A 57,535-nucleotide genomic window follows, 5' to 3' on the forward strand; every position below is an offset into this window, starting at 1 on the left:
TCCGGCCGGCGCGGCCAGGACACCGTATCAGCCCGTAGAAACCGTATGGCTCCGGCCCCCGGAGCAACACCATGAAACAAGCTCTCACTTTCCGATCTTTCCAGCCTGCCCGCCCCCGCGGGCTGGCGCGCCGTGCCGGCACGCTGGCGCTGACCACCATGGCCGCCGCGGTGCTGGCCGGCTGTGCGGCGCTCGGCAATTCGCACAGCACCCAGACCCTGGCCGACCCGGCCGCGATGGCCACCTCGCAAACCCTGCCCGGCGAACACGGCCAGTGGCCGTCGCAGGACTGGGTTGCCCAGTTCCAGGACCCGCAACTGAGCGCGCTGGTCGATGAGGCGGTCAAGGACAGCCCGAACCTGCAAGCGGCATTTGCCCGCGTGGAGGCCTCGCGCGCGATGGCCGAAGCCACCCGCAGCGCGCTCTATCCGCACCTGGAGTTCGAGGGCAGCCTGCTGCGCCAGCGCTTCTCCAACAACGACCTGTTCGAAGGCACGCCGCTGGCGGGCTCGTGGCAGAACCAGTCGCGCCTGCAGGTGGGGCTGTCCTATGACTTCGACTTCTGGGGCAAGAACCGCGATGCGCTCGAGGCCGCGCTGTCCGACGACCGCGCCGCCGAAGCCGAAAGCCAGGCCGCGCGCCTGATCCTGGCAACGTCGATCTCGCGCAACTACGCCCGCCTTGCCGCGCTGTATGCCCAGCGCGACGTGGCCGAGCGCGCCATCGCCCAGCGCCGCGACCTGACCGAGCTGTCGCGCCAGCGCCTGGCAGCCGGCCTCGATACGCAGGTGGAAACCACGCAGGCGCGCGGTACCGTGGCCGCATCGCAGACCGACCTGCAGCGTGTCGAGGAAGAAATCGCGCTGGCCCGCAACCAGCTGGCGGCGCTGCTGGGCAAGGGCCCGGACCGCGGCCTGCAGATCCAGCGCCCGGTGCTGCTGGCGCAGGCCACGCCGACGCTGCCGGACAACCTGACCATCGGCCTGCTGGGCCGCCGGCCTGACCTGGTGGCGGCGCGCTGGCGCGTGGAAGCGGCGTCGAAGGACATCAACGTGGCCAAGAAGGAATTCCTGCCAGACGTCAGCCTGACCGCGTTCGCGGGCCTGGCGGCGCTGGATCCGTCCAAGCTGCTGATGGGCCTCAGCCGCACCTTCGGCATCGGCCCGACCATCCGTTTGCCGATTTTTGAAGGCGGCAAGCTGCGCGCCAACCTGAAGGGCAAGTACGCCGGCTACGACATCGCCGTGGCCAACTACAACCAGGCGCTGGTCGATGCGCTGCGCGAGACCGCCGACACCGTGACCAGCATCCGCAGCGTCGACAAGCAGATCCAGACCCAGCGCGAAGCGCTGGACCTGGCCGAACACGCCTACGCACTGGCTACCATGCGCTACAAGGCCGGCCTGGGCACGCAGCTGACCGTGCTCAACGCGGAAAGCAACGTGCTGCAGCAGCGCCGCCTGGCGACCGACCTGCAGGCGCGTCGGCTGGACCTGCAGATGGGCCTGATGAAGGCGCTCGGCGGCGGCTACCAGGAGCCCGCCGAAGGCCACGAGAGCGCCGCCCACGGCCAGGCGCAGCAAGCGGACAACACCCAGGCGGGCGCGCGCGGCTGATCCGCGCACCCAGTGATCGCAGACAAGATTTTTCAGAAGACATCATGAGCAACAACCAGCAAGCGGCCGGCACCAACCCCCCCCAGCAAGCTCCGGCAACCCACAGCAACGGCAACGGCAAGCGCAAGCGCATGCTGCTGTCGCTGACCGCCGCGATCGTCGTCGCCGGCATCGGCTATGGCGTGTACTGGGGGCTGTATGCGCGCCATTTCGAGAGCACCGACGACGCCTATGTCGCGGGCAACGTGGTCCAGGTCACGCCGCTGGTGGGCGGCACGGTGGTGTCGATTGCCGCCGACGACACGCAACTGGTCACCGCCGGCCAGCCGCTGATCCAGCTCGACCGCGCCGATACCCAGGTGGCGCTGGAGCAGGCCGAAGCCCAGTTGGCCCAGGCCGTGCGCGAAGTGCGCACGCTGTACGTCAACAACGGCTCGCTGGCCGCTAACGTGGCGCTGCGCGAAGCCGACGTGGCCAAGGCCCGCGACGACCTGCGCCGGCGCCAGGCTATCGCCGGCTCGGGTGCGGTGTCGAACGAAGAAATCTCGCACGCGCAGGCCGCGCTGAAGGGCGCAGAGTCGGCGCTGCTGGCCGCGCGCGAGCAACTGGCGTCGAACAAGGTGCTGACCGACCAGACCACGGTCGAGAAGCACCCCAACGTGCAGCGCGCCGCCGCCAACCTGCGCTCGGCCTACCTGTCGTTCGCGCGCTCGGCCCTGCCCGCCCCGGTGACCGGCTACGTCGCCAAGCGCTCGGTGCAGGTCGGCCAGCGTGTGGCCGCCGGCGCGCCGCTGATGGCGGTGGTGCCGCTGGACCAGGTCTGGGTCGACGCCAACTTCAAGGAAGTGCAGATCACGCATATGCGCATCGGCCAGCCCGTGACGCTGGAAGCCGACGTGTATGGCTCCAAGGTCGAATACCACGGCAAGGTCGCCGGCTTCTCGGCCGGCACCGGCTCGGCGTTCTCGCTGCTGCCGGCGCAAAACGCCACCGGCAACTGGATCAAGGTGGTGCAGCGCCTGCCGGTGCGGATCGCGCTTGACGCGCAGCAGCTCAAGGACCACCCGCTGCGCGTGGGCCTGTCGATGACGGTCAAGGTAGACGTGCGCCGCGAGGAAGGCGCCGCCATGGCCGCCGCCGCGCCGGCCAAACCCATGCAGACCGATGTCTATGAAAAGGTGGCCCAGGATGCCGACCAGCTGATCGCGCGCATCATCGCCGCCAACAACGGCGGCCGCGGCAACGGCCTGCCCGCGGCCAGCGCCGCCAACGGCAAGCCTGCCCACACCTGATCATGGCGACCTCCCCCTCCGCCGCGCCGGCCGCGCCTGGCGCCAACCCGGCGCCGGCGCGTGCCATGCCACAGCAGCCGCAGCCGCTGACCGGCGGCAAGCTGGTGCTCGGCACCATCGCGCTGTCGCTGGCCACGTTCATGAACGTGCTGGACTCGTCGATCGCCAACGTGTCGATCCCGGCCATTTCCGGCGACCTCGGCGTGGCGCCCAACCAGGGCACCTGGGTCATCACCTCGTTCGCGGTGGCCAATGCCATCTCGGTGCCGCTGACGGGCTGGCTGACCACGCGCTTCGGCGCGGTGCGGCTGTTCATCACCTCGATCCTGCTGTTTGTGCTGGCGTCATGGCTGTGCGGCGTTGCACCCAACCTGGAAACACTGCTGGCCGCGCGCGTGCTGCAAGGCGCGGTGGCCGGGCCGATGATCCCGCTGTCGCAGTCGCTGCTGCTGTCGAGCTACCCGCCGCAGAAAAGCACCATGGCACTGGCGCTATGGGGCATGACCACGCTGGTGGCGCCGATCATGGGCCCGCTGCTGGGCGGCTGGATCTCGGACAACATGACGTGGCCGTGGATCTTCTACATCAACGTGCCGGTGGGCATTCTCACCGCCTACGCCACCTGGGCCATCTACAAGGACCGTGAAACCCCCACCAAGATCCTGCCGATCGACCGCATCGGCCTGGCCCTGCTGGTGATCTGGGTCGGTTCGATGCAGCTGATGCTCGACAAGGGCAAGGAGCTGGACTGGTTCCACTCGACCGAGATCGTGGTGCTGACGCTGGTGGCGATCGTCGGTTTCCTGTTCTTCCTGGCCTGGGAAACCTATGAGAAGCATCCGATTGTCGACATCAGCCTGTTCAAGGGCCGCAACTTCAGCTCGGGCGTGGTGGCGATCTCGGTGGCGTACGGGCTGTTCTTCGGCAACCTGGTGATCCTGCCGCTGTGGCTGCAGACCATCGTCGGCTATACCGCGACCGACGCGGGCATCGTGATGGCGCCGGTCGGGATCTTCGCGATCCTGCTGTCGCCGGTGATCGGGCGCAACCTGCCGAAGATGGACGCGCGCTGGGTGGCCACCGCGGCCTTCATCACCTTCGGCATCGTCAGCCTGATGCGCGCGGGCTTCACCACGCAGGTCGATACCTGGACCCTGATGGTGCCCACGCTGATCCAGGGCGCGGCCATGGCGATGTTCTTCATCCCGCTGACGTCGATCATCCTGTCCGGCCAGCCGCCGGAGAGAATCCCCGCCGCCTCGGGCCTGTCTAACTTCGTGCGGATCACCTTCGGCGGCATCGGCGCGTCGATCTCGACCACGGTCTGGGAGAACCGTTCGGCCCTGCACCACGCGCAACTGGTGGAACAGGTCAACCCGTACAACCCGGTCTACCACGACCAGCTCAACCACCTGATGCAGATGGGCATGAGCCAGGCCCAGGCGGTCGGGGTGATGGAGCGCAACATCACGCAGCAGGCCGCCATGCTCGGCGCCAACGACATCTTCTGGATTTCCGGCATGCTGTTCTTCGTGCTGATCGGCTTTGTCTGGCTGACGCGGCCGGCCAGGGGCGGTGGCGGATCGGCGGATGCGATGGCGGCGCACTGAGGCGTACGCCTGCCGACGGACAAAAGGGACGCTCGCGAGCGTCCCTTTTTTTGTCTACTCCCCGGGCCCCTTGTATTCCGGCCCCGGCCGTCCTATGATTTCCGAACCGATTTACGGAACCGAGGTTCCGAAAAACGGAACCACACGGAAATCAGAGGGACGGAGCGACGGTGTGAGCATTCTCGAAGGCGTGGAAAGCGTGCTGGCCATGTTCGAACAGGGTCGGCACGAGGTCACGTTCAACGACGTCATTGACGAACTCGGCCTGGCCAAGAGCTCGGCTTCGCGGCTGCTGGCGCAGATGGTGCGCTACCGGCTGCTGGAGCTGCAGCCATCGACGCGGCGCTACCGCCCCGGGACGCTGCTGATCCGCGCCGCCCAGGCGGCGACCCAGGCGCACCCGTTCGACGAGCAATGCCGGGCCATCCTGGCTGCGCTGTCGGACTCGACCGGCTTCACCGCCTACCTGTCGATGCTCGACGGCACCGACACCGTGGTGCTGCAGCGCCTGAACGGCAGCAACCCGGTGCAAGTGCTGTCGCCGCCAGGCGCAAGGCGGCCGGCCTTCACCACCGCGATGGGCCGCGTGCTGCTCTCGCGCCTGCCGGAAGCCGATTTCAACGCACGCTATGGCACCTCCGGGGCGCGCAAATTGCCTGCGGCGCCCGCAGGCTGCCCCGCCACCGTGGCCGAACTGGCCGAGCGCGTGGCCAGCGCCAGCCGCGAGCGCAGCGCGATCGCCGTGAATGAAGGCATGCCGGGGATCGGCGCGGTGGCCACCACGCTGGCCGACCCGCTGTCCGGCGATGTGCGCGGCCTGTGCCTGTCCTTTACCGCGATGCAGGTCAGCCAGGCCGAGGCCCACGCGCTGCGCGAAACGCTAGTGCAGGCGGTGGCGCCGGTCGGGCAGCGCATCGGCGATCCGCTCTGGCTCCAACCCGGCGACAGCGCCGGTCACCAGCCCATCCGCAGCTAAAGCCCATGGAACTCCTTTTACTCAGCAACTCCTCCAGCGACGCGGGCTACCTCGTCCATGCCCACGACGCGATCCGCGAACTGGCCGACGGGCGCCGCCGTGCCTGCTTCCTGCCGTTCGCCGGCGTCACGCGCGACTGGGATACCTATGAAGCGCTGGTGCGCGACGCACTGGCCCCCGCCGGCATCGAGGCGCACTCGCCGCACCGGCTGTCCGCGGCCGACTGCGTGCGGGCGGTCGAAGCCGCCGAACTGATCGTCATCGGTGGCGGCAACACCTTCCGCCTGCTGCAATGCCTGCGCGAGCGCGGCCTGCTGCCCGTGATTGCACGCCAGGTGACTGCGGGCGCCGCGCGCTATATCGGCTGGAGCGCCGGCACCAACGTGGCTTGCCCGACCATCCGCACCACCAACGACATGCCAGTCGCCGACCCCGGCGGCCTCGACGCGCTCGGCCTGGTGCCCTTCCAGATCAATCCCCACTACTTCAACCTGGTGGTGCCGGGCTTCCGCGGTGAAACGCGTGACCAGCGGCTGGCCGAGTTCACGGTGCTGCAGCCGCAGATGCCGGTGCTGGGGTTGCCCGAAGGCAATTGGGTGCGCGTCTGTGGCGATCGCATGGAGATGGCCGGCGGGCATGCCGCACGCTGGTTCCTCGGCCCGGAGATCGTCGACATATCCGCCGGCGCATTGTCCGTGCCGGCGCGCAGCGCTGCCATCTGACCCATTGCCTTACAGCAAAGCAAGCAAGGAACCCCAGCAAGATGTCCATCAAGCAGGTAATTGAATCGATCGAGCTGCTGTCCGCGGCCAATGTCGACGGCGACGCCGTTGCCACCTTGCTGCGCGCGCGCGGCATCCGCGACGTCACGGTGACGCGCGTGGAAGAGAACGGCCTCTACACCGACTTCCTCGCCTGCACCCTGCCCGGCCGCAACCCCGATGCGCCCGCGCTGGGGGTGGTCGGCCGCCTCGGTGGCGTGGGCGCGCGCCCGGCCGTGACCGGGCTGGTCTCCGATGCCGACGGCGCCATCGTCGCGGTCGCCACCGCGCTGAAGCTGGCCGACATGGCCGCCGGCGGCGACGTGCTGGCCGGCCCCGTCCGCATCCATACGCATATCTGCCCGCACGCCGCCACGCGGCCGCACCAGCCGGTGCCGATGATGAAGTCGCCGTTCGCCATGCGCACGATGATGTCGCACGAGGTCCATCCGCAAATGGCGGCGATCCTGTCGGTCGACACCACGCGCGGCAACCGCTTCGTCAACCGGCGCGGCGTCGCGCTGACGCCGGTGGCCAGGCAAGGCTGGCTGCTGCGGCTGCCCGAACGCATGCTGGACCTGATCGGCTGGGTCAGCGGCGAGCTGCCGGTAGTGCTGCCGCTGACCACGCAGGACATCACCCCCTACGAGAACGGGCTGTGGCACGTCAATTCGATCATGCAGCCGGCCATCGTCACCGATGCGCCGGTGGTCGGCGTGGCGCTGACCGCGCAAACCACGGTGCCCGGCTGCGCGACCGGCGTAACCAACGCACACGACCTGGACGTGGCGACGCGCTTCTGCATCGAGACCGCAAAACTGTTCGGCCAGGGCCAGTGCCCGTTCTACGACGTTGACGAGTGGGCCGAACTGCAGCGTCGCTACGGCTCGCTCGCGCACTTGCAAACCGTCGGGGTGACGGCATGACGGCCACGGCCGGGCGCTTGCCGCGCGTGGCCTTCGTCACCATCGGCCAGGCGCCGCGAACCGACGTGGTGCCGCAGATGCTGGCTGACCTGGGCCTGCCGGTGGCGGTGGAAGAATTTGGCATCCTCGACGAGCTCGACGCCGCCCAGATCGCCGCACTCGCCCCGGCCAGCGGCGAATACCGCTTTGCCAGCCGCCTGCGCGACGGCTCGCAGGCGGTAATGGGCAAGCCGGTGGCCGAGGCCATGCTCGCGCGGCTGATGGCCTCGCTGGACGATGGCCGCTTCGACGTGCTGGTGCCGCTATGCACCGGCACCGCGCTGCCGCCGATGCGCACGCTGGTGATCGAGCCGCAACAGGTGGTCGATCACCTGACGGTTGCGCTGGCCCAGGGATGCAAGCGGCTCGGCATCGTGCTGCCGCTCGAAGGCCAGGTCGGCAATTTCCACCTGATCGAACCCGTGTCGTGCGAAATGCGTGTCACGCATGCGTCGCCCTATACGGACGCCGCGGACGCCGCGAACACCGCCGACACCGGCGCCGACACGGGCACCGGCCGCTTCGCGCATGCTGGCGAGGCGCTGCGCGGCTGCGACCTCGTAGTGATGCACTGCATGGGCTATACCGAGGCCATGCGGGCGGAAGTCGCGCGCCATGCCCGCGCGCCGGTGCTGCTCTCCAACCGGATGGTGGCCACGCTATTGGGCCAGGTATTGGCAGGCCGCAACCAATCCGGCCTCTGATGTTGTTCTTGCGGGTAAGGGCAAGCCCGCTGACAGATTGCCCGTGACACTGCTGGAGTGGAAGTAACGATGGAAAAGGTGGCGAAGTGGAAGGGGCCGCTGCTGCGCGGCATGGTGTGCATGAGCCTCGGCGCGATAGCCGCCACGGGCGCGCATGCGCAGGAGTGGAAACCGTCGAAGCCGGTGCGGCTGCTGGTCGGCTTTGCGCCGGGCGGCTCGGCCGACCTGCTGGCACGGCTGCTGCAAGGTCCGTTGTCGGAAAGCCTGGGCGTACCGGTGGTGGTCGAAAACGTGCCCGGCGCGGGGGGCAATATCGCCGCCGACAAGCTGGCCAAGGCGCCGGCTGACGGCTACACCATCGGCATGGGCGCGGCCGGTGCGATGGCGGTAACCCACGTGCTCAACCCGAAGGGCACGCCATACAAGGCGGATGACTTCACGCCGATCGCCATGCTGGCGACGCAGCCCAACGTGGTGATCATCAACCCGGCACTGCCGGTCAAGTCGATGGCCGATTTCACCGCGTACGTGAAAAAGACGCCCCAGGTCACCTATGGCACCGCCGGCGTCGGCACCTCCAACCACCTGATCGCCGAGACCATGCTGCATCGCCTCGGCGTCGACATGGTCCATGCGCCGTACAAGGGCGCCACGCCGGTCATCACGGACCTGATGGGCGGCCACATCGCCATGACCGTCGACAACATCACCACGGCGGCACAGCTGGCCAAGTCCGGCAAGGTCCGCGCCATCGCCGTCACCGGCAGCAAGCGCTCGCCGTTGTTGCCCGACGTGCCGACGCTGGCCGAGAGCGGCCTGAAGGATTTCAATATGCCGACCTGGCAAGGCATCTTCGGCCCGAAGGACCTGCCCAGGCCGATCGTGGCGCGCTACAACCAGGCCCTGGTGAAGGCGCTGGCGAATCCTGAAGTGAAGAAGAAGATGGCGGAGTTCGGCTCCGAGCCGGTCGGCGACACGCCGGAGCATTTCGCCGGGTTCCTGGGGCAGGACCGCAAGATGTGGGCCGAAGTGATCAAGACCGCGAAAATCACGCTCGACTGATCCGCTCCCGGCGCGGAGCGGCGCTTACAGCTTGACCAGCCGCTCCGGCCGCAATGCCCCCTCGCGCATGCGCGCCACGCCGAGCAGGCGCGCCGGCTCGCCGGCATAGACGCGCGCCAGCACGCCTTCGGCGATATCGATGCCATCGGGCAAGTCCCGGCGCGCAATGCGCTGTCCCTGCAGGAAGCGCGCAGCGGCAGCTTGATCCAGGCTCACGGGCGGGCTCTTCTGCAGCAAGGCGTCGACCGGGGCCAGCATCCCGGGCCGTGCGGCATCGTCCTGCTGCTCGATCTGCTCGAGCGTGACCGCACCGTCCAGGGTCAGGTCACCCACGGCAATGCGGCGCAGCCCGCTCAGGTGGGCGCCGCAGCCCAGCGCTTCGCCGATGTCCTCGGCCAGCGTGCGGATATAGGTGCCCTTGCTGCATATCACCCGCATCGTGAACGACGGGGCCGCCGGCAAGGCGCAGTCCAGCAGCGCGATCGCATGGATGGTGACGCGGCGCGCCGCGCGCTCGACGGTCTGGCCGGCACGCGCGTATTCGTACAACGGACGGCCGTCCTTCTTCAGCGCCGAATGCATCGGCGGCACTTGCTCGATTTCGCCAAGAAAGCTCGCCAGCGCCTGCTCCACCGCGGCGCGGTCGCAGGTCACGTCGCGCACGTCGAGCAACTCGCCTTCGGCGTCGCCGGTGCTCGAGCGCGCGCCGAGCCGCACCACGGCGTCATAGGTCTTGTCCGCTTCGAGCAGGTCCTGCGAGAACTTGGTGGCTTCGCCGAAGCACAGCGGCAGCAGCCCTGTGGCCAGCGGATCCAGCGTGCCGGTATGGCCAGCCTTGGCCGCGCGCAGCAGGCGCTTGGCGCGCACCAGCGCGTCGTTGGACGACAGCCCCAGCGGCTTGTCGAGCAGCAGCACACCATGGACCTCGCGGCGCGGCAGGCGCGGCGGACGGTTGGCGTTGGAATCGGTCATCGGAAGAAAGCAGGAGGCGGCGATGCGGCACGCCTGGCGGCCGCGCCGGGACAACCCATGCCAGCCGGCATGGGCGCCGGCATCAGTCGTCTTTCGAACGCGTGGCGTTCGCTTCGTTGATCAGCCTGGACATCTCGATCGCATGTTCGACCGAGGTGTCGTGATGGAAATGCAGCGTCGGCACCGTATGGATGTGCAGGCGCTTGAACAGCAGCGAATGCAGGTAGCCGGCCTTTTCGTTCAGGATGGCTTCGGCTTGTGCGGCTTCGGCGCCCAGCACGGTGAAGTACACCTTGGCGTGCGCATAGTCCGGCGTCAGCGTGACCGACTGCAGCGTGACCAGGCCGAGGCGCGGGTCGCGCAGTTCGCGCTGGATCATCTCGGCCAGGTCCTTCTGGATCTGGTCGGAGATGCGGAGATTGCGGGAGGAGATATTGCCTTTCTTGGCCATTCAATACAGTCTGGTCGAGATGACAACGGCAGGCCGAAGCCTGCCGTTGCTTGCGACGCCTTACAGCGTACGCGCCACCTCTGTGATTTCGTACACCTCGAGCTGGTCGCCTTCCTGAACATCGTTGAAGTTCTTGATCGACAGACCGCACTCGAAGCCTTGCTTCACTTCCTTGACATCGTCCTTGAAGCGCTTGAGCGAATCCAGCTCGCCGTCGTGGATGACCACGTTGTTGCGCAACACGCGCACCAGCGAATTGCGCTTGACCATGCCGTCGGTGACCATACAGCCGGCTACCGCACCGATCTTCGGCACGCGGAACACCTGGCGTACCTCGACCGTGCCGATGGTGGTTTCGCGCTTCTCCGGCGCCAGCATGCCCGACATCGCCGACTTGATCTCGTCTACCGCATCGTAAATGATGTTGTAGTAGCGGATATCGATGCCGTTGTGCTCGGCCAGCTTGCGCGCACCCGCATCGGCACGCACGTTGAAGCCGATGATGACCGCCTTCGAAGCCGTCGCCAGGTTGACGTCGGACTCGGAGATGCCGCCCACGCCGCCGTGCACGATCTGCACGCGCACTTCGGCGGTCGACAGCTTCTGCAGCGACTGCACTAGCGCTTCCTGCGAACCTTGCACATCGGCCTTGACGATCAGCGGCAGCGTCTGCACTTCGCCTTCGGCCATCTGCTCCAGCATGTTCTCGAGCTTGGCGGCCTGTTGCTTGGCCAGCTTCACGTCGCGGAACTTGCCCTGGCGGAACAGCGCGATTTCACGGGCCTTGCGCTCGTCCGGCAGCACCAGCACTTCTTCACCGGCGGCAGGCACTTCCGACAGGCCCTGGATTTCGACCGGGATCGAAGGGCCGGCTTCCTTGGTCGCCTTGCCGTTCTCGTCCAGCATGGCACGCACGCGGCCGTAGGCGCTGCCAGCCAGGACCACATCGCCACGCTTGAGCGTGCCGCTGCTGACCAGGATGGTAGCGATCGGGCCCTTGCCCTTGTCGAGCTGGGCTTCCACCACCAGGCCCTTGGCCGGGGCATCCACCGGTGCGGTCAGCTCCAGCACTTCGGCCTGCAGCAGCACCTGCTCGAGCAGCTCTTCCACCCCGGTACCCATCTTGGCCGACACCGGCACGAACGGCGAATCGCCGCCGTATTCTTCCGGCACTACCTGCTCGGCCACCAGTTCCTGCTTGACGCGGTCCGGGTTGGCATCGGGCTTGTCGATCTTGTTGATCGCCACCACGATCGGCACGCCGGCAGCCTTGGCATGCGCAATCGCTTCCTTGGTCTGCGGCATCACGCCATCGTCGGCCGCGACCACCAGGATCACGATGTCGGTAGCCTTGGCGCCGCGGGCACGCATGGCCGTGAAGGCCTCGTGACCCGGGGTGTCCAGGAAGGTGATCACGCCGCGGTCGGTTTCCACATGATAGGCACCGATATGCTGCGTAATGCCGCCGGCTTCGCCCGCGGCCACCTTGGTGCGGCGGATGTAGTCCAGCAGCGAGGTCTTGCCGTGGTCGACGTGACCCATCACGGTCACCACCGGCGGGCGCGGCAGCAGCTCGGCGTCTTCGTGCTCTTCGCCGTCGACCACCAGCAGCGCTTCCGGATCGTCCAGCTTGGCGGCGTACGCCTTGTGGCCCATTTCTTCCACCACAATCATGGCGGTTTCCTGGTCCAGCACCTGGTTGATCGTCACCATCTGGCCGAGCTTCATCATCTGCTTGATGACCTCGGAAGCCTTCACCGCCATCTTGTGGGCCAGGTCGGCCACCGAGATGGTTTCCGGCACGTGCACTTCACGCACCACCGGTTCGGTCGGCGCCTGGAAGTTGCTGCGGCCATCGTCGTGCTGCTGCTGACGGCCGCCACGGCCACGCGGGCCACCGCGCCAGCCGCCCACGCCGCCCGACGAATCGCCGCGCGTCTTCAGGCCGCTGCCCTTCTTGCGGCTGCCTTCGTCCTGCCAACCGGCCTTGACCACCTTGCCCTTCTTGTCGGCAGTGGTGGTGACGGCGGTCGTGGTGGTCACCGGCTTCTTCTCGCCCGGCTTGGCTTCGGTGCCGGGCGGCTTGACCGGCTTGTGCAGCGTACCGGTCTGCTCGGCCTTCTTTTCCTCGGCCTTGCGCTCGGACGGCGCCTTCAGCACGCGTGCCGGCGCATTCAGCATCTGCTGGATCGCGCGGGCCTCGGCTTCGGCAGCCTCGCGGCGCTTGCGCGCGGCGATTTCCTGTTCGGCGCGGGCCTTGTCGGCGGCGGCCTTGGCCTCGTCGGCGGCCTTCTGCGCCTCGGCGCGTTCGGCGGCGACGCGGGCCTTCTCGTCCTCGGCCTTCTTGCGCGAGGAGTCCTCGTTGGCTTCGGTCACGGCGCGCGAGGCGGCAGCTTCTTCCTCGGCCTTGCGGGCGGCGAGTTCGGCCTGGCGGCGCTGTTCGGCCTCGAGTGCTTCCTGGCGGGCGCGGCGCTCGGCTTCCTCGCGTTCGGCGGCCTCGCGGGCGGCCTTGGCTTCGGCTTCCTGGCGCGCCAGCTGTTCGGCCTGGCGGCGCTCGTCCTCGTCGCGGCGCGCCTCCTCGGCAGCGTCAACGACGTGAGCCTGTGCCTCGGCACCATCGGCATGCAGATCGGGCGCAGCATCGTCGCGCTTGATCAGCACGCGCTTCTTGCGCACTTCGACCTGGACCGTGCGGGTCTTGCCGGTGGCATCCGACTGGCGGATTTCGGAGGTTTCGCGCTTGGTCAGTGTGATCTTCTTGCGGGCGCTGTCGTCGGCCTGGCCGTGCGAGCGCTTCAGATAGTCCAGCAGCCTGGTCTTATCCGATTCCGTGATGATGTCTTCTGGCGTCGCTTTGCCCACCCCAGCCGCCTGCAATTGTTCCAGCAGGGCAGCTGCGCTGCGACTCAGTTCTGCGGCCAGTTGGGCAACTGTTGTGCTTGCCATTCAAACCCTTTCAATGCTTGGTTTCTACGTCGGGACAAATTGTTGCGGAAAGCGCGCCCGGGCTGGTGTTGGCCGGCCCGGCCGTGTCCCTCAGTTGAACCAATGTTCCCGTGCTTTCATGATCAGCGACTTGGCTTCTTCCTCGTTGACACCGGTCATCTCGACCAGCTCGTCCACGGCCAGTTCGGCCAGGTCGTCACGCGTATGGATATCGCCTTCGGCCAGCTTGCCGATCAGTTCCGGGTTGAGGCCGTCGAGCGAGCGCAGGTCCTGCGACACCTCTTCCACCTTTTCTTCCCGGGCCAGTTCCATCGTCAGGAGCGCATCACGCGCGCGATTGCGCAGCTCGTTGACGGTGTCTTCGTCAAAGGCCTCGATCTCCATCATTTCACTGATGGGGACATAAGCCACTTCTTCCAGCGTGGAGAAGCCTTCCTCGATCAGGATGTCGGCAACTTCCTCATCCACGTCCAGCTTGGACATGAACAGCTTGCGCACGACATCGCTCTCTTCGGCCTGCTTCTGCGCCGATTCTTCCTGCGTCATGATGTTGATCTGCCAGCCGGTCAGCTCGGACGCCAGGCGCACGTTCTGACCACTGCGGCCGATGGAGACGGCGAGGTTTTCCTCGTCGACCACCACGTCCATGCTGTGCTTCTCTTCATCGACCACAATCGACTGCACTTGCGCCGGCGCCAGCGCGCCGATCACGAATTGCGCCGGGTCTTCCGACCACAGCACGATATCCACTGCCTCGCCGCCGATCTCGTTGCGCACCGCGGTGACGCGCGTACCGCGCACGCCCACGCAGGTGCCGATCGGGTCGATGCGCTTGTCATGCGCCACCACCGCGATCTTGGCGCGCACGCCCGGGTCGCGGGCAGCCGCCTTGATCTCCAGCAGGCCCTGTTCCATTTCAGGCACTTCGTTCTCGAAGAGCTTGATCAGGAAGTCGGGCGCGGTGCGCGACAGCTCGATCTGCGGGCCGCGCGCGGCGCGGTCCACATTCAGGATATACGCACGCACGCGGTCACCGGTGCGCAGGTTTTCCTTGGGGATGATCTGGTCGCGCGCCAGCAGCGCTTCGACGCGGCCGGACTCGACGATCAGGCCCTTCTTGTCGGCGCGCTTGACCGTGCCGGTCATGATCTTTTCGCCGCGATCGAGGTAGTCGTTCAGGATCTGCTCGCGCTCGGCGTCGCGGATACGTTGCAGGATCACCTGCTTGGCGGCCTGCGCGCCGATGCGGCCGAACTCGACCGACTCGATTTGCTGCTCGATATAGTCGCCCAGCTCGATGCTGGGGTTTTCCTCGCGGGCCTCGAACAGCAGGATCTGCTTGTCCGGCTCCTGGAGGCCCAGTTCGTCGGGAACGACCAGCCAGCGACGGAAGGTTTCATGCTCGCCCGATTCGCGATCGATCGCGACACGGATATCCACGTCTTCCTCGAAACGCTTCTTGGTGGCCGAGGCGAGCGCCGCCTCCAGGGCACCGAATACCACATCCTTGTCGACGTTCTTCTCACGCGCAAGCGCATCGACGAGCAACAGAACTTCGCGGCTCATTGCTTGTTCCCTTTTCTTTGATTTCCTTTGAAGTCGAATACCGGCACCAGGCGTGCCTTGTCGACATCGGATACGGCAAATTCCAGCAGCGCCGGGCCATCTTTGCCCTCGAACTCCAGGCCGATCTTCTCCTCGCCCGCGGCGCCAGTGGGCTCGCGCAGGATGCCTGTGAAGTTCTTCTGTCCGTTGACGGGCAGGCGCAGCGTCACGCGCGCCTCCGCGCCGGCAAAGCGGATGAAGTCGGCCAGCTTTTTCAGCGGCCGGTCCAGTCCGGGCGACGAGACCTCGAGGCGTTCATAGTCGACGTTCTCGACCGTAAACACGTGGGTGAGCTGGCGGCTCACCTTTTCGCAATCCTCGATGGCAATGCCGGTTTCAGGCTGATCGATATAGACACGCAGCAATCCGGCCGGGGCACGCTCGAGCTCGACCAGCTCATATCCCATGCCGCCAAGGGTGGTTTCGATCAAATCTGCCAGATGCACTGTTATCCCGAGTAATGGCCATCAACACCGTGGCAGGCAAACCCGCCGGTGCCGTCCGGGACGACCCTGCTGCAGCGCTGCCTGTCCGCCACCCCGTTCCGCCCCAGCGGAAGCACCGAAAACGGGCGAACCAAAAAAAAATGGGCGCAATGCCCATCATTCGCCCATCCTCGGACGAGGATGGCTTTTTGAATAGACTTGAATTATACGCGGATTATGTCGAAAAGGCAAAAGCAAGACATTACCACGGACTGAACGCGGCGGCAGCGGGCGTTCTGCCCGCGTGCGCCGCCAGCAGCGCTTACCGGTTGCCGCCGCGGTTGCCCCCGCGATTGCCGCCGCCACCGCCTCGCGGCGAGCGGTTGCCGCCTGCTTTTGCCGGCTTCGGCATCACGTTGCCATTGGCCTCGCCACCGCCGCGGCGGGCCTTGCCCTGCCCTTGGCCGGCCTGGCCCCTGGCGCCACCCATGCCACCCATGCCACCCATGCCACCCATGCCGCCCATGCCCGTACCGCCGCCACGCCCCTGACGCGCGCCGGTGCCGCGCCCGCCGCCCAGGTTGGCGGCATGCGAGGTCAGCAGCGTCGGCCCATGGCTGATATAGCCCATCGACGTCTTCATCGGATCGGGCTGGCTGCTGCGGCCGCCGCCGCCGCGGGTACCGCCCTGGTCGACGCGCGGCAGGCCGTCCATGCCCGTGGGCATCGGCATGCCGGCGATCGCCGCCTCGGTGCGCTGCTTGCGCCCGCCCACCTTGGTGGCGCCCTTGGGCGCCTGCTCGCCCTTGCCGGGCACCTTCAGGCCGACGCTGGTCATCAGCGCCTTGACATCATTCGGCTCCACTTCCTGCCAGCGGCCGCGCTTGAGACCCCGCGGCAGCAGGAACTGGCCGTAGCGGGTGCGAATCAGGCGCGACACGGTCAGTCCGACCGCCTCGAACATGCGCCGCACCTCCCGGTTGCGCCCTTCGGTCAGGGCCACGTGGTACCAATGATTGGCGCCTTCGCCGCCACCGTCGGCAATACGCAGGAAGTTGGCCTCGCCGTCATCCAGCTTGATGCCGTGCAGCAGGCGCTGGCGGTCGGCTTCGGCCAACTCGCCCAGCGTGCGCACCGCGTATTCGCGCTCGACGCCGTAGCGGGGATGCATGAACCGGTTGGCAATGTCGCCCGAGGTGGTGAAAATCAGCAAGCCTTCGGTGTTGAAGTCCAGGCGGCCCACCGCGACCCACTTGCCGGTCTTGATGCGCGGCAGGTTGTCGAACACGGTCGGACGGCCTTCCGGATCGGACTGGCTGACGATTTCACCGGAGGGCTTGTGATACAGCAGCACGCGCGGCGGCTTGCTTGACACCTTGCGGTGTATCAGCTTGCCGTTCACGCGGACCTGGTCGGCCGGCAGAATGCGCTGGCCGATATGAGCCGGCAGCCCATTGACCGAGACGCGGCCCTGCAGGATCAGCTCCTCCATCTCGCGGCGCGAACCGAGGCCGCCCTCGGCCAGCACCTTGTGCAGCTTGGGCGCATCGTCATCGGCGGACAACTCGCGCACAGGCTTGGCCTTGGTGCGCGGGATGACCGTGTCTTCACTGTCGTATTGCTCGGAGATGACGAAGCGGAACAGGTCTTCGCTGCCTGCCGCGGTCTTGTCGGCGCCGGCCGGGCCCTTGCGGGGTGCCTGCGGCTTGCCGCCCTCCTTGCGCCGGCCCTGCTGGCGCGCGCCGGCGCCCTGGGCGTCGCCGGAAGTCGCCGGCTTGCCGCTGCGCGGCCCCGGCTTGCGCTTGCGGCCAGGCTGCTCCGGCTTGTCGGCGCCTTCGGCCCGGGCCGCGCGGTCGATCTTGTCTGCCTTGCTGCCGCCCTGGCTGCCCTGCCCGCCTTCGCCCGGGCCCGTCTTGCGCTTGCCGCGGCCACGCTGGCCGCCGCGTCCGGCGCCCGCGGCCTGGGCTGCACCCGGCTCGCCGGCATCGCCCTGGCCGCCTGCGCCGACGCCTTCGGCGCCCTCGGCACGGTCCTGGTTCGCCTGACGGCGCGAGGCCACCAGGTTCCTCAGCCCGCGGCGCAGCCCCTTGCGGCGGGGCGCGGCGTCGCTGCCCGATCCGGGTTCTGCGGCGCCGGTGTCGGCGGATGCGCCCGCATGGCGGGCGTCTTGGTCAACGGAATCAGACAAGATATTCACTATCGGATGTTGCATGTTATTCAGTTCGGCACGCGCTCGTCGTGCTCGCTCGGGTGCGGCGGGGTGCCGTCATGTGACGGTTGGTCCCGCGCCCCGTCCGGAGGGGGTGCAGCCGGTTCGGTGGCATCGCCCGAACCCGTCTCGGCAGCCGCCGGCGGCAGCGGCTGCGCATCAAAGCCATTGGCGCTGTCTGCGAGCGCGGCGGCTTCGCCTTCCTGCCAGGATGCCGCCTCGCCCGTTGCCGATGTGTCGGCCGGGGAGGCCGGCTCTGCAAAGGCTTCCTCGTCGGCGCTGGCCGGCTTGTGCGCCGCCAGGTCTTCGAAATTGATTGCCTGTTGCTCCAGCAAGGCGGCCTGCGCCTGCGCCTGGGCGTCTTCCAGCGGGGGCAGCTCGTCGAGCGTGCGCAGCCCGAGGTCGTCCAGGAACGCCTTGGTGGTGGCATACAGCGCCGGGCGGCCCGGCACGTCGCGGTGGCCAATCACCTCGATCCAGCTGCGGTCCTCGAGCTTCTTGATCACTTCCGTACTGACGGTCACGCCGCGGATTTCCTCGATATCGCCACGAGTCACCGGCTGGCGGTAGGCAATGATCGCCAGGGTCTCCATCACGGCGCGCGAGTATTTTGGCGGCTTTTCCGGATTCAGGCGGTCGAGGTATTCCCGCATTTCGGGCCGGCTCTGGAACCGCCAGCCGCTGGCCAGCGCCACCAGCTCCACGCCGCGCGGACGCCAGTCCTGGCGCAGTTCGTCCAGCAGTACGCGGATGGTGTCTGCGCCGACGTCATCATCGAACAGGCGGCGCAGATCGTTGACGCGCAACGGTTCCTGCGCGCAGATCAGCGCCGTCTCGAGGACGATCTTCGCCTCTTGGGTATTCATGTTGATGGTGTGCAGCCTGTCTTTGCACCTGCTCCCGGACGGATCCGGGGCACCGGAGATTTTGGATACAGCGGTGCCAAAGCCACCGCCATCTCATTGCGCAGCGAGCCGGATACCTGCTGTACCCAAGCCGTGCACTTCCCTTTCTTTGCATCGAGTTGCCGGGTCGTTCCGGCAGGAGATCGTCCGCATGCCGTCATGGACCGGCCAGCGAACCTCTTGCGTCGCTTATCCGCACAAACGGACATCGCGGTCGGCGAACTGAACGCCTCGGACGCAAGAAAATACGGGTATCGGGAGCAAGGCCGGCATCTACCACGCCGCAGTGCCAACCGGACTTTTGAACCAGATCTTTTGAACCGGATGGACCGCGGGGACTGGCGACCATTGAAAGCCTTCCGCTTCCCGCGTCCCAAGCACGCCTTCGGGTATGAAGGCCGCCAGGCGCTGCTCGCCGCTGCTTACCGCAGCCTGTCTGACTCCGCGCGATACCGCAATGTTGGCGATTGTATGGCATTCCCGCCTCCGCCTGCAACCATCATCCTGTTTGCGCGCGGCGCCAACGCCGCACGACGGACCGCGCGGCGTCAAAACACCAGGCAAAAGCCCTGTTCCGCCAGCGAATGTGGCAGCAGCACCGCTCGCGCAATGCCAAGGCCACCGAACGCCATCACGGCAAGGCCCGCGCCCAGGCGCACGCCAGGACGTCTGGACCACAGCCTGAGATAGCCCGACAGCCCGGACAGCACCAGCAGGTTCGGCAACGTGCCGAGCCCGAATACGCCCATGACCAACGCGCCGGAGCCGGCATTGCCCGCCAGCAGCGCCAGCGTCAGCGCGCCGTAAACCATGCCGCACGGCACCAGCCCCCATGCCAGGCCCACGCCATAACGCCGCGCCAGTCCGCCGCGCGCCCGCACGAAGGCCGGCATCGCGCCGGCAAGGCCACCGAGCCGGCCGGCCAGGGCAGCGCCGGCGTGCGCCGCCAGCCGCTCGAGCCAGTTCACGGTAAAGGTGCTGCCACGCAGCAGGCGCCAGCCGGACCACAGCAGCATCAGGCTGCCAGCACCAAAGAGCCAGCGCTGCAACGGCAGATAGTCCTGCTTCCAGGCCGTGGCGCCGGCGGCGCCGAGCGCGGCGCCAAGCAGCATATAGGTAGAAATCCTGCCAAGGTGCATCACCAATAACTCGCCAAGCCAGGCAGTCCGGTTGCGCACCAGGCTGAGGGGGGCCGCCGTGCCGCGCCGCTGCTCCACGGCCAGCGCCACGCCGCCGCACATGGCGGCGCAGTGCACCCCGCCTAGCAGCGCTAGCAGAAAAACGCTGATCAATACTCCGAATGTCAATTCTGTCTCCCTGCCGGATCACATCGCACGGTAAAATGTCCATATCGTGCCCCGCTGCCATTTCTTGCAGGTTCCAATTGCTCACCTCCATTCCCATTACCGAGATGTCGCCCCGCTGCTCCACCTGTGCAATGGGACAGCTGTGCCTTCCGGTTGGCATGTCGCAGCAAGACCTCGTCAAGATCGACACGCTGGTGCAGGAACGCATCCGCGTGCACAAGGGGGAAACCCTCTACCGCATGGGCGATCCGCTCACTGCGGTCTATGCCATCCGCTTCGGTACGCTGAAGACGCATGTCACCACTGAAGACGGACGTTCGCAGATTACCGGGTTCCACCTGCCCGGCGAAATCGTCGGCCTCGACGGCTTGGGCGAGATGCAGCATGCGTCCGATGCGACCGCGCTGGAAGATACCGAAGTATGCGTGGTGCGCATGAACGATCTGCAATCGCTGTCGGCCGACTTGCCTTCGCTGCAGCAGCAGTTCCTGCGCTTGATGGGCAAGGAAATCACGCACGACCAGCTGATGCTGGTCACGCTCGGCTCCATGCGCGCCGAGGAACGCCTGGCCGCCTTCCTGATCAATCTGTCGGAGCGCCTGTCGGCGCGCGGTTATTCGGCCTCCGAGTTCGTGATGCGCATGAGCCGCGAAGAGATCGGCAGCTACCTCGGGCTGAAGCTCGAGACCGTCAGCCGGCTGTTCTCGCGTTTTGCCGAGGCCGGGCTGATCCAGATCCGCCAGCGGCATGTCAAGCTGGTGGACATGGAAGGCATCAAGCAACTCTACAGCCGCAGCTGCTAAAGCACCGCGGCGTTGCCGCGCCGGCCTGCGGCGCCGGCAACGCGGTGGCCCCTGTTCTATTGCCTTCCTATTCCAGCTCGTCGGTATCGGCGAGCCGCGTCGGCATGGTGTATAGCGTCAGCCCGCTGGACAAGGCGCAGAACACCCACGCCAGCAGGAAGCCAACGGTATAGACCGACTCGCGCGACGATTCGATCGGATGGCCGAAGAATTTCAGGTCACCCGGATCGACAACGGAAAAAACCGTTGCCGTCGCCAGGCCGGCCATCAGAAAGCCCGGCCACAACACCCACATCAGCCAGCGCAACCTCATGGCTGCCTCGCTGCCGCGGCCCTGGGCGGCACAGCTTCACCCTTCTCCACCACCAGGCCATGCCGCGTCGCGCCCTGCACCGGCATGTCGGGGTGCGCCGACGCCAGCCAGATCGTCACGCCGCACGCCACCATGGCTGCCAGCGGACCACTCATCAGCAGCCACGGCCACGGTTCCTTCCACCACGGATTGCCTTGCCGACTCATCTTGCCCCCTTCATCTTGGCGACTACGTCCGAGTCCCCAGCTTCACAAATCGCGCGGCACGATAAAACTGGTGGATTGCCGGATTTCGGCATGCCCCTGCTCCGTGCCTGCGCTCGTTACTGTTACGTTAATCTTGTGCGTGCCCTGTGTGGCGGCCTCGATCGGCACGCGGACGCGGATCGGCAGCAACCGGTTGGACGTCGGCGCCAGCGATTCGGCCTGCTTGTCGTATTCGACTGTCACGCCCTTCAGTTCATCGCTGTCGGCGCGCACGCGGATCTGCATTGGCGCTTCGGTGGTGTTGATCAACTGCAGGCGATAGACGTTCTCGATCCAGCGCCCTTCCACCTCCCGCCCCAGCGCGCCGCGGTCGCGGATGATGTCGACCTTCAGCGGCGTGCGCAGCACGATTGAGGCCATGAAGCCCGCCAGTAGCGCCACCCAGACCACCGAGTAGATGATCACGCGCGGACGCAACAGGCGCTTGCGCGATGCCGCCGCGGAAAGAGCCTTGCGCATTGCGTTTTCCGAGGTGTACCGGATCAGCCCCCGCGGGTAGTCCATCTTGTCCATGACCTGGTTGCAGGCGTCGATGCAGGCGCCGCAGCCAATGCATTCGTACTGCAGGCCATCGCGGATGTCGATGCCGGTCGGACACACCTGCACGCAGATGCTGCAGTTGACGCAATCGCCCAGCCCGGCCTGGTGATGGTCGGTCTTGCGCGAGCGGCTGCCGCGCGGCTCGCCACGGCCAACGTCGTAGGTGACGACATAGGTGTCGCGATCCACCATCACGCTCTGGAAACGCGCGTAAGGACACATGTACTTGCACACCTGCTCGCGCATGAAGCCTGCGTTGCCCCACGTGGCAAACGCATAGAACAGCATCCAGAACGCTTGCCAGGGTCCCAGCGACAGGGCCATCACCTCGCCGCCCAGTTCGCGGATCGGCGCGAAGTAGCCGATGAATGTGAAGCCGGTCCAGAGTGCAATCAGCACCCACAGGAAGTGCTTGGTGGCCTTGATGCGAAATTTGCGCAGACTCCACGGATCGCCGTCGAGGCGGATGCGGGCGATGCGGTCGCCCTCGATCCGCCGCTCGATCCACATGAAGATCTCGGTATAGACCGTTTGCGGGCAGGCGTAGCCGCAGAACAGCCGCCCCGCGATCGCCGTGAACAGGAACAGCGCCAGCGCGGAGATGACCAGCAGCACGGCCAGGTAGATGACGTCCTGCGGCCACAGCACCAGCCCGAAGATATAGAACTTGCGTTCGCCAAGGTCAAACAGCACGGCCTGGCGTGCATTCCACTGGAGCCAGGGCGTGCCGTAGTAGATCAGCTGGGTCAGGATCACCAGCCAGACCCGCCAGCTGGAGAACGCGCCCGTCACCGAGCGCGGATAAATCTTGCGGCGGACCTCGTAAAGCGTTTCGTCCGAGGTCTCGCCCGGCACAGCGGCCGACCGCTGCAGGTCGGCCGCCCGGGCCACTTCTTCGGTGCCGGGGGCGTTCATGGGCAGGTTCTCCCGCGAGCCACCAGCGCCCGCTCAGATGAGTCGTCGATCATTGCCCGGCTCCGCCTCCGGTATTGGACAACCCCCACACATAAGCCGTCAGCATGCGGATGCGTTCAGGCGTCAGGATCTCCTCGTGTGCCGGCATATGGTTGTTGTGGCCCTTCAGGATCGCTTCCACGATGCTGGCTTCCGAGCTGCCATAGAGCCAGACATTGTCCGACAGGTTCGGCGCACCGAGGGCCTGGTTGCCCTTGCCGCCAGAGCCATGGCAGGCCACGCAGGTGGTCTTGAACGTGCCTTCGCCACGCGAGGCGCGGATCGGATCCGACGACAGCCCGGACAGCGAACGCACATACTGCGCCACATCGCCCGCCTGCTTGGCATCGATGGATGCACCGAACGGCGGCATCACGCCGTTGCGGCCCTTGGTGATGGTCTGGCGGATGGTCTCCGGCTCGCCGCCGTACAACCAGTCGCCATCGGTCAGGTTGGGGAAACCCCGGCTGCCACGCGCGTCCGAGCCATGGCACTGCGCACAGTAGTTCAGGAACAGGCGCTGGCCGATCTCGCGCGCCTGCGGGTCCGCTGCCACCTGCTTGACGTCCATCTTCAGGTACTTGGCGTAGATCTCGTTCTGCATCCGCTCCTGCGCCGCGCGGTGCGCGGCCAGCTCGCCCTGCGTGGAGAACTTCAGCACGCCGGCGTACGAACCCAGGCCCGGATACAGCACGAGATAGGCCAGGCCGAAGATGCAGGCCAGCAGGAACATCCACATCCACCAGCGCGGCAGCGGGTTGTTCAGCTCGCGCAGGTCGCCGTCCCAGACATGGCCGGTATCCTCGGTGCCACCGGCGGTCTTGGTGATCTTGCGTTGCGAAAACAGCAGCCATACGCACCAGACGATGCCGATGAGCGCAATGGCGGCAATGTAGTAACTCCAGAATTCGGAAATGAAATCGCTCATGGCTAGGGGTTCCGGCTCGATGTTGTCGTAGTTTCGTCAGGCAGCGCGAACGGCAGCAAGGCCGATTCGCGGTTGGCGGCCTGGCGGCCGGCGGACCAGGCCCACCAGCAGATGCCGAGGAAGACAACCATGGACACGACAGTTGCAATGGCGGTGATCATGGCCATGGCTTACTCCTTCGGTGCCGCGGCGACGGCATCGACGCGGACGTTGCGGCGGTTGGTCCCGAGGCCTTGCAGGTAGGCAACCAGCGCATCCTCTTCGGTCTTGCCTTTCAGTTCTTCCGGGGCCTTCGCAATCTCGGCGTCGCTGTACGGCACGCCCAGCCTGACCAGCGCACGCATGCGCGCCTGGATATCGGTGGTGGGCAGCTCGGCCTTCTCCAGCCACGGGTACGATGGCATCACGGATTCCGGCACCACGTCGCGCGGATTGCGCAGGTGGATGCGCTGCCAGTCGTCGGAGTAGCGTCCGCCGACGCGCGCCAGATCGGGGCCGGTGCGCTTGGAGCCCCACAGGAACGGATGGTCGTAGACCGACTCGCCAGCGGTGGAGTAATGGCCGTAGCGTTCGGTCTCGGCCTGCAGCGTACGCACCTGCTGCGAGTGGCAGCCGACGCAGCCTTCGCGGATATAGATATCTCGCCCCATCAGCCGCAGCGGCGAATACGGCGTGATGCCCGGATCCGGCTCGGTGGTGGAGTGCTGGAAGAACAGCGGCACGATCTGGACCAGACCTGCGATGCTGACCACGAGGATCGTGCAGATGATCAGCCAGCCGATGTTCTTCTCCAGCGTTTCGTGGGAAAAGAAGCGTTGTTTGTCGGACATCTTTCTATCCTGGATTGATCAGTGGGCAGAGGCGGCGATGCTGGCCGGAATCGGCGCATCCACGGCGGTCTTGCCGACAATGGTCTTGGCGATGTTGTAGGCCATCAGCAGCATGCCGGAGAGGAAACACATGCCACCCAGCAGGCGAATCAGATAGAACGGATACTTGGCCTTGACCGCTTCGACGAAGGCGTAGGTCAGCGTGCCGTCGGGCTGCGTCGCGCGCCACATCAGGCCCTCCATGACCCCGGCAATCCACATCGAGGCGATATACAGCACCACGCCGATGGTGGCGATCCAGAAGTGCCACTCGATCAGGCGCACGCTGTACATCTGCTTTTCCCCGAACAGCCGCGGGATCAGGTAGTACAGCGAACCGATGGAAATCATGGCGACCCAGCCCAAAGCGCCGGAGTGCACGTGGCCGATGGTCCAGTCCGTGTAGTGCGACAGCGCGTTGACGGTCTTGATCGACATCATCGAGCCTTCGAACGTGGACATGCCGTAGAACGACAGCGCCACCACCAGGAACTTCAGGATCGGGTCGGTGCGCAGCTTGTGCCAGGCGCCCGAGAGCGTCATGATGCCGTTGATCATGCCGCCCCACGAAGGCGCCAGCAGGATCAGCGAGAACACCATGCCCAGCGACTGCGCCCAGTCCGGCAGCGCGGTGTACTGCAGGTGGTGCGGGCCGGCCCACATGTAGGTGAAGTTCAGCGCCCAGAAGTGGACGATGGACAGGCGGTAGGAAAAGATCGGGCGCTCGGCCTGCTTGGGAATGAAGTAGTACATCATCCCCAGGAAGCTGGTGGTCAGGAAGAAGCCGACGGCGTTATGGCCGTACCACCACTGGATCATCGCGTCCTGCACGCCGGCATAGGCCGAGTAGGACTTCCACAGCGACACCGGCATTTCGATGTTGTTGACGATGTGCAGCAGCGCGATGGTCAGGATGTAGGCGCCGAAGAACCAGTTGGCGACGTAGATATGCCGGGTCTTGCGCTTGACGATGGTGCCGAAGAACACGATGGCGTAGGCCACCCAGACCGCGGTGATCAGCAGGTCGATGGGCCACTCGAGTTCGGCGTATTCCTTGGAGCTGGTGATGCCCAGCGGCAGCGTGATGGCGGCCGCGACGATGACCAGTTGCCAGCCCCAGAACGTGAACGCCGCGAGCGGACCGCAGAACAGGCGGGCCTGACAGGTGCGCTGGACCACGTAGTAAGACGTCGCAAACAGCGCGCTGCCGCCGAAGGCGAAGATTACCGCATTGGTATGCAATGGCCGCAAGCGGCCGAACGACAGCCAGGGAGTATTGAAATTGAGTTCGGGCCAGATCAGCTGTGCTGCCAGCAGCACGCCGACGGCCATGCCGACGATCCCCCAGACTACCGTCATGACAGCGAACTGTCTTACGACGCCGTAATTGAAGGTGTCGACGCGTGAAGACGCGGCAGTGACATCCATTCAGACCCCCAAAGCTTAGAGAAAATAAAAAACCTACTGACAGTGTGACTTTAGAAAAACCACGCCAAAGGTGCGTTGATCTTTATCAAGCCGCTCCGGGCACGTCTTGAACCTGCGTGCGCGGCTCTGGTCCGAGGCACGCGCTGCAGGCTCATGGCTTGTCGTTGTCCAGCAGGATCGATTCGGCAGGCCGGTCCAGGTCGTCGTACTGCCCGGCATGAAGCGCCCACCACAGCGCGCCTGCGATGACCACCACGAGCACCAGGCTCATCGGCACCAGCAGGTAAAGCGTTTCCATCGTCAGGCTCCGTGTTGCCGCGGCTTGCCCGCGCGCAGCAGGCGCCAGGCATTGGCGACCACCAGCAGCGAAGACAACGACATGCCAATGCCGGCCATCCACGCCGTGACCAGTCCTGTCGCCGCCAGCGGAATGGCGACTACGTTGTAAAAAAAGGCCCAGCCCAGGTTCTGGCGCACCACCCGGCGCGTCTGGCGCGACACGGCCAGCGCCGTCGCGATCTCGGCCACGCCGCCGTGCGTCAACACCGCGTCCGCGCCGGCCTGGGCCAGCGGCGCGCCGCTGCCGATGGCAATCGACACCTGCGCCTGCGCCAGCACCGGCGCGTCGTTGATGCCATCGCCGACCGCCAGCACCACCGCCCCACCCTGCTGCAGCCGCGCCACATAGTCGCGCTTGCCTTCGGGTGTCACTTCTCCGGCGACGCGGTCGATACCGAAATGCAGTCCCCACCAGTTCACGGCCGCGGCGTTGTCGCCGGAGACCAGGTGGCAGCGCACGCCCAGGTCGTGCAGGCGGGCCAGCAACGCAGCGGTCTCCTGGCGCTGGACGTCGGCCAGGATGAAGCGCGCCAGCGGTCCGGTCTCTGCGCCGAGCCAGACCACGGTGGCGCCCGGATGCGCCAGGTCGCCTGAAGCCATCCGCGCGAGCTGGCCATCTCGCCCTGCTGCCGAGGTGGCCAGTGCGGATACAAAATCGGCACGGCCGAGGCGCAACTGGCGACCCGCCACCATCGCCTCCAGGCCTTGCCCGGGAACATTGCGCATGTCGCTGACCTGCAGCGGCAGGCCGGCGTGGTCCGGTGCCGCCGCCACCAGCGCGCGCGCGATCGGATGCTCGCCGCCGCGCTCCATCGCCGCGGCCAGCGCCAGGCATTGGGCGGAATCGACTTCGCCCAGCGGCTCGACCGCCGCCACGGCAAAGCGTCCTTCCGTCAGCGTGCCGGTCTTGTCGAGCACCACGTCGGTGACGCGGGCCAGCGTTTCGAGCGCGTGGCCGCGCGCCAGCAGCACGCCACGCCGCGACAGCGCCGCGCCGGCCGCGGCCAGTGCCGCGGGCGTGGCCAGCGACAAGGCGCAGGGGCAACTGACCACCAGCACCGCGATCGTTACCAGCAAGGCCCGGGACGGATCGATCCAGAGGCCCCAGACCATGCCGGTCAGTGCCGCCAGCGCCAGCAGCGTCGCCACGAACCAGCCCGCCACGCGGTCGGCCAGCGTCGCCAGGCGCGGTTTCTCCGCCAGCGCGCGGTCCAGCACCGCGACGATCTCGGCCAGGCGGGTGCCGGCGCCCACGCGCGTCACGCGCAGTTCCAGCGGGCTGGCCGTATTGAAGCTGCCGGCGAGCACGGTGTCGCCAGCGCAGCGGCGCACCGGGCGGCTTTCGCCGGTCAGCATGGATTCATCGAGTTCACTGGCGCCCGACGTCACCGCGCCGTCCGCCGGGACGATCTCGCCCGCCTTGACGCGGATAAGGTCACCCGCGCGCAGGCGCGCGACCGGGATACGTTCGCCCGCCGCACCGGCTCCGGACAGCCGCTCGCACGTAGCGGGCAACTGGCGCGCCAGCATTTCGGCACCGCTGCGCGAGGCCTGGCGCACCCGCAGTTCAAGGTAGCGGGCCAACAGCAGGAACGCGACGAACATCGTCACCGAATCGAAATAGACTTCGCCGACGCCGCGCACCGTGGCCAGCGCGCTGGCGGCAAAGCCCGCGGCGACGCCAATCGCCACCGGCACGTCCATGCCCATATGGCGCTGGCGCAGGCTGCGCCAGGCACCGGCGAAGATCGGCGAGGCGGCGTAGCACACCACTGGCAAGGTCAGCGCGAAGCTGGCCCAGCGCATCAGCTGGAGTTGGCCGGGATCGATGGTGGCCTCGTGGGTATAGATCGGCCATGCGTACATCATGACCTGCATCATGCCGAGCATGGCCACCGCCATGCGCATCAGCAGGCCGCGGCGCGCGCGGCGGTCTTGCTGGTCGGTGCGCGAGACTTCGAAGGGCCAGGCCATGTAGCCGATGCCGGCCAGCGCGGCCAGCAGCCCCGACACCGTCTGGGCGCCGTCGCGCCAGCGCACCACCACGCGCCGCGTGGCGACGTTGGCCATCGCCGACTCCACCCCCGGCTGGCGGCAGAGCTGCTGTTCGATCAGCCAGGCGCAGGCGGCACAGCGGATGTTCTCGGGTGCCAGCGTGATCTCGGCGCGGCCGCCGTCGAGCGGGCGAACAAATTGCGCGCGCAGTTCCGGGGTATCGTAGGCGGCCCAGATCGGTTCAGCTTCACGCCGGGATTCATCGTCGATGGGTCGGGCGAAACGGGCCTCATCGCCGTACAGGTGGGCAAAGCCAGCGGCATGTAAGGTCTGCGCGAGGGCCTGGCAGCCGCCGCAGCAGAATACGCGGCGGCCGCCGTCCAGGTCCGCGGCGAGCGGCTCGGCATCGGTCACCGGCAAGCCGCAATGGAAGCAGGCCAGCGATGCGGGGGCGGCGTGTGCGGCCGCGTCGGCGCCAGCGCGCCCTGCGGGCGGCGGGAATGGCGCCAGCAAGCTGGCGGAAGGACTGGAGGCTGGGGGCGGCGACATGGGTACCTTTTTCTACCCAGTCGAGGATATAGGCCCGCCCCCGATTTCCGCTTGATATAGATCAAGGCGGCCCGGCTATCATCGCCCGGGCCTGAAACGGCGCTCAGGTAAGCGACGTATCCATGGTGCGGCGCTCGGATTCCAGGTATTCGCGCGACTGCATCTCGATGATGCGGGACACGGTGCGATGGAATTCGTTGGCCATCTGCCCTTCGGTATAAAGTTCGTCGGCCGGCACCTCCGCCGACATCAGCAGCTTGACCTTGTGGTCATAGAAGACGTCGATCAGCCAGGTGAAGCGGCGTGCCTCGGACGACATGCGCGGCGTCATGCGCGGCACGTCGGACAGGATCACCGTATGGAATTGCGAGGCCAGTTCCAGGTAGTCGTTCTGCGAGCGAGGGCCACCGCACAGCGTGGCAAAGTCGAACCACACCACCCCGTTGGCCTTGCGCAGTGCGCGCAGTTCGCGGTGCTCGATATGCAGCAGCGGGGACTCATCGGCGACGCCGGCAATCGAGGTGAAGGCGTCGCGCAGCGCCGAGTTGGCCTTGGCGTCCAGCGGCGTATGGTAGGCCTGCACCTGCTCCAGCGCGCGCTTGCGGTAGTCGATGCCGGCATCGACATTGAGCACCTCCAGCTTCTGCTGCAGCAGCGCGATGGCGGGCAGTACGCGGTCGCGGTGCAGGCCGTCCGGATACAGCAGGTCCGGGCGATAGTTGGAGGTCATCACGAACTGCACGCCGTTGTCGAACAGCTGCTGCAGCAGGCGATGCAGGATCATCGCGTCGGCGACATCGCTGACATGGAATTCATCGAAGCAGATCAGGCGGAAGCGGCGCGCGATGCGCCTGGCCAGTTCGTCCAGCGGATCGGGACGGCCGCGCAGCTCTTCCAGCTGGCGGTGCACCTCGCGCATGAATTCATGGAAATGCAGCCGCGTCTTGCGCACCACCGGCACGCAGGTATAGAAGCTGTCCATCAGGAACGACTTGCCGCGCCCCACCCCGCCCCACATGTAGACGCCCTGCGGCACGTCTGGCCGCACCAGCAGCTTCTTCAGCGCGTTGTTGCGGCGGCCCTTGTAGGCGACCCATTCGTCGTAGCACTGCTGCAGCCGGGCCACGGCGCGCAGCTGGGCCTCGTCGGACTGGTAGCCGCGCTCCTTCAGTTCCTTCTCGTAGTACTCGGTGACGTTCATGCTCGGGGCTCACGCGGCATGGGCCGCAAGTGAAAACGGCGCGCCGCAGAGCGGCGCGCCGGTATTCAGGCAACGAAAGACACGCGCCTTACATGTTGAGTTGACGCTTGTCGACGGCCAGCGCGGCTTCGCGCATGACTTCCGACATCGACGGGTGCGGATGGCAGACGCGGCCGATATCTTCGCTGGCGGCCTTGAATTCCATCGCCACCACGGCTTCGGCGATCAGGTCCGAGGCGTTGGCGGCAACGATGTGCACACCCAGGATCTCGTCGGTCTTGGCGTCCGCCAGCATCTTGACGAAGCCGTCGGCGTGGCCCATGCCCAGCGCACGGCCGTTGGCCATGAACGGGAACTGGCCGGCCTTGTACTCGCGGCCTTCGGCCTTGAGCTGGGCTTCGGTCTTGCCTACCCAGGCGATTTCCGGGAAGGTGTAGATCACCCACGGAACGCAGTTGTAGTCGATATGCGGCTTCTGGCCGGCGATGCGCTCGGCCACGGCCACGCCTTCGTCCTCGGCCTTGTGCGCGAGCATCGGGCCGCGCACCACGTCGCCGATGGCCCACAGGCCCGGCACCTTGGTGGCGCAATGGTCGTCCACCTCGATAAAGCCGCGCTGGTCGACCGCCAGGCCGACTGCATCCAGGCCCAGATTGTCGGTATTGGGCACGCGGCCGACCGACACGATCAGGCGGTCGACTTCCAGCGTCTGCGCCTTGCCATCCTTGTCGGTGTACTTGACCGTCACGCCGTTCTTGGCGGTCGTCACTTCGTCCACCTTCACGCCGAGGCTGAACTTCAGGCCCTGCTTGGTCAGCTGCTTCTGCGCTTCCTTGGCCACGCCTTCGTCGCAGGCGCCCAGGAACGCCGGCAGCGCTTCCAGCACGGTCACGTCGGAACCGAGGCGGCGCCACACCGAGCCCAGCTCCAGGCCGATCACACCGGCGCCGATCACGCCCAGCTTCTTCGGCACCGTGGGGAACTTGAGCGCGCCTTCGTTATCGCTGATCAAGTCGTTGTCGACCTTGATGCCGGGCAGGTGGCGGGCCTTCGAACCGGTGGCGATGATGACCTGCTTGGCGGTCACCACTTCACCGGCGATCTCGACCTGGAAGCCTTCGGCGCTCTTGCCGACGAACTTGCCGTAGCCCTTGAGCAGCGTCACCTTGTTCTTGCGGAACAGGAACTCGATGCCCTTGGTCATCTTGCCGACGATATCGTCCTTGCGCTTGAGCATCTTGGCCACGTCGACCTTGACGTCGCCCACGGTGATGCCGTGGTCGCCCAGGTGGTGCTGGACGTTCTCGAATTCTTCCGAGGAAGCCAGCAGCGCCTTGGACGGGATGCAGCCCACGTTCAGGCAGGTGCCGCCCAGGCGGGTTTCGCCCTTGGGATCGTCATACGCATTGCCTTCGCAGCAGGCCACGTTCAGGCCCAGCTGGCCGGCACGGATCGCGGCGATGTAGCCGCCGGGGCCGGCGCCGATCACCAGCACGTCGAATTGTTTGCTCATGGAAATTCCTTGTTGGGCGCCGGCGGCAGTTCGTGCCGGCGCGCCGTGATCACGGGGAGTGCGTTCCCCGCGCACAGCAGCGCGTGCGCGGGGGGACCGTTTATTACAGGTCCAGCAGCAGGCGGGCCGGATCTTCCAGCGCGTCCTTCATGGCGACCAGGCCCAGCACGGCTTCGCGGCCGTCGATGATGCGGTGGTCGTAGGACATCGCCAGGTAGTTCATCGGGCGGATCACGATCTGGCCGTCTTCCACCACCGGGCGGTCCTTGGTAGCGTGCACGCCCAGGATGGCCGATTGCGGCGGGTTGATGATCGGGGTCGACAGCATCGAGCCGAACACGCCGCCGTTGGAGATCGAGAACGTGCCGCCGCTCAGCTCTTCCAGCGACAGCTTGCCGTCACGGGCCTTGACGCCGAACTCGGCGATCTTCTTCTCGATGTCGGCCAGGCTCATCTGGTCGGCGTTGCGCAGGATCGGCACCACCAGGCCGCGCGGCGAACCCACCGCGATGCCGATGTCGAAGTAGCCGTGGTAGACGATATCGTTGCCGTCGATCGAGGCGTTGATCAGCGGGAACTTCTTCAGCGCGTGCACCGCGGCCTTGACGAAGAACGACATGAAGCCCAGCTTCACGCCGTGTTCCTTCTCGAAGCGGTCCTTGTACTTGTTGCGCAGGTCCATCACCGGCTTCATGTTGACTTCATTGAAGGTGGTGAGGATGGCGTTGGTGGCTTGCGACTGCAGCAGGCGCTCGGCGATGCGGGCACGCAGGCGGCTCATCGGCACGCGCTCTTCCGGACGGTCGCCCAGGGCGGCAAAGTCGACCGGGGCCGAAACCTGCTGCAGCGCGGGCTTGGCTGCCGGAGCCGGAGCAGCAGCCTTGGCGGCGGGAGCCGGCGCGGCGGCCGCGCCCAGCACGTCACCCTTGGTGATGCGGCCATCCTTGCCGGTGCCGGCAACCTGGCCAGCCGACAGACCGGCTTCGGCCATCAGCTTGGCAGCCGACGGCATCGCCACGGCGCCGTTGGCAGCCGGAGCAGCAGCAGCGGCCGGGGCCGGCGCGGCGGCAGCGGGAGCCGGAGCAGCGGCGGCCGGGGCGGCGGCGCCAGCGGTGGCTTCGGTGTCGATCTTGGCGATGATTTCATCGGCCACGACGGTGTCGCCGTCGTTCTTGACGATCTGCGACAGCACCCCCGCCGACGGCGCCGGCACTTCCAGCACGACCTTGTCGGTTTCGATTTCGATCAGGATCTCGTCCTGGGCAACGGCTTCGCCCGGCTTCTTCTTCCAGTTGAGCATGGTCGCTTCGGCGACCGATTCGGAGAGTTGCGGAACCTTGACGTCAACGATAGCCATGGTGGTGAATTCCTCGTGTTATGCGTGTTGTCTTTGATGCTGGCGATGCCACGGCGCTCGCCTGCGCGCGCCGCCGTGGCTGCCGACTGATTACTTGGTCAGAACAAAGCCCTTGAGCTTGGCGAAGGCCGCCTCCAGCAGCGCCTTCTGTTGCTCGTTGTGCTTTGCGTAGTAGCCCACCGCCGGCGAAGCCGAGGCGGGACGACCGGCATAACCGAGCTTCTGGCCATCCGTCATGTTTTCCATGATGTAGTGCTGCACGAAGAACCAGGCGCCCTGGTTCTGCGGCTCGTCCTGGCACCACAGGATCTCGTTGGCGTTCGGGTACTTCTTCAGTTCCGCGGCCAGCGCCTTGTGCGGGAACGGGTACAGCTGTTCCAGTCGGATGATGGCGGTGTCGTTGGCCTCGCGTTCCTTGCGCGTGTTGACCAGGTCGTAGTAGACCTTGCCCGAGCACATGATGATGCGCTTGACCTTGCTGGCGTTGAGTTCTTCGTGGTCGGGGATGACCGTTTCGAAGTGTCCCTTGGCCAGGTCCGACAGCGGCGACACGGCGTCCTTGTTACGCAGCAGCGATTTCGGTGTCATGATCACCAGCGGCTTGCGGAACAGGCGGATCATCTGGCGGCGCAGCAGGTGGAAGATCTGGGCCGGCGTGGTCGGCTGGCAGACCTGCATGTTGTGGTCCGCGCAGAGTTGCAGGAAGCGCTCGATACGGGCCGAGCTGTGCTCCGGGCCCTGGCCTTCGTAGCCGTGCGGCAGCATCAGGGTCAGGCCCGAGGCCCGGCCCCACTTCACTTCACCCGACGAGATGAACTGGTCGATCACCACCTGGGCGCCATTGACGAAGTCGCCGAACTGGGCTTCCCAGATCACCAGCGCGTTCGGTTCGGCGGCCGAGTAGCCGTACTCGAAGCCGAGCACGGCCTCTTCGGACAGCACCGAGTCGATCACCGTGAACGGTGCCTGGTTTTCCGACACGTTCTGCAGCGGCACGTAGCTGCCGGCATCCCAGCGCTCGCGCGCCTGGTCATGCAGCACGGCGTGGCGGTGGGTGAAGGTGCCACGGCCGGCGTCCTGGCCGGTGATACGCACCGGATAGCCCGACGACACCAGCGAGGCGAAGGCCAGGTGCTCACCCATGCCCCAGTCCAGCGGCTGGTCGCCGCGGCCCATGTTGGCGCGGTCTTTGATGACCTTCTCCACCAGCGGGTGCAGCTTGAGCGTCTCGGGCGTGGTGGTGATGCGTTCAGCCAGGCGCTTGAGTTCGGTCACCGGCACGGCGGTGTCGGCGGCGTCGGTCCACTTGCGGTTCAGGAACGGCATCCAGTCCACGGCGAACTTGTTCTTGAAGTTCGACAGCACGGGGTCGGCGGTGTGCTTGCCGGCGTCCATCGCGGCGCGGTATTCCTTGACCTTCTCGTCGCCGAATTCGGGCGGGACCAGCTTCTGCGCGGCCAGCTTGTCGGCGTACAGCTTGCGCGTGCCGGGGTGCTGGGCGATCTTCTTGTACATCAGCGGCTGCGTGACCGCCGGGGTGTCCTGCTCGTTGTGGCCCAGCTTGCGGAAGCAGATGATGTCGACCACGACATCCTTCTTGAACTCCATGCGGAAGTCCACCGCCAGCTGCATGGCGTACACCACGGCTTCGGGATCGTCGCCGTTCACGTGCAGCACCGGGGCCTCGATCATCTTGACCACGTCCGTGCAGTACAGCGTCGAACGGGCGTCGCGCGGGTCCGAGGTGGTGAAGCCGATCTGGTTGTTGATGACGATGTGCATCGAGCCGCCCGTGCCGTACCCGCGGGTCTGCGCCAGGTTCAGCGTCTCCATCACCACGCCCTGGCCGGCAAAGGCGGCGTCGCCGTGCACCTGCACCGGCAGCACTTCCTTGTGGCCGACTTCGCCGCGGCGTTCCTGGCGGGCCTTGGCCGAGCCTTCCACCACGGGGTTGACGATTTCCAGGTGCGACGGGTTGAACGCCAGCGACAGGTGGACCGGGCCGCCTTCGGTCGAGACATCGCTCGAGAAGCCCTTGTGGTACTTGACGTCGCCGGCCGGCAGGTCGTCGACGTGCTTGCCTTCGAATTCGGCGAACAGGTCGGCGGGCATCTTGCCCAGGGTGTTGACCAGCACGTTCAGGCGGCCGCGGTGGGCCATGCCGATCACGATTTCCTGCACGCCCTTGCTGCCGGCGTGCTGGATCAGTTCGTCCATGGCGGCGATGAAGCTCTCGCCACCTTCCAGCGAGAAGCGCTTCTGGCCGACATACTTGGTGTGCAGGAAGCGCTCCAGGCCTTCCGCCGCGGTCAGGCGGTCAAGGATGTGCTTCTTCTTTTCCAGCGTGAACACCGGCTTGGAACGCGTGGTTTCCAGGCGCTCCTGCCACCAGCGCTTCTGCGCCTGGTCGCTCACGTACATGAATTCGAAGCCGATGGTGCCGCAATAGGTTTCGCGCAGGTTGTTGAGCAGCTCGCGCAGGCTCATCGACTCCTTGCCGAAATAGGTATTGCTGGCGTTGAAGACGATATCGAGATCGGCTTCGGAAAAACCGTAGAAGGCCGGGTCCAGATCCGGCAGGGGCGGACGCTCCTGGCGCTTGAGCGGGTCCAGGTCAGCCCAGTGCGAACCGATGTTGCGGTAGGCGGCGATCAGCTGGGTGGCAGCGACGCGCTTGCGGCCCATGTCGGAATCAGCCGACGCAACGATGGTACGGATGGGGCCTTGCTTGGCGCGCTCGGCGAACGAGGCAACGATGGGAGCGTGGGGGATATCCCGGCCGTTCGAGCCGTCGACGGCGGGAACGTTCTGCATGGCGTCGAAGTACGCGCGCCAATTATCGGGAACCGAGGCGGGGTTCTGGAGGTAGGCTTCGTACAGTTCTTCGACATAGGGGGCGTTACCGCCGAAGAGGTACGAATTGCTCTGATACTGCTGCATCATGGGACGCTCACTTTTCTCCGGGTCTGCCGGAGTTCAGCGGGTTATTCAACCTTCCGCGACACGGCTTGACCGGTTAGCGGATCGCAAACAACTCTTGGGAGCCTGACGAAGGCACCTACGCAAACGGCACCGCCAGGGTGCCGCGTGTGATGGCCGCCTCACAAGGCCCGAAAGGGCAAGTTGTGCGGGGAAGGACCTTAAGTCTTCACGGCGGTAAGGATAGCACGGATTGCCTTGGATCAATGTGGACTTTTCGGAATGCGAAACACATCGGATCGACAATTCGACCGGCATTCAGCGAATTCGCAACATTCGCACAATAATCTCGATCAGGGTGCAATCTGGTCGACGGCGTCGGTGATCAGCCCGTCCAGGCCCCATGCCAGCAACTGCGCTGCCCGCGCCGGGTCGTTGACGGTGTAGGCCAGCACCCGCAAGCCGGCCGCATGCGCGGCGGCGATGACGCTGGCATCCAGTTCGCGATGGTTCGCATCCAGCGCGACGCAGCCCAGCTGGCGCAGCCGTTCCAGCCAGTTCGCGGGCAGCTGGTCGAGCAGCAGCGCGCGCGGCAGGTCGGGCGCGACGCGCGCAGCGGCGGCTAGCGCTTCCTCTGAAAACGACGACAACAGCGGCGGCACCTCAGCGCCGGCCCACAAAGACTGTGCATCAATGGCCACTGCGGCGCCGGTGCGCGCCTCCGTGCCGGGCACGGGCTTGATCTCGATATTGACTGCAAAGCCATTAGCCCGGGTGTAGCGCGCGATCGCCGCCAGCGTCGGCACGGGCTCGCCGGCAAAGGCCGGGCCGTGCCAGCTGCCGGCATCCAGCAGCGCCAGTTCGCCCAGCGTCAGGGCATCCACCCTGCCCTGGCCGCTGGTAGTGCGGTCCAGCGTGGCGTCGTGCATCAGCACCGGCTTGCCGTCAGCCGACAGCTTCACGTCAAACTCGAACATGCGGTAGCCAAAGCCGGCGCCGTGGCGGAACGCGGCCAGCGTGTTCTCCGGCGCCAGCTTGCCGGCGCCGCGGTGCGCGATGTGGCTGGGATAGCGCCAGGCGCTTGCGGTTGCCGTGGTCATGTCAGGCCTCGATGCGCTTGCCGGTATCCGGCGCGAAGAAATGCAGGTGCTCGGCCGACGAGGTCACCGGCAGGCGGTCGCCGGCATGCACGCGCGCATGGCTGTCCAGCCGCACCACCACGGCCTGTCCGCCGAGCGAACCGTAGGCGAAGGAATCCGCGCCCAGCGCCTCGACCACGCGCACATCGACTTCGGCGATCGCCTCATGCGCGGCGCATGGTTCGATATGCTCGGGCCGCAGCCCCAGCAGCGCCTGTTCCGGCAGGTGCAGCCCCATCGGCAGGTGCCCCAGGGTAGCGTTGGCGGCTTCGCCCTCCTTCGCCACCACGCGCATCTGCGCGCCGCTGTCGCCGCCGGCATTGCGCGCCACCGGGATCAGGTTCATCGGCGGCGAGCCGATAAAGCCCGCCACGAACGTGCTGGCCGGCCGCGCGTAGACTTCCAGCGGCGTACCGATCTGCTCGACCCGCCCGGCGTTGAGCACCATCATGCGGTCAGCCAGCGTCATCGCCTCGACCTGGTCGTGGGTCACGTACAGGCTGGTGGTGCCCAGGCGCCGGTGCAGTTCCTTCAGTTCCAGCCGCATCTGCACGCGCAGCTTGGCGTCGAGGTTGGACAGCGGCTCGTCGAACAGGAATACCGCCGGCTCGCGCACGATGGCGCGGCCCATGGCCACACGCTGGCGCTGCCCGCCCGAGAGCTGGCGCGGCTTGCGGTCAAGCAGCGGCGCCAGTTCAAGAATGCCGGCGGCGTGGTTCACCCGCTGCGCGATCTCGGCCTTGGCCATGCCGCGGATCTTCAGGCCGTAGGCCATGTTGTCGTACACGCTCATGTGCGGGTAGAGCGCGTAGTTCTGGAACACCATGGCGATGTCCCGCTCGGCCGGCTCCAGCTGGTTGACCACCTTGTCGCCGATATGGATCTCGCCGCCGGTGATGGTTTCCAGCCCGGCCACCATGCGCAGCAGCGTGGACTTGCCGCAGCCCGACGGCCCCACGATGACGATGAACTCGCCGTCGGCGATCTCCATGTCGATGCCATGCACGACCTGGGTGCCGCCGGCGTAGGTTTTCTGAACGTTGCGTAGTGACAGTTTTGCCATTGCTTTTGTCCTGCGCGCGCGCACGTGGCGCGCCACGCCTTATTTTTCCGTTTCGACCAGGCCCTTGACGAACCACTTCTGCATCAGCACCACCACCACCGCGGGCGGGATCATCGCCAGCATCACCGTGGCCATCACCAGGTTCCAGTCGGTGGCGGCATCGCCCGAGCGCGAAATCATCTGCGTGACGCCGACCACCACCGGCGTCATCGACTTCTGCGTGGTGATCAGCAGCGGCCACAGGTACTGGTTCCAGCCGTAGATGAACTGGATCACGAACAGTGCCGCGATGCTGGTGCGCGACAGTGGCAGCACCACGTCCCAGAAGAAGCGCAGCGGCCCGGCGCCGTCGATGCGCGCGGCTTCGGCCAACTCGTCGGGAATCGTCAGGAAGAACTGGCGGAACAGGAAGGTGGCGGTGGCCGACGCGATGATGGGGATGGTCAGGCCGAAGTAGCTGTCCAGCAGGCCCAGGTCCGACACGACCTTGTAGGTGGGCAGGATCCGCACCTCCACCGGCAGCATCAGCGTGATGAAGATCAGCCAGAAGAATGTCTTGCGCAGCGGAAACTTGAAATAGACGATGGCAAAGGCCGAGATGATCGAGATCGCGATCTTGCCCAGCGCAATGCCGAGCGCCATGATCAGGCTGTTCTTCATCATGGTCGACACCGGCGACGCGGCCTCGCCCACGCCCTGGAACAGCACGGTGCGATAGTTCTCGATCAGGTGGCTGCCGGGAATCAGCGTCATGGGCGCATCGAGCACTGCTTCGGCCGTCAGCGTCGACGCGACAAAGGTCAGGTACACCGGGAACACCACGATCACGATGCCCAGGATCAGCACCGCGTGGCTCAGGAAATCCAGAAAGGGACGACGTTCTACCATGGTTGCCTCTGTCAGTACTGGACCTTGCGTTCCACATAACGGAACTGCACCACGGTCAGCGCGATCACGATCACCATCAGCACCACCGACTGCGCGGCCGAGCCGCCGATGTCCATGCCGCGGAAGCCGTCATGGAAGACCTTGTAGACCAGCGTGTTGGTCGAATTGAAGGGTCCGCCGTGCGTGACCGCGTCGATGATGGCAAAGGTGTCGAAGAACGCGTAGACCACGTTGATCACCATCAGGAAGAAAGTGGTCGGCGACAGCAGCGGGAACACGATCGACCAGAAGCGGCGCCACGGCCCCGCGCCATCGATGGCAGCGGCCTCGATCAGCGAGCGCGGGATGCTCTGCAGCCCGGCCAGGAAAAACAGGAAGTTGTAGCTGATCTGCTTCCAGGCCGCGGCCAGCACCACGAGCAGCAGGGCCTGGTTGCCGTTGAGCAGGAAATTCCATTCGACGCCAAGCTTGCGCAGCGCAAACGACACCACGCCCAGGGTCGGGTTGAACATGAACATCCACAGCACGCCCGCCACGGCCGGCGCCACCGCATACGGCCAGATCAGCAGGGTCTTGTAGCCGACAGCGCCGCGGATGATGCGGTCGGCAAAATACGCCAGCAGCAGCGCGGTGCTGAGGCCCACCACCGTCACGCCCACGGCGAAGATCGCGGTAGTCTGGAACGACTCGACATAAAGCGGGTCGTTCCACAGCATGCGGAAGTTGTCCAGGCCGACGAAGTCCAGGTTGATGCCGAAGGCATCCTGCTGCAGCATCGACTGGTACAGCGCCTGCCCGGCGGGCAGGAAAAAGAAGATCAGCGTGATCGCGATCTGCGGCAGCACCAGCAGATACGGCAGCCACGGCGAACGGAAAACGACGCGTTTTTCCATGAACGGATTCCGGGGATGCCGCGGATGGCGGCATCGGACTAGGTACGAAGTGGCACGCGGCGCCGGTCGGCACCGGCCACAAAGCAAGCGGGCGGAGGTTTCGCCGCCGCCCGCTTGTCACGTCAGCCTGCTGGCAAGGCCTGGCGCCTTACTCGCGCGCGGTTTTCTGGAAACGCTCCAGCAGGTCGTTGCCGCGGGCCACGGCCGAGTCCAGCGCGGCCTTGGGTTCTTTCTTGCCGGCCCAGACGGCTTCCAGCTCTTCGTCGACCACGGTGCGAATCTGCACCATGTTGCCCAGGCGCACGCCGCGCGACTTGTCGGTGGTCTTGACCACCATCTGCTGCACCGACACGTCGGCGCCGGGGTTCTTGTCGTAGTAGCCCGACTTCTTCGTCATCTCGTAGGCGGCCATCGTCACCGGCAGGTAGCCGGTGGCCTGGTGCCAGTCCGACTGGATTTCAGGCCGCGACAGGAAATTGAAGAACTTGGCCACGCCCTTGTACTCGTCAGGCTTCTTGCCGCCCATCACCCACAGCGACGCGCCGCCAATGATGGTGTTCTGCGGGGCGCCCTGCACCTCGGGGTAGTACGGCAGCTGCGCCACCGCGAACGCAAACTTGGCGTTCTTGCGGATATTGGCCAGCGACGCCGACGATCCGGTGAACATGGCGCACTCGCCGTTATAGAACTTGGCCTGCGATTCGGCCTTGCGTCCGCCATAGCTGAAGTAGCCCTTCTTCACCATGTCCTGCAGGTTGGTGATGTGCTTGACGTGCAGCGGGCTGTTGAAGACCAGGCGCGTGTCGGTGCCGCCGAAGCCGTTGTTCTTGGTGGCGAACAGCGTGTTGTGCCAGGCCGAGAAGCTCTCCAGGTGGACCCACCCCTGCCAGTCGGTGGTATAGGCGCAGTTGGTGCCCGAGGCCTTGAGCTTGGCCGAGTACTGCATCACCTCGGGCCAGGTCTTGGGCGGCTTTTCCGGATCGAGGCCCGCCTTCTTGAAGGCGTCCTTGTTGTAGTAGAACACCGTGGTCGAGCTGTTGAACGGGAACGACAGCATCTCCCCCTTCGACGAGGTGTAGTAGCCCGCCACCGCGGGGATATAGGCCTTCTGGTCGAACTTTTCGCCGGCGTCCTTCATCACCGCCGACACCGGCTTGATCGCGCCCTTGGCGCTCATCATGGTGGCGGTGCCAACCTCGAACACCTGCAGGATCGCCGGCGCGCCGCCGGCGCGGAACGCGGCGATGCCCGCCGCCATGGTCTCGTCGTAATTGCCCTTGTTGACCGGCACTACCTTGTATTCGGACTGGCTGGCGTTGAACTTGTTGGCGATCTCGTTCACCTTGTCGTTCAGCGCGCCCTGCATGGCGTGCCACCACTGGATCTCAACGGCGGCATGCGCGCTGCCGGCCCCGGTCAGGGCCGCCAGCACGGCGAGTTTGAGCACGGTACGGGATACGGACATCTGTGGCTCTCCTTGGTCTGTCTATAGCAGTCAGTCGAAAATCCGACAGCATGTGATTCTTTTATGACAGCGGCATGTTACGCCTGTCGCACCTGCGCTAGCAAATCAGCAGATTCACCAGTATGGCCAGGTCCGTGCTTATTGCAGTGCAATAACAGAATTTGCGCGCAGATCCACGGTTACAATGGCCCGCCATGCAATCCCTGAACAAGCTCTCTAATACGGCGCTGCGCGGCGTGCGCGGCGTGCTGACCGACATCGACGGCACCCTCACCACCGACGGGCGGCTGCCGGCCTCGACCTACCTGGCGCTCGACGGCCTGCGCCGGGCTGGCCTGCATGTGATCCCGGTCACCGGGCGCTGCATTGCCTGGGCCGAGATCCTGACGCGCCTGTGGCCGGTGGATGCCATCATCGGTGAAAACGGTGCGTTCTACTCGCACTTGCACCATGGCCGGTTGCAAACCCGCTTCCTGGACGATGCGGCCACGCGCGCGCGCAACCTGGAGCGTATCCACGCACTGGGCCAGCGCATCGTGCGCGAGGTGCCCGGCTGCGCGCTGGCGTCCGACCAGGCCTGGCATGCCGCTGACCTGGCCATCGACCATGCCGAAGACGTCGCGCCACTGCCCGAGGACGCCGTGGCCCGGATCGCAGCCCTGATGCGCGAGGCCGGCATGACCGCCACCGTCAGCTCGATCCATGTCAACGGCTGGTTCGGCCGGCACGACAAGCTGTCGATGAGCAAGCTGTGCGTGGCTGAACTGCTGGGCGAGGACTTGGACGCGCGGCGCAACCAATGGCTGTTTATCGGGGACTCGGCCAACGATGCCTCGATGTTTGCGCATTTCCCGCTGTCGGTGGGCGTGGCCAATGTGCGCGATATCCTGCCGCAGTTGCCGGTGCCGCCCGCCTACATCACCGCGGCCGCGGGCGGCGAAGGCTTTGCCGAAATGGCGCAGCGGCTGGTCGAGGCGCGCGGCTGAATCCGCCTCGCAAAAAAAACCGGCCGGGGATGTCCCGGCCGGTTTTTCCTTGCCTTGCGCACCCTGAGGCGGCTCAGTCGAAGCCCAGCTCCTGCAGCTTGCGCGTGATGGTATTGCGCCCGATCCCGAGCCGGGTCGCGGCTTCGACGCGGCGGCCGCGCGTGACGCCCAGCGCGGCTTCCAGCACCGCCTTTTCAAACCGGCGCGTCAGCAGGTCCATCACTTCGGGCTGGCCGGATTCAAGCATGGCGCGCGCCTCGCTGGCGAGCAGGCTTTCCCATCCGGCAGACATCTGGGCCGGCACCGGCGCCACCGACGTGGCTGGTGCGGCCCGGACGACCGTGGCCGTGTCTGCCTCGGCCACCGGCACCGCAAGCCCGCCATAGTCGGCCAGATCCTGGGTGCCTTCATACTCTGCCGCGCGCAGATCCGGCGCGCGCTCCGGCCGCGGTGGGTTGACCGGCGCGCTGGTGCCGGCTTCCAGCATCTCGCGCGGCAGGTCCTTGACCTCGATGGTCTGCGCCGGCGCCATCACGGTCAGCCAGTTGCACAGGTTTTCCAGCTGGCGCACGTTGCCCGGGAACGGCAGCGTGCTGACATAGGCCAGCGCCTCGTCCGACATGCGCTTGGGCTCGACGCCGAGTTCCTTGGCACTCTTCTGCAGGAAATGGCGCGCCAGCAGCGTGATGTCCTCCGGCCGCTCACGCAGCGGCGGCAGCCGCAGCCGGATCACGTTCAGGCGGTGGAACAAGTCCTCGCGGAACAGCCCTTCCTTGACGCGCAGCTCCAGGTTCTGGTGGGTGGCGGCGATCACGCGCACATTGGCGCGCAACGGGTTGTGGCCGCCGACGCGATAGAAATTGCCGTCGGACAGCACGCGCAGCAGGCGGGTCTGCAGGTCGAACGGCATGTCGCCGATTTCATCGAGAAACAGCGTGCCGCCCTCGGCCTGCTCGAAGCGCCCGCGCCGCATGGTCTGCGCGCCGGTAAAGGCGCCGCGCTCATGGCCGAACAGCTCGGACTCCAGCAGGTCCTTGGGAATCGCCGCGGTATTGAGCGCGATAAACGGGCCGTTGGCGCGCGGGCTGTGCTTGTGCAGTGCGCGCGCAACCAGTTCCTTGCCGGTACCGGATTCGCCGGTGATCATCACCGTCACGTTGGATTGCGACAGGCGGCCGATGGCGCGGAACACGTCCTGCATCGCCGGCGCCTGGCCCAGGATCTCGGGCGCGTCGACCAGGCGGTCGTCCATTTCTTCCTCGCGCAGGCTTTCTTCCAGCGCGCGCCGGATCAGCTCGACCGCCTTGTCGACATCAAAGGGCTTGGCCAGGTATTCGAAGGCGCCGCCCTGGAACGCCGCGACCGCGCTGTCGAGGTCGGAATAGGCCGTCATCACGATGACCGGCAGCCCCGGGTGCCGGGTCTTGATGGCCTGCAGCAGGTCCAGGCCGGATCCGCCGGGCATGCGGATGTCCGATATCAGCACCTGCGGCTGGTCATCTTCCAGCGCGGCCAGGGCGTCCCGCACATTGGTGAAGCTGCGCGACAGCAGGCTCTCACGGGCCAGGGCCTTTTCCAGGACCCAGCGGATTGATTGATCGTCGTCGACTATCCAGATCGGCTTCATGTGCGTCGCTTGTCTGCTCGGTGTCAGTGGGTCTTCCGCATGCCCTGGCCACGTCGGTGCACGCGCTTGCGGACGCCGGCAAAGGCTAGTGCAGCGGCAGCAGGATACGGAAGTCGGTACAGCCCGGCCTGCTCTCGCATTCGATCAAGCCCTCGTGCTGCTGCACGAAGGTTTGCGCGAGTGTGAGACCCAGTCCGCTGCCGCCATCCCTGCCCGATACCAGCGGATAGAAGATGCGTTCGCGGATGTCTTCGGGAATCCCCGGGCCGTTGTCGATTACATGCAAGTCCAATGCCAGCTTGAACAAGCGCTTGGCAATGGTGACCTGCCGCGCGATGCGCGTGCGCAGCACGATCTGCGCATCGCCGCGCGCGATGCGGTCGGCAAGCGCGTGCGCGGCGTTGTGGACGATGTTGAGCACGGCCTGGATCAGCTGCTCCTTGTCGCCCTGCAGTTCGGGCAGGCTGGCGTCGTAGTCGCGCACGATCTCCAGCCCGTTCGGGAACTCGGCCAGCACCACCGAGCGCACGCGCTCGAGCACCTCGTGGATATTCAGGCTCGATACGATATGCGGATGCCGGTGCGGCTCCAGCAGCCGGTCCACCAGCGTCTGCAGCCGGTCCGACTCCTTGATGATGACCTGCGTGTATTCGCGCAGCGAGCGCTCGGGCAGCTCGAACTCCAGCAACTGCGCCGCCCCGCGGATGCCGCCCAGCGGGTTCTTGATCTCGTGGGCCAGGTTGCGGATCAGCTCCTTGTTGGCCGAGGTCAGGTCCAGGATGCGCTCTTCGCGGTCGCTGCGCACCTTCTGCTCGTTGGGCAGGATCTCGACCACCACGGTGTCGCTGACGGCCTCGAGCACGGCGATTACCACGTGCACATGGATGGGATCCTGCAGCGGCGGATGCAGGATCAGGTCCTGCCGGCGCACGTCGAACTGCCGCGTGACCACCGTGTCGAGCATGCTGTGCAGCTCATCGGATTTGCCGAACAGGTCGGGCAGCGTCAGCTCGACCATGCCCTTGCGCGACACGCCGAAGGTGGCCTCGGCGGCCGGATTCGCGTAGACCACGCGCAGCCCCGGCTGGCGCACCAGCAGCACCGGGTTGGCGACCACGTCCAGGCCGGCATGGAACGCCGTGGCGCCGAGGCTCAGCACGCGCGCGGCGGGTTCGGGCGGTGCCGGTTCCGCCTCGGGCGGCTCGATCCGCGCGCCCTCGGCACTGCCGGCCTTGCGTGACACTCCGCGAATCAGGCGACGCATAAGACTAGTCCTTCAGGTTGCCCAGTTCGCGCCGCAACGACGCCGCGTTGGCTTCGCTGCGGGCAATGTCGTCACGCAGCGCCGCGGTGCGGTCGAGGTACTTCTGGTAGTTGCGCTCGTTGCCCTGGCGCTCCGGCTGGCCGTTGTTGTATTCGGCGCGCAGTCCCTGCAGCTTGGCCTCCTCGGCCTGCAGTTCCTGCGCCAGCACGGTGCGGCGCTCGCTGTCGCGGCTTCTCTGGGTGGCGCTGTCCACGCGCGGGAAACTGGTGCTGCCGGTGGTGGTGGCGCTGCTGCCGGCACCCTTGGCCGGTGCGGCAATGCGCCCGCCCGGCACCGTCACCACCTCGGGCAGGTTCAGCTTCTTGCAGCCCTTGCCGGCATTGCCGTTGCGGTACTCCGGCACGCCATTGGGCCCGGTGCAGACATAGACATCCGATGACTGCGCGGGAGACGGCGCGGCCCACGCTCCCAGCGCCAGCGCCGCGGCGCTCACCAGAACGGGGAATCGGCGTCGAGTTTGGTGCACGGAACGGGGCATGGCGTGAGTCCGGGGGGCCGTGCGGGAAGGGGCATCCATGGGCATGGCGTCAGGTTAGAACGGGGTAGGACCGAGACAGGATCGGATTCCCCATTCTAGCGAGCAAAGCAAAAAGGGACAGCCGAAGCCGCCCCCTTGTGGTGCAACTGTTGCCCGGTCACAACCTGCGCCATGGCCGGGCACGGGCCGCTTACAGCGAGTAGTACATCTCGAACTCGACCGGGTGCGTGGTCATGCGGAAACGCGTGACTTCTTCCATCTTCAGTTCGATGTAGGCATCGATCATCGAATTCGAGAACACGCCGCCGCGGGTCAGGAACTCGCGGTCGTTGTCCAGGTACTCGAGCGACTGATCCAGGCTCGAGCACACGGTCGGGATCTTTGCATCTTCTTCCGGCGGCAGATCGTACAGGTTCTTGTCCGCGGCTTCGCCCGGGTGGATCTTGTTCATGACGCCGTCCAGGCCGGCCATCAGCAGCGCCGAGAAGCCCAGGTACGGGTTCATCAGCGGATCCGGGAAGCGGGTCTCGATGCGGCGGCCCTTCGGGTTGGCCACATACGGGATACGGATCGAAGCCGAACGGTTGCGGGCCGAGTAAGCCAGCTTGACCGGAGCCTCGAAGCCCGGCACCAGGCGCTTGTACGAGTTCGTGCCCGGGTTGGTGATGGCGTTCAGCGCGCGGGCGTGCTTGATGATGCCGCCGATGTAGTACAGCGCGAATTCCGACAGGCCGGCGTAGCCGTTGCCCGCGAACAGGTTCTGGCCGTCCTTCCACACGGACTGGTGCACGTGCATGCCCGAACCGTTGTCGCCAACCACCGGCTTGGGCATGAAGGTGGCGGTCTTGCCGTAGGTGTGAGCGACGTTCTGGATCACGTACTTCTGCAGCTGGGTCCAGTCGGCGCGCTGCACCAGCGTGCTGAACTTGGTGCCGATTTCGTTCTGGCCCTGGCCAGCCACTTCGTGGTGGTGGACTTCAACGGGGATGCCCAGCGATTCCAGGATCAGGCACATTTCCGAACGCATGTCCTGGAAGGTGTCGATCGGGGCGACCGGGAAGTAGCCGCCCTTCTTGCCCGGACGGTGGCCGGCGTTGCCGTGCTCGAACTCCTTGCCCGACGACCACGGGGCTTCTTCGGAATGGATCTTGACGAAGCAGCCTTGCATGTCGACGTTCCACGTCACGCCGTCGAAGATGAAGAATTCGGGCTCCGGGCCGAAGTAGGCGGTGTCGCCCAGGCCGGTGCTCTTCAGGTAGGCTTCGGCGCGCTTGGCGATCGAGCGCGGGTCGCGGTCATAGCCCTTGCCGTCCGACGGCTCGACGACGTCGCACGTCAGCACCAGCGTGGGTTCTTCGTAGAACGGATCGACGTTTGCGGTATTCGGATCCGGCATCAGCAGCATGTCCGAAGCTTCGATACCCTTCCAGCCGGCGATCGACGAACCGTCGAAGGCGTGGCCGCTTTCGAACTTGTCTTCATCGAAATGCGACACGGGCACGGACACGTGTTGCTCCTTGCCTTTGGTATCGGTGAAACGGAAATCGACGAACTTGACGTCGTTTTCCTTCACCAGCTTCATCACGTCTGCAACGCTGTGGGCCATGCCAATCTCCTGGGTATTCGGCAAATGTCTGTGAAAGCCAATTCTTGGGACTGTCGCCAGCGGCGCCGCTGCATCTTGCCGCGCCTGTCTGGCCTCGCCGCGAAAGGACGTCGGATGTTAGCAGAAAGCATGCCAACTGAACGCCTCGCCGCGGCGGCGAGCCCGAAAATTGTGCAACTTCGGCGAATCGCGCACCGACCTGGTCGGCAATAAAATCGCCTGCCAGATTGCGGGCCGCACATGTGGCGCTTCAGCTACACCTGCAAACCGGGTTGCCTGTGTCAGGAAACGCCATCATGGTGCAAAAATCACGCGACCGCACCGTCTTAGTGCGAACGCACCAAAAACGGTCGTACTCGCCCTGTGACGGCACCTCCCGGGCGCTTCCGGCCTGCGCATCCACCGCCCCGCAACCGCGGCGCTATAGAATAACGGGTTACGGCCCCAGCGCCACGATTCCACCCATTCAATTTGTCACGCCGATGACCACCCGAGACGATCTCCTCCAGGCCGCCCGCCTGCGCCAGGAACAAAACCAGTTGCCGTATTTCGGCGCGCTGTCACCGCAGGAAGCCTATGCCCTGCTGCAGAACGACCCTTCCGCCGTGCTGGTGGACGTGCGCACGCAGGCCGAACTGGACTGGGTTGGCGGCGTCGACGTGCCCGACGCGCAGTTCGCCCATGTCGAATGGATGTCCTATCCAGGCGGCGCGCAGAACGCGCGCTTTATCGAAGAGTTGCGCGCGCGCGTGCCGTCCGACGTGCCGGTGCTGTTCCTGTGCCGCAGCGCGGCGCGCTCCAAGCACGCGGCACGGGTGGCCACCGAAGCCGGCTACCACTTTGCCATGGACGTGCTCGAAGGCTTTGAAGGCAACCGCGACGATCACCACCACCGCAAGACCGTCGAGGGCTGGTGTGTGCGCGGCCTGCCCTGGCATGGCGCCTGACTGCGCGCGGGCCTGAACGCAAAGGGGCAGCCAAGGCTGCCCCTTCTCTTTGGCCCGGCCGGAACGCCTAGGTCTGTGCCGCCTGGCGCGGCGGCTGTTCCACGGTTTCAAATCCCATCGCCTGCACGCCGTCGAGCAGCATCGCATAAGCGGGCGCCAGCAGCTCGGCCGGGCCCTTGACGCCCAGGTCGATATGGCGGCGCGCGAAGCGGTCGCCGCGCTGCACGTCGCCGACCGACGGCAGGCTGAACACGCGGATCCCCGGATGCGCCGCCTCGACCTTCTCCATCAGCGGGGTCAGCGTCGACTCGGGCGCCTCGAACACGTAGAAGGCCCGCTCCTGTTGCTGCACCTGGTGGAACAGGTGCGCATAGTCGTGGTCGAGCACCCACTCCATCATCGGCCATGCCATCACCGGGAAGCCCGGCATGAAATGATGGTGGCGGACCGAGAAACCGGGGATGCGGTTGTAGCTGTTGGGGATGATGCGCGCGCCCTCGGGGAATTCGCCCATCTTAAAGCGGTGCTGGTTCTCCGGCAGCGTCAGGTCGCCCTTGACCGGGTCGCCGCCGGCGGTCTCGGCGATGCGCAGCGCGATCAGTTCGCGCGCCTCTGGATGCAGCACCAGCGGCACCCCCAGCGCCGCGGCCGCGCACTGGCGCGTGTGGTCGTCCGGCGTGGCGCCGATGCCGCCGGTGCAGAACACCACGTCCGGGCCGGCCAGCGTGCGCCGCAGCGTGGCGGTGATGCGCGCGCGGTCATCGCCGACGTACTCGGCCCAGTCCAGCGCCAGGCCGCGTGCGCCCAGCAGTTCGATGGTGCGGCGCAGGTGCTTGTCTTCACGCCGCCCGGACAGAATCTCGTCGCCAATGACGATCAGGCCGAAACCCATATTGCCCTCGCTTCAGGAATTTTCGATACGGCGCACGTCGTGCGGCGCCAGGTCGATGACGTCGCCGCCCGACGACGGAGCGGCCGGCGGCTGGGCCGGCACGGCGGCGCGTTCGGCCCGCAGTTGCGCCAGCGCGCGCAGGCAGAAATGGCCGAACCACAGCGCCGAGAAAATAAAGATCAGCACATACAGCCAGAGCGTGCCGGCCAGCACGAACGGGAACAGGAAGATCACCGCCGCCGACGACACCCACAGCAGCGTCGGCGCCGAGCCCAGCAGCCCCACTGCCACGCCGATCACCAGCAGCGGCGTGCGGTGGCGCCGCACCAGGGTTTTGCGCTCTTCGGCGCTGGCGTGGTCGGCAAGCGCGTCATAGGTCATCACGCGGTAGGTCAGCCAGCCCCACAGCACCGGCGGGATCAGCGCAAAGAACGGCGGGATCAGCCACAGCGGCAGCGTCACCAGCACCAGCGCCAGGAACACCACGGTACTGCCGAGCGAATGGAACACACTGCCCAGCACGCTGCCGCCATGGGCCTTGGCCAGGTCCGGATAGCTGCGCTCCAGGTGACGCACCACCGCCGGCACGGAGACCACGCCGATAAACATCAGCATCGAGGCGATCACCAGCGGAATTGCCAGCGCCGCCACGAACAGCGGCGCCACGATGCTACGCATCGATTGCAGCCCGAACCAGTCGAGCGCGCTGTAGATCCAGCTGGTCAGGATCGAGGTTTCCAGGAAGCCGCGGGTGGCGCCCATGATGGGATCCCAGCCCCACCAGAGCAGCCCGCCCCACAGCAGCGTGGCCAGGACGAAAGGCAGCACGGTCAGCATCAGCATGCGGGGATGCAGCTGGCTGACCAACGCGCGGCCAAACGAGCGGAAGATATCGTTCATGCAGTCGAAACAAGAAGGTCGCGGGGAGCGGGCGGTGCCAGCGAGGTCACGGGCCGGCGGCAACCCGGAACACTAGCATACGCCGCCCGCCAGCGCGGTGCGCCTGCGTCCGCCGGCGATGGAGGAAGGCCTCGGATTTCCGCTCAGCGCAGCCGCAGCAGCCGCTTGATGCCGTACCACTGCTGGGACAGGAAGCCCGTGCCGTAGTCGTGGCCCTTGCCCGCCGGCGGCGGCAGCTGGTCGCGGATGCCGGTCGGGTGGTAGGTCTCGCTGAACACCGCGGTGCCGAACAGCATGTCCCACCAGGGGAAGATCACGCCGTAGTTGCAGCCACCCAGCTTTGCCGGCGCGCCCTCGGCTTCGTGGCCGATGCCCACCGCGTGGTGGGTGCGGTGGAAGCGCGGCGAGATCAGAAGCCGTTCGCCGATGGCGCCGAAGTGCAGGCGCAGGTTGGCATGCTGCAGGCTCTGCAGCAGCTGCGACAGCGCCACCAGCAACACATACTGCGACGGCTCCACGCCCACGCCCAGCGCCACCAGCGCAAACACCAGGTCGCGCAGCATGTCGTCGAGCAGGTGGTTGCGGTTGTCGCTCCAAAGCGTCATCTGGCGCTGGCTGTGGTGCACCGCATGCAGGTGCCACCACCAGCGGAACGAGTGCGACAGCCGGTGGTACCAGTAGTCGAGCAAGTCGAACAGCAGCAGATAGACAAAGAAGCTGACCAGCGGCACCGAGGTCACGCCCGGCCACCAGTCTTCCACATTGACGCGATGCCAGCCCATCAGTCGCAGGTGCCCTTCCAGGGCGTCGGTCAGCGGTTCCAGCAGGAAGAACATCGCCAGCCGGAACAGCCCGAGGCGGTGGATCACCGTGTAGAGGATATCGGTACGGACAGCGGCCCGGTCGGCCACGGCTTCGACCGGGCGCCACTTCTCCAGCGGCCCCAGGATCAGTGCCATCACGGCGATCTGCACCAGCCCCACCAGCAGCCATTCGGTGCCGGTGAAGGCTTCCTCGGCATAGCGGCCAAAGCCCAGGTCATAGACCACCGGCAGCACCATGTCCTGGAACAGCGTGCCTTCGATCTGCCCGATCCAGGCGCTCAGCGTCTCCCACATCAGCGTCCGCCCTCCTTTGGTCCGGTCGGCCGCGCGATCCAGTCGCGATAGGCGGGGTGCTCGCGCAGCGTCGCAAAGCAGAAGCCCTTGCGCTCCAGGCCCGTGAGCAGCGGTTCGAGCACCGCCGGCGCCCACGGATCCTGGCGCGACCAGATCCCGAGGTGCGCCATGGCGATGTCGCCATCGCGCAGGCTGGCGAGCGCGCGTTGCAGCAGCACGGCATTGGGATAGTGCTCCGAAGACAGCTCATCGCCCAGGAAGCCCGCCGGCGCCCAGCCGACATGCCGGAAGCCGCACTGCTCGGCCCATTGCAGCGTCTGGGGCGAGGTGCGCCCGCCCGGGGCGCGCCACAGCGGCATCATGTCGGCACCGGTCAGGCCGCGCAAGGCCTCGGCGCTGCGCCGCAATTCCTTGCAGAAGCCGGCCTGGTCCATGGCCATGTCCTTGCCCGCCTGCGCGCCGAACTGCGGCCGCATGGTGACCTGGCCGGCGCGCACGCTGCGCAGGTAGACATGATCGAAGGTATGGGTGCCGAAGGCGTGGCCGTCGGCCACCAGCGACTTCCAGTACGGGGCCCACGACGGGTCGAGCGAACTGTCCTTGCGCACCGTCGGCTCGTTGGCCAGGAAGAAGGTGGCGCGGATCTGGTGGCGCCGCAGGGTATCGGCGATCAGCTGTGCCTGGCTCATGCTGCCGGTGTCGAAGGTCAGGTAAAGCGTGCCGGCCTGGCATGCCCTGGCGCCCGGCCTGGCGGCGTCGGCCGCCTGCGGCGCACCCGGCAGGCTGCAGGCAAGCGCCAGCCCGGCTAGCCAGCGGCCCAGCCGTACGCGCCGCGATGCCTTGATCTGGTCCATGGTGCCTGGCCCTGCCTGACTTCCGTTTTAGTACAGCGGTGCGCGCGTGCGGAAATAGATGCCATGCGGCGAGCGCCCGACCCGCACGGTCTTGACCAGCTTGCGGCTGGCCACATCGACCAGCCCGACCGAACGCGCCCAGCGGAAGGTCACCCACAGGGTCTTGCCGTCGGCGGTCAGTTCCATGTCATCCGGGCCCGGCGGCAAACCGGTGATGTCGCCGACCTTGCTCAGCGTCTGCTGGTCGATGATGCTGATGCTGCCGGTGACGCGGTTGCTGAGGAACAGGTGGCGCCGGTCGCCGACGGCGCGGAAGTTATGCGCGCCCTTGCCGGTCTGGATCTGCTTGACCACGGTGCGCGTGCGCCAGTCGATCACGGCCACGTAATCGGCGCCGGTCATGCCGACCAGCAGGTATTTCTGATCCGGCGTGACCCAGATCCCCGCCGGCGCCGAACCGGTTTCCATGCGCCACATCACGTTCTGCGTGACCAGGTCGATGGCAGCCACTTCGTTGGAGTCCTGCAGCGTGACAAAGGCGATGCGGCTGTCGGCGGTAAACGCGATATGGCTGGGTGTCTTGGCCAGCGCAAACTGCTTGGCCAGCTTCAGTGTCTTGCCGTCCCAGCGGTACAAGTCGACGCGGTCGAGCCGGTTGCCGGTGGCGACAAACCACTTCTGGTCCGGCGAGAAGCCGATTTGATAAGGGTCGTCGACATTGGCCACGCGCTGCTGGACCTTGCCGGTGACCGGATCCAGGAACACGAGGTCGTTGCCGACCGCGTTGGCGACGATCAGGGCTTTGTCGTCCGGCGTGGCGATCAGGTGGTGAGGCTCCTTGCCGATCGGGAAGGTTTCCAGCACCTTCTGCGTATCCTTGTCGATCAGCGTGACGGTGGCATCACCCGAATTGAGGATCACCACCACTTCCGCCCAAGCCGGGGCCGCCATCAGGCCCAGCGCGAGCGCGCCCACCGTGATCCCACCAGCCACCAACCGCCGCAATGCGAACATAAGACCCGCTACAAGAAGAACTGAATCGGCGATTCTAACGTTTTGGCGTTGAATTCCGCTGACGTCCCAGCTGACGGCGGACAAGAATTTAGCAGATCGTTGCGCCGGTACGACCATTGCACAACCATTTACTGCCGTAGCCGCGCGCGAACCTCAGCGCTGCATCGATTCCCACACCTTTTGCAGCCGCTTGACCGACATCGGCACCGGCGTGCGCAGCTCCTGGGCGAACAAGGCGATGCGCAGTTCTTCCAGCATCCAGCGGAATTCCTCCAGCCGCGCGTCCTCGCCACCGCGGCCCTGGGTGCGCAGCTGCTTTTCGGCACGCTGCCACTGCTGCACCAGCGGCACCATCTCCTGCAGGCGCTGGCTATCGCGGGCCGGATCGCCCTTGAGCTTGTCCACGCGCATGGCGATGCCCTTCAGGTAGCGCGGGAAATGGACCAGCTGCGAGTACGGGGTTTCGTCGACAAAGCGCTTGCCCATCAGCCGGCCGAGCTGGGCCTCCATGTCCGCATGGGCCGCGGGGAACGGCTTGGCCTGCAGCAGCTTGCGCGGCAGCCCGGCGTATTCGGCAAGGATGGCGCCCACCAGCCGGGCAATTTCCTGCGCCAGCAGCGACAGCCGGGTACGGCCTTCGTCCTTGCGGGCATTGAACTCGGCCTCGTTGCGCGGCAGCGGCGCCTGCATGCAGGCGCGCTCCAGCGCCAGCATCACGATCTGCTCGCGCAGCATCTCCTGCGTGCCCAGCGTCATGTACTGCATCGCCATCTGCTGCAGCCCGGGGATGTTCTTTTCGATGAACTTGACCTGCTCGCGCAGCTGCAGCGCGAACAGCCGGCGCAGCCCGAGGTGGTGGATGCGGGCGGCTTCCTGCGGATCGTCGAAGACTTCGACGTCGCAATGCGTGCCGCGGTCGACCAGCGCCGGGTAGCCGAACAGCGTCTGGCTGCCCTTGCGGATCTCGAGCAGTTCCGGCAGCTCGCCGAAGCTCCAGCCGGTCAGGCCTTCGTACTTGCCGGGCTCCGCCGCGGCCAGCGCCGGCGCCGGCTGTCGCGCCTGGTCCGGCGCCTGGTCCGGCGCCCGGGTGGCGGCCTGTGCCGCGGCTTGCGCGGCCACCCGCTGGAACGACTGCTGCGCCTGCCCGCCCAGCTCGGCGCGCAGCTGGGCCAGGTTGCGGCCCATGTCGAGCTGGCGCCCGTGCTCGTCGACCACCTTGAAGTTCATGGCGTGGTGCGCCGGCAGCGTTTCCAGCTTGAAGTCCGCGCGCCGGACCATGGTGCCGGTCTGTTCGCGGATATCGGCGATCAGCACGTCCAGCAGTTCGCCCTCGCCAAACGGCTGGCGCGCGACAAAGCCCGCGGCATACTCGGGCAGCGGCACGCAGTGGCGGCGCAGCTTCTGCGGCAGCGACTTGAGCAGCAGGTGCACCTTTTCCTTGATCATGCCGGGCACCAGCCAGTCCGCCCGCTCCGGGCGCACCTGGTTGAGCGCGTACAGCGGCACGGTCAGTGTCACGCCGTCGCGATGGCTGCCGGGTTCGAAGTGGTAGCTCAACCCCATGTCCACGCCGGCCACGGTCATGGTCTTAGGGAACAGGTCGGTGGTGATGCCCGCCGCCTCATGCCGCATCAGTTCGTCGCGGTTCAGGTACAGCAGCTTGCGGTCGTTCGCGCTCTCGGCCTGGTACCACTGCTCGAACGCAGCCTGCTTGCAGATGTCGGCCGGAATCGCGCGGTCGTAGAACGCGTAGATCAGCTCGTCGTCGACCAGCACGTCCTGGCGCCGCGACTTGTGCTCGAGGTTCTCGATCTCGCGCACCAGGCGCTGGTTGTGCGCGTAGAACGGCAGCCGCGTATCGAACTCGCCCTCGACCAACGCGCGGCGGATAAAGAGCTCGCGCGCCTCGCGCGGGTTCATCGGCCCGTAGTGCACGCGGCGGTGCTGGTAGACCACCAGCCCGTACAGCGTGGCGCGCTCCAGCGCCAGGACCTGCCCGGCCTTCTTTTCCCAGTGCGGATCGCTCCAGCTGACCTTGAGCAGGTGGCGGCCCACCTGCTCCAGCCATTCCGGCTCGATGCGCGCCAGCGTGCGCGCGAACAGCCGGCTGGTCTCGACCAGCTCGGCCGCGACGATCCAGCGCCCGACCTTGCGCGCGATCAGCGAACCCGGCCACAGGTGGAACTTGATGCCGCGCGCGCCCAGGTACTCGCGGCCCTTGCCGTCGCCGTCCTCGATGCGGCAGCCGACATTGCCGAGCAGGCCGGTCAGCAGCGCCTTGTGCACCTGCTCGTAAGTCGGTTCGCTCTCGTTCAGGCGCCAGCCCTGTTCGGTCACCGTGGTCAGCAGCTGGGAATGCACGTCGCGCCACTCGCGCAGCCGCAGGTGCGACAGGAAGTGCGCACGGCACTGGTCCTGCAGCTGGCGGTTGGACTTCTTGTGCGCGACCGCGTCCTCGAACCACTTCCACAGCCTGACCCAACCCAGGAACTCGGACTTCTCGTCCATGAACTTGCGATGGGCCTGGTCGGCGGCTTCCTGCGCCTCCTGCGGGCGGTCGCGCGGGTCCTGCACCGACAGCGCGCTGGCGATGATCAGCACCTCGCGCAGGCACTGGTGCTCGCGCGCGGCCAGGATCATGCGCGCCACGCGCGGATCGAGCGGCAGCTTGGCCAGCTGGCGGCCGGTGGCCGTCAGCTGGTTGGCGTCGTCGACGGCGCCAAGCTCTTGCAGCAGCTGGTAGCCGTCGGCCACCGCGCGGCCCAGCGGCGGCTCGATGAACGGAAACGCCTCGATATCGGTTAGCCGCAGCGCCTTCATGCGCAGGATCACCGCGGCCAGCGACGAGCGCAGGATCTCGGGGTCGGTAAAGCGCGGCCGGCCGGTGAAATCGGACTCCTCGTACAGCCGGATGCAGACGCCGTTGGCCACCCGGCCGCAGCGGCCGGCGCGCTGGTTGGCGGCGGCCTGCGAGATCGCCTCGACCTGCAGCTGCTCGACCTTGTTGCGGTACGAGTAGCGCTTGACGCGCGCCAGCCCGGTATCGACCACGTAGCGGATGCCCGGCACCGTCAGCGAGGTTTCGGCGACATTGGTCGCCAGCACGATGCGGCGCGCGTTCGACGGCTTGAACACCCGCTCCTGCTCCTGCACCGACAGCCGCGCGAACAGCGGCAAGATCTCGGTATGCGGCGGGTGGTGCTTGCGCAGCGCCTCGGCGGCCTCGCGGATCTCGCGCTCGCCGGGCAGGAACACCAGCACATCGCCCGGGCCGACGCGGCACAGCTCGTCGACCGCCTCGACAATGCCGTCATACAGGTCGCGCTCGCGTGCCTGCGGGCTGCGCGGCGCGCCCGCAGGCACGTCCTCGGTGACCGGACGGTAACGCACTTCCACCGGGTACAAGCGGCCGCTGACCTCGATCACCGGCGCTGGCTTGTCGCCCGAGGCGAAATGCTGGGCAAAGCGCTGCGCATCGATGGTGGCCGAGGTGATGATCACCTTCAGGTCCGGCCGCTTCGGCAGGATCTGGCGCAGGTAGCCGATCAGGAAGTCGATGTTCAGGCTGCGTTCGTGCGCCTCGTCGATGATCAGCGTGTCGTAGGCGCGCAGCAGCGGGTCGTTCTGGGTCTCGGCCAGCAGGATGCCGTCGGTCATCAGCTTGACCGACGCCCCCGACGACATGGTGTCGTTGAAGCGCACCTGGTAGCCGACGTGCTCGCCCAGCGGCGTGCCGAGTTCCTGTGCGATGCGCTTGGCGGTCGAGGTGGCGGCGATGCGGCGCGGCTGGGTGTGGCCGATCAGCCCCCCGCCCTCGCGGCCGGGGCCGCGCCCGATCGACAGGCAGATCTTGGGCAGCTGCGTGGTCTTGCCGGAACCGGTCTCGCCGGAAACGATCACCACCTGGTTGGCCAGCAGCGCCGCGGCAATCTCGTCGCGGCGAGCCGATACCGGCAGGGCCTCGGGGAAGGTGATCGGCGGCAGCGGGTTGACCGGACGCGGCGGTCGCGCGCCGCGCGGCTGGCGCGGCCCGCCGTCGCCGGGCGGCCGCGCACCGGCAGGCCGGGCGGGGCCGGCCTGCTGCCGGGCCGGGCCGGAGGCCGGGCGGGATTGGACGGGGGCAGCGGGCTGACCGGCACCGGCGCGCTGGCGCGGCGCAACCGGTGGTTTGGGCTTGACGGGGCGTTGTTCTGACATTGGCCGGGATTATAATCCGCGGGATGAACGCCAGAACCGACGCGCCGCAGACGGCGCCTGCCTCCCCGTCCGCATCCTCGGCCGCCGCCGCACCGGCGCAGGCCGAGCCGCCCGCCGCGGCCGAACTCCCCGCCCCCGCCCCGGCCTCTCCCGTACCGGTCACCGCCGATGCGGATCGAAGCGGCCCTGACCACCAGCAGTTCGTCGACTGGCTGCGCATGGTGGCGCCGTATATCCATGCCTTCCGCGGCAAGACCTTCGTGATCGCCTTCGCCGGCGAGCTGGTCAAGTCGGGCGTGCTCAATGCGCTGGTCAACGACGTCGCGCTGCTGCACGCGATGGGCATGCAGATCGTGCTGGTGCA

48 protein-coding genes (1 of these 48 running past the window's edge) are annotated in these 57,535 nt (G+C 66.5%); 12 read left to right on the plus strand and 36 right to left on the minus strand.

The features are described 5' to 3' along the window. Positions 1–71: 71 nt before the first annotated feature. The 8 genes from ACOCMH_RS26335 (at position 72) to ACOCMH_RS26370 (ending at position 8,986) form a co-directional block, all read left to right on the plus strand. The gene (locus ACOCMH_RS26335; protein ID WP_427310026.1) at positions 72–1,616 is read left to right on the plus strand and encodes an efflux transporter outer membrane subunit; all 1,545 of its coding nucleotides are present in this window, start codon (positions 72–74) and stop codon (positions 1,614–1,616) included. Positions 1,617–1,660: 44 nt separating this feature from the next. Continuing rightward, positions 1,661–2,908 (plus strand): HlyD family efflux transporter periplasmic adaptor subunit, encoded by a 1,248-nt coding sequence (locus ACOCMH_RS26340; RefSeq protein ID WP_427310027.1) that lies wholly within the window; start codon positions 1,661–1,663, stop codon positions 2,906–2,908. A gap of 2 nt (positions 2,909–2,910) precedes the next feature. Next, complete coding sequence (locus tag ACOCMH_RS26345) at positions 2,911–4,518, plus strand: DHA2 family efflux MFS transporter permease subunit (protein WP_427310029.1); 1,608 nt, start codon at positions 2,911–2,913, stop codon at positions 4,516–4,518. Positions 4,519–4,690: 172 nt separating this feature from the next. Continuing rightward, positions 4,691–5,494, plus strand: coding sequence for an IclR family transcriptional regulator (locus ACOCMH_RS26350; protein WP_427310031.1), 804 nt, complete (start codon positions 4,691–4,693; stop codon positions 5,492–5,494). A 5-nt stretch (positions 5,495–5,499) separates the two neighbouring features. Continuing rightward, positions 5,500–6,216, plus strand: coding sequence for a dipeptidase PepE (gene pepE / locus ACOCMH_RS26355; protein ID WP_427310033.1), 717 nt, complete (start codon positions 5,500–5,502; stop codon positions 6,214–6,216). 41 nt (positions 6,217–6,257) lie between these two features. Next, on the plus strand, positions 6,258–7,181 hold the full coding sequence (locus tag ACOCMH_RS26360; protein ID WP_427310035.1) for a DUF1177 domain-containing protein: 924 nt from the start codon (positions 6,258–6,260) through the stop codon (positions 7,179–7,181). After that, complete coding sequence (locus ACOCMH_RS26365; protein ID WP_427310037.1) at positions 7,178–7,924, plus strand: AroM family protein; 747 nt, start codon at positions 7,178–7,180, stop codon at positions 7,922–7,924. The genes ACOCMH_RS26360 and ACOCMH_RS26365 overlap by 4 nt, the downstream gene beginning before the upstream one ends. 69 nt (positions 7,925–7,993) lie before the next feature. Further along, positions 7,994–8,986, plus strand: coding sequence for a Bug family tripartite tricarboxylate transporter substrate binding protein (locus tag ACOCMH_RS26370; protein ID WP_427310038.1), 993 nt, complete (start codon positions 7,994–7,996; stop codon positions 8,984–8,986). A gap of 24 nt (positions 8,987–9,010) precedes the next feature. Here the strand turns inward: ACOCMH_RS26370 and truB are convergent, their stop codons facing one another. From truB to ACOCMH_RS26410, 8 genes are all read right to left on the minus strand, one after another. Further along, a complete protein-coding gene (gene truB / locus ACOCMH_RS26375) occupies positions 9,011–9,958 on the minus strand; it encodes a tRNA pseudouridine(55) synthase TruB (RefSeq protein WP_427310040.1) in 948 nt (315 codons plus the stop codon). A gap of 82 nt (positions 9,959–10,040) precedes the next feature. Then, positions 10,041–10,409: a 30S ribosome-binding factor RbfA gene (rbfA, locus tag ACOCMH_RS26380; protein WP_427310042.1), complete on the minus strand. Its 369-nt coding sequence runs from the start codon at positions 10,407–10,409 to the stop codon at positions 10,041–10,043. A gap of 60 nt (positions 10,410–10,469) precedes the next feature. Further along, positions 10,470–13,355: a translation initiation factor IF-2 gene (gene infB / locus ACOCMH_RS26385; protein ID WP_427310043.1), complete on the minus strand. Its 2,886-nt coding sequence runs from the start codon at positions 13,353–13,355 to the stop codon at positions 10,470–10,472. Between the two features lie 90 nt (positions 13,356–13,445). Then, entirely contained in the window at positions 13,446–14,921 is a 1,476-nt protein-coding gene (nusA, locus tag ACOCMH_RS26390) for a transcription termination factor NusA (RefSeq protein ID WP_427310045.1), read from the minus strand. Next, the gene (gene rimP / locus ACOCMH_RS26395) at positions 14,918–15,406 is read right to left on the minus strand and encodes a ribosome maturation factor RimP (RefSeq protein WP_427310047.1); all 489 of its coding nucleotides are present in this window, start codon (positions 15,404–15,406) and stop codon (positions 14,918–14,920) included. The genes nusA and rimP overlap by 4 nt, the downstream gene beginning before the upstream one ends. Positions 15,407–15,707: 301 nt before the next feature. Continuing rightward, entirely contained in the window at positions 15,708–17,597 is a 1,890-nt protein-coding gene (rluB, locus tag ACOCMH_RS26400) for a 23S rRNA pseudouridine(2605) synthase RluB (protein WP_427310048.1), read from the minus strand. Positions 17,598–17,602: 5 nt separating this feature from the next. Beyond that, positions 17,603–18,460, minus strand: coding sequence for an SMC-Scp complex subunit ScpB (gene scpB, locus ACOCMH_RS26405; RefSeq protein WP_427310050.1), 858 nt, complete (start codon positions 18,458–18,460; stop codon positions 17,603–17,605). A 587-nt stretch (positions 18,461–19,047) separates the two neighbouring features. Then, complete coding sequence (locus ACOCMH_RS26410; RefSeq protein WP_427310051.1) at positions 19,048–19,806, minus strand: sulfite exporter TauE/SafE family protein; 759 nt, start codon at positions 19,804–19,806, stop codon at positions 19,048–19,050. A 77-nt stretch (positions 19,807–19,883) separates the two neighbouring features. Here ACOCMH_RS26410 and fnr point away from each other — a divergent pair, with 77 nt between their 5' ends. Continuing rightward, positions 19,884–20,609, plus strand: coding sequence for a fumarate/nitrate reduction transcriptional regulator Fnr (gene fnr, locus ACOCMH_RS26415; RefSeq protein ID WP_427310053.1), 726 nt, complete (start codon positions 19,884–19,886; stop codon positions 20,607–20,609). Positions 20,610–20,676: 67 nt separating this feature from the next. Here the strand turns inward: fnr and ACOCMH_RS26420 are convergent, their stop codons facing one another. The 18 genes from ACOCMH_RS26420 to ugpB all read right to left on the minus strand — a co-directional run bounded on the left by ACOCMH_RS26420 (position 20,677) and on the right by ugpB (position 41,228). Then, complete coding sequence (locus ACOCMH_RS26420) at positions 20,677–20,922, minus strand: hypothetical protein (protein ID WP_012353116.1); 246 nt, start codon at positions 20,920–20,922, stop codon at positions 20,677–20,679. Further along, on the minus strand, positions 20,919–21,128 hold the full coding sequence (locus ACOCMH_RS26425; protein ID WP_427310055.1) for a hypothetical protein: 210 nt from the start codon (positions 21,126–21,128) through the stop codon (positions 20,919–20,921). Before ACOCMH_RS26425 ends, ACOCMH_RS26420 begins: the two co-directional genes overlap by 4 nt. A gap of 42 nt (positions 21,129–21,170) precedes the next feature. Beyond that, positions 21,171–22,643, minus strand: coding sequence for a cytochrome c oxidase accessory protein CcoG (gene ccoG, locus ACOCMH_RS26430; protein ID WP_427310057.1), 1,473 nt, complete (start codon positions 22,641–22,643; stop codon positions 21,171–21,173). Between the two features lie 49 nt (positions 22,644–22,692). Continuing rightward, positions 22,693–23,610 (minus strand): cytochrome-c oxidase, cbb3-type subunit III, encoded by a 918-nt coding sequence (ccoP, locus tag ACOCMH_RS26435; RefSeq protein WP_427310059.1) that lies wholly within the window; start codon positions 23,608–23,610, stop codon positions 22,693–22,695. Between the two features lie 2 nt (positions 23,611–23,612). Beyond that, positions 23,613–23,777: a cbb3-type cytochrome oxidase subunit 3 gene (locus ACOCMH_RS26440; protein ID WP_171516911.1), complete on the minus strand. Its 165-nt coding sequence runs from the start codon at positions 23,775–23,777 to the stop codon at positions 23,613–23,615. Positions 23,778–23,780: 3 nt separating this feature from the next. Beyond that, on the minus strand, positions 23,781–24,440 hold the full coding sequence (gene ccoO / locus ACOCMH_RS26445; RefSeq protein WP_427310061.1) for a cytochrome-c oxidase, cbb3-type subunit II: 660 nt from the start codon (positions 24,438–24,440) through the stop codon (positions 23,781–23,783). Between the two features lie 18 nt (positions 24,441–24,458). Beyond that, the gene (gene ccoN, locus ACOCMH_RS26450) at positions 24,459–25,907 is read right to left on the minus strand and encodes a cytochrome-c oxidase, cbb3-type subunit I (RefSeq protein ID WP_427310063.1); all 1,449 of its coding nucleotides are present in this window, start codon (positions 25,905–25,907) and stop codon (positions 24,459–24,461) included. 151 nt (positions 25,908–26,058) lie between these two features. After that, complete coding sequence (ccoS, locus tag ACOCMH_RS26455; RefSeq protein ID WP_010809469.1) at positions 26,059–26,205, minus strand: cbb3-type cytochrome oxidase assembly protein CcoS; 147 nt, start codon at positions 26,203–26,205, stop codon at positions 26,059–26,061. Between the two features lie 2 nt (positions 26,206–26,207). Beyond that, positions 26,208–28,790: a heavy metal translocating P-type ATPase gene (locus ACOCMH_RS26460; RefSeq protein WP_427310066.1), complete on the minus strand. Its 2,583-nt coding sequence runs from the start codon at positions 28,788–28,790 to the stop codon at positions 26,208–26,210. 103 nt (positions 28,791–28,893) lie between these two features. Next, the gene (gene zapE / locus ACOCMH_RS26465; protein ID WP_427310068.1) at positions 28,894–29,991 is read right to left on the minus strand and encodes a cell division protein ZapE; all 1,098 of its coding nucleotides are present in this window, start codon (positions 29,989–29,991) and stop codon (positions 28,894–28,896) included. Positions 29,992–30,079: 88 nt separating this feature from the next. After that, positions 30,080–31,504, minus strand: coding sequence for a dihydrolipoyl dehydrogenase (gene lpdA / locus ACOCMH_RS26470; RefSeq protein ID WP_427310070.1), 1,425 nt, complete (start codon positions 31,502–31,504; stop codon positions 30,080–30,082). 103 nt (positions 31,505–31,607) lie between these two features. After that, positions 31,608–32,861: a 2-oxoglutarate dehydrogenase complex dihydrolipoyllysine-residue succinyltransferase gene (odhB, locus tag ACOCMH_RS26475; RefSeq protein WP_427310072.1), complete on the minus strand. Its 1,254-nt coding sequence runs from the start codon at positions 32,859–32,861 to the stop codon at positions 31,608–31,610. A gap of 90 nt (positions 32,862–32,951) precedes the next feature. Continuing rightward, complete coding sequence (locus tag ACOCMH_RS26480) at positions 32,952–35,804, minus strand: 2-oxoglutarate dehydrogenase E1 component (RefSeq protein ID WP_427310074.1); 2,853 nt, start codon at positions 35,802–35,804, stop codon at positions 32,952–32,954. Positions 35,805–36,133: 329 nt separating this feature from the next. After that, the gene (gene ugpQ, locus ACOCMH_RS26485; RefSeq protein WP_427310076.1) at positions 36,134–36,880 is read right to left on the minus strand and encodes a glycerophosphodiester phosphodiesterase; all 747 of its coding nucleotides are present in this window, start codon (positions 36,878–36,880) and stop codon (positions 36,134–36,136) included. A gap of 1 nt (position 36,881) precedes the next feature. Beyond that, on the minus strand, positions 36,882–37,982 hold the full coding sequence (locus tag ACOCMH_RS26490; protein WP_171516921.1) for a sn-glycerol-3-phosphate import ATP-binding protein UgpC: 1,101 nt from the start codon (positions 37,980–37,982) through the stop codon (positions 36,882–36,884). Between the two features lie 39 nt (positions 37,983–38,021). Next, positions 38,022–38,870 carry a sn-glycerol-3-phosphate ABC transporter permease UgpE gene (gene ugpE / locus ACOCMH_RS26495; protein ID WP_427310078.1) on the minus strand — a complete coding sequence of 283 codons (849 nt, stop codon included), beginning with the start codon at positions 38,868–38,870 and terminating at the stop codon, positions 38,022–38,024. An 11-nt stretch (positions 38,871–38,881) separates the two neighbouring features. Beyond that, on the minus strand, positions 38,882–39,763 hold the full coding sequence (gene ugpA, locus ACOCMH_RS26500; protein WP_427310080.1) for a sn-glycerol-3-phosphate ABC transporter permease UgpA: 882 nt from the start codon (positions 39,761–39,763) through the stop codon (positions 38,882–38,884). A gap of 148 nt (positions 39,764–39,911) precedes the next feature. Next, positions 39,912–41,228 carry a sn-glycerol-3-phosphate ABC transporter substrate-binding protein UgpB gene (ugpB, locus tag ACOCMH_RS26505; RefSeq protein WP_427310081.1) on the minus strand — a complete coding sequence of 439 codons (1,317 nt, stop codon included), beginning with the start codon at positions 41,226–41,228 and terminating at the stop codon, positions 39,912–39,914. A gap of 194 nt (positions 41,229–41,422) precedes the next feature. Between ugpB and ACOCMH_RS26510 the strand changes: the two genes are divergently transcribed. Then, positions 41,423–42,214, plus strand: coding sequence for an HAD-IIB family hydrolase (locus ACOCMH_RS26510; RefSeq protein WP_427310082.1), 792 nt, complete (start codon positions 41,423–41,425; stop codon positions 42,212–42,214). A gap of 73 nt (positions 42,215–42,287) precedes the next feature. On the opposite strand, the gene ntrC is transcribed toward ACOCMH_RS26510, so the two are convergent. The 4 genes from ntrC to ACOCMH_RS26530 form a co-directional block, all read right to left on the minus strand. Further along, positions 42,288–43,841 carry a nitrogen regulation protein NR(I) gene (ntrC, locus tag ACOCMH_RS26515; protein WP_427310084.1) on the minus strand — a complete coding sequence of 518 codons (1,554 nt, stop codon included), beginning with the start codon at positions 43,839–43,841 and terminating at the stop codon, positions 42,288–42,290. 85 nt (positions 43,842–43,926) lie between these two features. Next, positions 43,927–45,105 carry a nitrogen regulation protein NR(II) gene (glnL, locus tag ACOCMH_RS26520; protein WP_427310086.1) on the minus strand — a complete coding sequence of 393 codons (1,179 nt, stop codon included), beginning with the start codon at positions 45,103–45,105 and terminating at the stop codon, positions 43,927–43,929. Positions 45,106–45,109: 4 nt separating this feature from the next. Beyond that, entirely contained in the window at positions 45,110–45,682 is a 573-nt protein-coding gene (locus ACOCMH_RS26525; protein WP_427310088.1) for a DUF4124 domain-containing protein, read from the minus strand. Between the two features lie 151 nt (positions 45,683–45,833). Then, the gene (locus ACOCMH_RS26530) at positions 45,834–47,249 is read right to left on the minus strand and encodes a 3-hydroxylaminophenol mutase (protein ID WP_427310090.1); all 1,416 of its coding nucleotides are present in this window, start codon (positions 47,247–47,249) and stop codon (positions 45,834–45,836) included. A 482-nt stretch (positions 47,250–47,731) separates the two neighbouring features. On the opposite strand from ACOCMH_RS26530, the gene ACOCMH_RS26535 reads away from it, so the two are divergent. Next, a complete protein-coding gene (locus ACOCMH_RS26535; protein ID WP_171516929.1) occupies positions 47,732–48,196 on the plus strand; it encodes a rhodanese-like domain-containing protein in 465 nt (154 codons plus the stop codon). A 67-nt stretch (positions 48,197–48,263) separates the two neighbouring features. Here the strand turns inward: ACOCMH_RS26535 and ACOCMH_RS26540 are convergent, their stop codons facing one another. From ACOCMH_RS26540 to hrpA, 6 genes are all read right to left on the minus strand, one after another. Further along, positions 48,264–49,088 carry a competence/damage-inducible protein A gene (locus ACOCMH_RS26540; protein WP_427310092.1) on the minus strand — a complete coding sequence of 275 codons (825 nt, stop codon included), beginning with the start codon at positions 49,086–49,088 and terminating at the stop codon, positions 48,264–48,266. Positions 49,089–49,100: 12 nt separating this feature from the next. Then, positions 49,101–49,988 carry an EI24 domain-containing protein gene (locus tag ACOCMH_RS26545; RefSeq protein ID WP_427310093.1) on the minus strand — a complete coding sequence of 296 codons (888 nt, stop codon included), beginning with the start codon at positions 49,986–49,988 and terminating at the stop codon, positions 49,101–49,103. Positions 49,989–50,131: 143 nt separating this feature from the next. Then, complete coding sequence (locus ACOCMH_RS26550; RefSeq protein WP_427310095.1) at positions 50,132–51,106, minus strand: sterol desaturase family protein; 975 nt, start codon at positions 51,104–51,106, stop codon at positions 50,132–50,134. Then, positions 51,106–51,960, minus strand: a complete 855-nt coding sequence (locus ACOCMH_RS26555; protein ID WP_427310097.1) for a polysaccharide deacetylase family protein — start codon at positions 51,958–51,960, stop codon at positions 51,106–51,108. The genes ACOCMH_RS26550 and ACOCMH_RS26555 overlap by 1 nt, the downstream gene beginning before the upstream one ends. A 27-nt stretch (positions 51,961–51,987) precedes the next feature. Then, positions 51,988–52,974 carry a cytochrome D1 domain-containing protein gene (locus ACOCMH_RS26560; RefSeq protein ID WP_427310099.1) on the minus strand — a complete coding sequence of 329 codons (987 nt, stop codon included), beginning with the start codon at positions 52,972–52,974 and terminating at the stop codon, positions 51,988–51,990. A 153-nt stretch (positions 52,975–53,127) separates the two neighbouring features. Continuing rightward, positions 53,128–57,171 (minus strand): ATP-dependent RNA helicase HrpA, encoded by a 4,044-nt coding sequence (hrpA, locus tag ACOCMH_RS26565; RefSeq protein WP_427310101.1) that lies wholly within the window; start codon positions 57,169–57,171, stop codon positions 53,128–53,130. A gap of 23 nt (positions 57,172–57,194) precedes the next feature. Between hrpA and argA the strand changes: the two genes are divergently transcribed. Next, positions 57,195–57,535, plus strand: partial view of an amino-acid N-acetyltransferase gene (gene argA, locus ACOCMH_RS26570; protein ID WP_427310103.1) — the start only. 1,129 nt of this gene lie beyond the right edge of the window; 341 of the gene's 1,470 nt are visible here — the first part of the coding sequence; the start codon lies at positions 57,195–57,197; its stop codon lies beyond the right edge, outside the window.

Origin of the sequence: Cupriavidus sp. H39, from assembly GCF_050271075.1 — a bacterium.
Taxonomy (GTDB): Bacteria; Pseudomonadota; Gammaproteobacteria; order Burkholderiales; family Burkholderiaceae; genus Cupriavidus; species Cupriavidus necator_B.

Bases quoted from the DNA above. Each gene is read 5' to 3' on its own strand.
- ACOCMH_RS26335 (WP_427310026.1), top strand. From the start codon at position 72: ATGAAACAAGCTCTCACTTTCCGATCTTTCCAGCCTGCCCGCCCCCGC.
- ACOCMH_RS26340 (WP_427310027.1), top strand. From the start codon at position 1,661: ATGAGCAACAACCAGCAAGCGGCCGGCACCAACCCCCCCCAGCAAGCT.
- ACOCMH_RS26345 (WP_427310029.1), top strand. From the start codon at position 2,911: ATGGCGACCTCCCCCTCCGCCGCGCCGGCCGCGCCTGGCGCCAACCCG.
- pepE (WP_427310033.1), top strand. From the start codon at position 5,500: ATGGAACTCCTTTTACTCAGCAACTCCTCCAGCGACGCGGGCTACCTC.
- ACOCMH_RS26360 (WP_427310035.1), top strand. From the start codon at position 6,258: ATGTCCATCAAGCAGGTAATTGAATCGATCGAGCTGCTGTCCGCGGCC.
- ACOCMH_RS26365 (WP_427310037.1), top strand. From the start codon at position 7,178: ATGACGGCCACGGCCGGGCGCTTGCCGCGCGTGGCCTTCGTCACCATC.
- ACOCMH_RS26370 (WP_427310038.1), top strand. From the start codon at position 7,994: ATGGAAAAGGTGGCGAAGTGGAAGGGGCCGCTGCTGCGCGGCATGGTG.
- truB (WP_427310040.1), bottom strand. From the start codon at position 9,958: ATGACCGATTCCAACGCCAACCGTCCGCCGCGCCTGCCGCGCCGCGAG.
- rbfA (WP_427310042.1), bottom strand. From the start codon at position 10,409: ATGGCCAAGAAAGGCAATATCTCCTCCCGCAATCTCCGCATCTCCGAC.
- infB (WP_427310043.1), bottom strand. From the start codon at position 13,355: ATGGCAAGCACAACAGTTGCCCAACTGGCCGCAGAACTGAGTCGCAGC.
- nusA (WP_427310045.1), bottom strand. From the start codon at position 14,921: ATGAGCCGCGAAGTTCTGTTGCTCGTCGATGCGCTTGCGCGTGAGAAG.
- rluB (WP_427310048.1), bottom strand. From the start codon at position 17,597: ATGCAACATCCGATAGTGAATATCTTGTCTGATTCCGTTGACCAAGAC.
- scpB (WP_427310050.1), bottom strand. From the start codon at position 18,460: ATGAATACCCAAGAGGCGAAGATCGTCCTCGAGACGGCGCTGATCTGC.
- ACOCMH_RS26420 (WP_012353116.1), bottom strand. From the start codon at position 20,922: ATGAGGTTGCGCTGGCTGATGTGGGTGTTGTGGCCGGGCTTTCTGATG.
- ACOCMH_RS26425 (WP_427310055.1), bottom strand. From the start codon at position 21,128: ATGAGTCGGCAAGGCAATCCGTGGTGGAAGGAACCGTGGCCGTGGCTG.
- ccoG (WP_427310057.1), bottom strand. From the start codon at position 22,643: ATGAACGCCCCCGGCACCGAAGAAGTGGCCCGGGCGGCCGACCTGCAG.
- ccoP (WP_427310059.1), bottom strand. From the start codon at position 23,610: ATGAGCGATTTCATTTCCGAATTCTGGAGTTACTACATTGCCGCCATT.
- ACOCMH_RS26440 (WP_171516911.1), bottom strand. From the start codon at position 23,777: ATGGCCATGATCACCGCCATTGCAACTGTCGTGTCCATGGTTGTCTTC.
- ccoO (WP_427310061.1), bottom strand. From the start codon at position 24,440: ATGTCCGACAAACAACGCTTCTTTTCCCACGAAACGCTGGAGAAGAAC.
- ccoN (WP_427310063.1), bottom strand. From the start codon at position 25,907: ATGGATGTCACTGCCGCGTCTTCACGCGTCGACACCTTCAATTACGGC.
- ccoS (WP_010809469.1), bottom strand. From the start codon at position 26,205: ATGGAAACGCTTTACCTGCTGGTGCCGATGAGCCTGGTGCTCGTGGTG.
- ACOCMH_RS26460 (WP_427310066.1), bottom strand. From the start codon at position 28,790: ATGTCGCCGCCCCCAGCCTCCAGTCCTTCCGCCAGCTTGCTGGCGCCA.
- zapE (WP_427310068.1), bottom strand. From the start codon at position 29,991: ATGAACGTCACCGAGTACTACGAGAAGGAACTGAAGGAGCGCGGCTAC.
- lpdA (WP_427310070.1), bottom strand. From the start codon at position 31,504: ATGAGCAAACAATTCGACGTGCTGGTGATCGGCGCCGGCCCCGGCGGC.
- odhB (WP_427310072.1), bottom strand. From the start codon at position 32,861: ATGGCTATCGTTGACGTCAAGGTTCCGCAACTCTCCGAATCGGTCGCC.
- ACOCMH_RS26480 (WP_427310074.1), bottom strand. From the start codon at position 35,804: ATGATGCAGCAGTATCAGAGCAATTCGTACCTCTTCGGCGGTAACGCC.
- ugpQ (WP_427310076.1), bottom strand. From the start codon at position 36,880: ATGACCACGGCAACCGCAAGCGCCTGGCGCTATCCCAGCCACATCGCG.
- ACOCMH_RS26490 (WP_171516921.1), bottom strand. From the start codon at position 37,982: ATGGCAAAACTGTCACTACGCAACGTTCAGAAAACCTACGCCGGCGGC.
- ugpE (WP_427310078.1), bottom strand. From the start codon at position 38,870: ATGGTAGAACGTCGTCCCTTTCTGGATTTCCTGAGCCACGCGGTGCTG.
- ugpA (WP_427310080.1), bottom strand. From the start codon at position 39,763: ATGGAAAAACGCGTCGTTTTCCGTTCGCCGTGGCTGCCGTATCTGCTG.
- ugpB (WP_427310081.1), bottom strand. From the start codon at position 41,228: ATGTCCGTATCCCGTACCGTGCTCAAACTCGCCGTGCTGGCGGCCCTG.
- ACOCMH_RS26510 (WP_427310082.1), top strand. From the start codon at position 41,423: ATGCAATCCCTGAACAAGCTCTCTAATACGGCGCTGCGCGGCGTGCGC.
- ntrC (WP_427310084.1), bottom strand. From the start codon at position 43,841: ATGAAGCCGATCTGGATAGTCGACGACGATCAATCAATCCGCTGGGTC.
- glnL (WP_427310086.1), bottom strand. From the start codon at position 45,105: ATGCGTCGCCTGATTCGCGGAGTGTCACGCAAGGCCGGCAGTGCCGAG.
- ACOCMH_RS26525 (WP_427310088.1), bottom strand. From the start codon at position 45,682: ATGGATGCCCCTTCCCGCACGGCCCCCCGGACTCACGCCATGCCCCGT.
- ACOCMH_RS26530 (WP_427310090.1), bottom strand. From the start codon at position 47,249: ATGGCCCACAGCGTTGCAGACGTGATGAAGCTGGTGAAGGAAAACGAC.
- ACOCMH_RS26535 (WP_171516929.1), top strand. From the start codon at position 47,732: ATGACCACCCGAGACGATCTCCTCCAGGCCGCCCGCCTGCGCCAGGAA.
- ACOCMH_RS26540 (WP_427310092.1), bottom strand. From the start codon at position 49,088: ATGGGTTTCGGCCTGATCGTCATTGGCGACGAGATTCTGTCCGGGCGG.
- ACOCMH_RS26545 (WP_427310093.1), bottom strand. From the start codon at position 49,988: ATGAACGATATCTTCCGCTCGTTTGGCCGCGCGTTGGTCAGCCAGCTG.
- ACOCMH_RS26550 (WP_427310095.1), bottom strand. From the start codon at position 51,106: ATGTGGGAGACGCTGAGCGCCTGGATCGGGCAGATCGAAGGCACGCTG.
- ACOCMH_RS26555 (WP_427310097.1), bottom strand. From the start codon at position 51,960: ATGGACCAGATCAAGGCATCGCGGCGCGTACGGCTGGGCCGCTGGCTA.
- ACOCMH_RS26560 (WP_427310099.1), bottom strand. From the start codon at position 52,974: ATGTTCGCATTGCGGCGGTTGGTGGCTGGTGGGATCACGGTGGGCGCG.
- hrpA (WP_427310101.1), bottom strand. From the start codon at position 57,171: ATGTCAGAACAACGCCCCGTCAAGCCCAAACCACCGGTTGCGCCGCGC.